We start from the raw sequence: 57,015 nt of genomic DNA on the forward strand, positions 1-57,015 counted from the left end.
CCGGACGCGAGGTCGGTCGTCTGCCAGGCGTAGAAGACGCCGTTCGGTGTGTAGGTGTCGCCCCACAGGTACCAGGTGTTGGACGTCAGTGACTTCACCACCGTCGGCGCCTCGGTGCCGCCGTGCGAGACCGGGGTGCTGAACGGGGTGAAGCTGCCCGGGGTCAGCGAGGTCGACCGTGCTCCGACGAGGGTCTGGTTCCTCTTGTAGTAGAGGTAGTTGACGCCGTTCACACCGATGGTGAGGTTGCCGTCGATGATGTCGTAGCCGGGGTCGAAGAAGACCTGGGGGCTGGTCGTCGTCCGGAAGTCGGTCGTGTAGCTCACCATGATCACGTTGTGGCCGCTGCTGTTCACCGACGAGTAGAGAATGCCGTACTGCCCGCGCCCGGCGTCCCAGTAGGCCTCCGGCGCCCAGCTGTGGGTGTTGGTCATGTCGTGCAGCTTCAGCAGCCGGTAGCCGGTGAAGGTCCGCAGGTCCACCGAGTCCCAGACATGGATGTGGACGCTGGTGCGGCTCCAGTCGGTGCCGCTCAGATCCGTCGCCAGGACCACGAAGGTGCCGTCCTGCTTGCGCAGCACGAACGGGTCGCGCAGTCCGCCGGCCCCCTGGGTCGGGGTGACCACGGGGGCGTTCTGGTTGAGCGGGGTCCAGCGCAGGCCGTCGGTGCTGACGGCGAGGTGCAGGCCGTAGTTGGCCTCCAGCATGGTGGTGGACTCGGTGAAGTAGGCCATGACGTACGCCGAGTCGGCGGCGTGCGCGGTTCCGCTGCCGAGCGTCAGCGCGCCGGTCGCGGCGAGCGGGGCGGTCGCCGCGAGGCGGAGGAGCGTTCTGCGGGACGGGTGCGGGTGCGGGTGGTCGGTCATCTGGACTCCAGGGGGACGGCCGATGCGGGGCGACGCCAGTCGAGATATCGAACAGAGTTCGACAGGGCGATCAGAAGTTAGGGGTGTGGCGCGTGCGCGTCAATGAGATGGACGGCCTTGGCCGATTTCCGATCTGCTGCGGTGCCCCCGGTGGGGGAGCCCGGTTCAGGCGGGCTCCCCCACCTCCTGCTCCCTCGCCCGCCGCCGCTGCCGACGGCTCCGGCGCGGTTCCTGGTCGGGGAGCCAGCCGAAGGCGAGGCAACTCCCCACGGCGCCCAGGAGCAGACCGAGGAAGAAGCCGCTCATCAGCGTCGGCAGGAGATAGCCGGCCAGGCCCTGCATCCCGATGTGCAGGACGACTTTCAGTGACGCCTTCTCCGTGAACAGGATCTCCGCGCCGCCCAGGGCGAGCAGCAGTCCGCCCCAGAACGGCCGTTCGCCCCGCCAGCGACGAAAGCTCTCCCTCGACATCAGCAACCCGAGTCGCTGAAGCGGAGCTTGAGGCCCGGCAGTTTGAACACGCCTGCGGTCGTGGCGTAGTTGGTCTGCCGCAGATTGGCGATGCGTACGGTGTCCGCCTGCTGGCTGAACACGCCCTTCGGGCCCTGTACGCCGCCCTTGGTGAGGGTGCCGGCGTCGTTGCCGATCTCGATGTTGGAGAAGGCGGCGTCGCCGGACAACTCGGTGGAGTCCGTGGTCAGATCGCTCGCGGTGACCTTCTCCGCGCCGCTGCCCGCCGTGATCAGCAGATTGGTGCCCCCGAGGTCGACGCTCTGGCACAGCTGCCAAGTACGCCCCGGTGACCGACGGCGGCGCACTCGTCTACGTCAACTGACCGCCGTACAGGCCGAGTTCACCTGCGTCGAAGTCGTACGGCCAGGGCGGCGCCCCCGGTGAGCACCAGCACCGCGGCGGCGCCGCCCGCGAACATCGGGGCCGACGGGCCCGAGTCCGCTGTGGAGGCCACCGGTGTCGCATCCGCCGGTGAAGGCGTCGTACGGCGCCGCTCGACCGGAGTCGGGGAGTTCTCCTTCGCCGGGAACTCCACGTCCGAGCACGAGTAGTAGGTATCCGGCGTACTGCTGTTCTGCCACACCGTGTACAGCACATGCCGCCCCGTCCGGTCCGCCGGCAGGGTCGCCCGGATCCGGTACGCGCCGTCCGTCAGCGCCGGGTCCCGTACCTCGGCGAACGGCCGCTCCGGCAGATCGGACCAGGTGAGCGGCCGGGTCGGGTCGTAGCCGGGCTCGGTGAGGTAGAGGCGGAACGTGCCGGTGTGCGGGATCGTCGAGACGTATCGCATGGTCAGGGTGGCGCCCGGGTTCAGCCGGGTCGACGGCCAGTCGGTGCGGGCGAGGTCGAGGCCCCGGTACTCGGGCAGTCCGCCGCTGCACAGCTCTCCGTCGGGGACGATTCGCCGGTCTCGGCCGTTCACGTTCGCGATGCGCAGGTTGTCCCAGGCCGTGAACGGTGTGCCGTTCGCGGCGACCGCAGCCCGGCAGGCCGCCGACCGCGTGGCGCTGCCGCCCTCGGGGGAGCAGGCCATCACCCGGCTGACCGGATCCGTGGGCGCGCCGTGCGCGGCGGCCGGGGTCGCGGACCACAGCGCGAGCAGCACAGGGGCCGCCGCTGCCACGATCGCGCGCCGAGCGCGGGTCCGGGTCATGTGAAGGGTCTCCTCGGCCGGTGCGGGACGGACTGCTTCCGTCCAGTACGGGCCGGGGGCCCGGCGCGTTCAGCGGGGAGCGAGCCCTTGCAAAAGGGGACACAGGCGGTCAACCGGCCGACGGCGAGGGTTCGTTTCCGGCCGGATCGAGGGTTTCCCCTGTATCCCTATGACCTTTTGTTTGCCTATCGTTCCAGCACAGCCGCCCCATAGGTAACCCCGGACGGGTCGGCCCCCCACCGCGCCTGGCCGGCCACCGCGCACGCTTTTCGGTTTTCGGTTCACCCCCCATCGCTTCGAGGACGAAGCGCATCGACCGCCGCTCCGCGCTGCCCGGAGTACGGCCACGAAAGGCAAAAGCCCTTGCGTACCTCTCCCTCCGTAAGACGGAAGCTGATATCCGTCGCCGCCGTCTCCGCCGCGCTGTTCACGGCCGCTACCGCCTCGGTCGCCGTCGCCCAGGAGTCCGCGGCTCCCCAGGAAGCCCCCGCCGCCCGCACCGAGGCCGCACCCGGCGCCCCGGCCGAACGGCTCATCGTCGGCTACAAGTCCGGTGCCGCCGAGGCGAAGTCGAACAAGGCCGCCGACGCGGATGCCGCCGCCAAGGGCAAGGAGGCCGGCGAGAAGCTGGACTTCCAGCGCCGGCTCGGCACCGGTGCCGCCCTCGTCGACCTCGGCGAGGACCTCACCAAGGCGGATGTCGCCGATGTCGTCGCCGAGTACCAGGCCGACCCGCAGGTCGCCTATGTCGTACCGGACCGGCTGAACAAGCCGCTGGCCACGCCGAACGACACCGAGTACAGCAAGCAGTGGGACCTGTTCGAGGCCACCGCGGGCATGAACGTGCCGGGTGCCTGGGACGTCGCCACCGGCACCGGGGTGACCGTCGCCGTGATCGACACCGGCTATGTGACCCACTCCGACCTCGCGGCGAACATCGTCGGCGGCTACGACTTCATCTCCGACGCCACCGTCGCGGGCGACGGCGGCGGCCGGGACAGCAACCCGGCCGACCCGGGCGACTGGACCGCCGCGAACCAATGCGCGTCCGGTGACCCGGCCTACGACTCCTCCTGGCACGGCACCCACGTCGCCGGCACCATCGCCGCGGTGACCAACAACAGCAAGGGCGTTGCCGGCATCGCCTACGGCGCCAAGGTCTCCCCGCTGCGTGTGCTCGGCAAGTGCGGCGGCTACGACTCCGACATCATCGACGCCATCACCTGGGCGTCCGGTGGCACGGTCTCCGGTGTCCCGGCCAACACCAATGTCGCCAAGGTCATCAACATGAGCCTCGGCGGCAGCGGCGCCTGCACCACCGCGACCCAGAACGCGATCAACGCCGCCGTCAACCGCGGCACCACGGTCGTCGTCGCGGCGGGCAACAGCAACGCGAACGCGGCCAACTACTCGCCGGCCAGCTGCAGCAACGTCATCAGCGTCGCCGCCGCCGACCGTCAGGGCAACCGCTCCTACTACTCCAACTACGGCACGGTCGTCGACATCGCCGCCCCGGGCGGCGAGACCAACTCCGTCACCGCGAACGGCATCCTGTCCACGCTGAACGCCGGCGCGCAGGGCCCGGGCGCCGAGTCCTACGAGTACTACCAGGGCACCAGCATGGCCGCCCCGCACATCGCGGGCCTCGCCGCGCTGATGAAGTCGGCGAACTCCGCGCTGACCCCGGCCCAGATCGAGTCCGCGATCAAGACCAACTCGCGTGCCCTGGCCGGTACTTGCTCCGGCGGCTGCGGCGCGGGGCTCGCGGACGCGGCCAAGACGGTGCAGGCGGTGAGCGGCGGCTCCACGGGGGGCACCACCTTCACCAGCACCTCGGCCGTCGCGATCCCGGACAGCAGCACCGTGGAGTCCCCGATCGCCGTCTCCGGCCGTACCGGTAACGCGCCCTCGGCGCTTCAGGTCGGCGTGGACATCACCCACACCTACCGCGGTGACCTGGTCATCGACCTCGTGGCGCCGGATGGCACGAGCTACCGTCTGAAGTCCGCCAGCTCCTCGGACTCCGCGGACAATGTCGTCGCCACCTACACGGTGAACGCCTCCAGCGAGGTCGCGAACGGCACTTGGAAGCTGCGGGTGCAGGACACGGCGGCGCAGGACACGGGCACGCTCAACAGCTGGAAGCTGACCTTCTGAGCGAGCCTTCACCAGAGCGGACGGGTCGGCCGGTGCGGATGGGGCATCGGCCGGCCCGTCGTCATGTCCCCTCGCCGTGGAACGCGGCCAGATGATCGAGCGCCCACCGCCGATAGCTCCCGGCGGACCGCCCCAGCAGCTCGGCGACGGTGGAGTCCACCTCCGACTTCGCCCCGGCCCGCCCCCGGGCCGCGCTCTGTGCGAGCGCCTCGGCGATCGGCGCCGGATAGCGTACGAGCAGCCGCCGCCGCGCCTCCTCTTCGGTCAACTCCTCGAACAGCAGCGGCCGTTCCAGCAGATCGCCGAGGATCTTCGTCTGCTCCACGGCGCTGATGGCCTCCGGACCGGTGAGCGGGTACGCCCGTCCGGCGTGCGCGTCGGGCTCCAGCAGCGTCAGCGCGGCCACGTCGGCGATGTCCCGGGGATCGATGGTGGCGTTCACCGCGCTCCCGCACGCCGCCCGTACGACACCCTCCGCGCGGATCGAGATGGCCCAGCCGAGCGTGTTGGACATGAACGCGCGCGGACGCAGCAGGGTCCACGACAGGCCCGAGTCACCGAGGAGCCGCTCGTTGTCGCGCTGCCAGGTCGTGATCAGGTCGGTGGCGTCGGGGTCGGTGACCGCGAGCGCGGACAGCTTCACGACATGCCGTACGCCGGACTCGAGCGCGGCTGCCAGGAAATGCTCGTCATGGGCCTGGGTCAGCGGATTCGCGGTGACCAGCAGGGCGGAGGTCACACCGGTCAGTGCTCGCCGTAGGCTCGACGCATCGTCGAAGTCACCGCCCACGACCTCGACTTGGGGTCCCGCAAGGTCCGCGGCACGGTCCGGGCGGCGGGTCAGCAGCCGAAGGGGAGTGGCACCGCGCAGACGGCGCGCGACCAGTCCGCCGACGGTGCCGGTCGCTCCGGTGAGCAGGATCACGGCTCGGCCCTCTGCATCAGCTCCTCGTCCTCTTCGAGCATGGCGAGGATCCGAGCGCCCCGGTCCGGCGCGGTGTCGAGCCGGCCCAGCAGCCCCGGCACCGCGATGCTCGGCAGGACATGCGCCCACAGCACCGAGAGCCGGTGCCCGAGATCCTCCCGCCCGGTGAGCGCCCGGGACATCAGCTGAATACCGGCGAAGGACCCGACCAGCAGCTCCACCGTCTCCCTCGGCACGACCGTGGGCAGCAACTCACCCTGCTTCTCGGCCTCTTCCAGCAACTCGACCACATGGTCCGCCCACTGCCGGAACGGTCCGGAGTGATCGACACCGGGCGGCGTGGCCTGGTCCACGGTCAGTCGCACACTGCCCTGCAACAGCGGGTTGCTCATCAGCCGCCGACCGTAGACGAAGCTCATGTCCACGATCTCCTGGAGCTTGCACGGATGCGGCGGCACCGCGCCGAACGGGACCTGCTCGTCCAGTACGGCCTGGGCGAGGGACTCCTTGGACGGGAAGTGGAAGTACAGGGCGCCCTTGGTGACTTCGGCCCGCTCCAGCACCATGGAGATCGTCGTCGAGGCGTAGCCGTGCTCGTCGAACACCGCGCCCGCGGCTTCCAGGATCGCTCTGCGCGTCCTGATGGCGCGCTCCTGCTTCGCCATAAGCGCCCCTTCGATGCGCCGAGTTGACCGGATGGCCCACAGTACGACGGCCCGGACGCGAGCCGATCCTGGTCACCCTGGTCTCATTGAAAACAAACCGGTCGGCTCGTACTCTAGCGCTCACGGCACGGGCACCTCGCCGTCTGTCACCATGTCGGGGGAGCCAGGGAGAGAGCATGCCTGAATTGCCGCAACTCGCCGATTTCCCGAAAGTGTCCGAGGCCCTCACGGCCACCGTGCCCCGCCAGTTGGTGCACCGCGCGGCTGTCGCCGAGACCCTCCTCACCGGCTGGCACCGGATCGGAACCGACCGGTTCAGGGTAGTCGCGCAGTGGCCGCGAGCCCACCAGTTGCACGTGTCGAGCGACCGTACCGCATACGAGCCGCTGCTCGTCACCGAAACCGTCCGCCAGGCCGGAACACTCCTCGCCCACACCGAGTACGACGTTCCCCTCGGCCACCGGTTCGTGCTCCAGGAGTTGCGCGTCAGCACCCGTCCCGAGCACCTCGCCGTGGGCTCCCTGCCCGCCGAACCGGCCATCGACGTCGAGATCTTCGACGTCCGCCACCGCGCGGGACGCGTGGCCGCGTTCAACCTCACCGCGGCCGTGACCATAGAGGACACGCAGGTCGCGAGCGCGTACTTCGCCGCATCCTGGACCAGCGAGTCCGTCTACCGCAGGCTGCGCGGCGGCCGTACGCCCGCCACCGTCACCGCGCTCGCCCCGCGGCCCGGACTGCCGCCCGCGGTGGTGGACCGCACGGTCCCCGCCGATGTCGTGCTGGCCCGGCCGGAGCGTCCAGGGCGCTGGCAGTTGCGAGTAGATACCGCGCATCCCGTTTTCTTTGACCATCCGCTCGACCATGTCCCCGGCATGCTGCTCCTGGAGGCGGCCGGCCAGGCCGCCCGGGCGGTGTTCGGCGGACGGTGTGTCCCGGTGTCGTTCCACGCGACCTTCGACCGTTACGCCGAACTGGACCGACCCACATGGATCGAGGCGGATCCCGGTCCCGACGGTCGGATCCAAGTCCTCGGCGTCCAAGGGGACTCGGCAGTCTTCGAATGCCGTGTGGGTACGGCCGCGCGGTGAGTTATCGTGTCCGGGGAGTAAAAAACAAACGGCATGACCCGTTCTTTTCCCCAGGAGTGTCCAGGCGATGCCGAGGCAGTTACGCGCTGAACAGACCCGCGCGACGATCATCACCGCTGCCGCTGACCTGTTCGATCGTCGCGGCTACGAATCGACCAGTCTGAGCGACATCGTCCAGCACGCCCAAGTCACCAAGGGCGCCCTGTACTTCCACTTCGCGGCGAAGGAGGACCTGGCGCACGCGATCATGGAGTTGCAGTCCCAGGCCTCCCGGAAGATCGCCGGGGAGATGGACGCCCGCGGCTACTCCTCCCTGGAAGCGCTGATGCGCACCACCTTCGGCGTCACCCGGCTGTCGGTCGAGGGCCCGATACCCCGGGCCGGGCTCCGGCTGGCCACCGGGGGAGTGGCCGTGAAGGCGCCCCTGCGGCACCCCTTCACGGAGTGGCTGGACATCGCCTCCCGCAAACTCCTGGGCGCGGTCAAGGAGTCGGACGTCCATCCGGACGTCGACGTGGACGCCGCGGCCCACTCCCTCGTCTGCTTCTTCGTCGGCACCCGGGTCGTCGGCCGCTCCATCGAACCGGTAGCCCGCCAGCCCCGCCGGGTCGCCGAGATGTGGCACCTCCTGATCCGCGGCATGGTCCCGGTGCCCCGCCGCCCCCGCTACCTCACCCTCGCCACCCAACTTGAGCGGGAGACCAGAGGCGGCTGAAACCGGCCCGTCGCGCGATACGGTCGGCCGCATGCAAGACACCCCGCCCGTGATCCTCGGCGACGAACCCGGCTCCTTCCCGTACAGCGTCCTCACCGAGCGGCATCCCGCGATCATCCGCCAGGTGAGCGAGGCCTTCCCGTACGGCCCCGAGCGGCGGGCCGCGCTCGACGCGCTCCTCGACGACTGCACCAAGGGCGTGATCGAACCCCTCCCCGCCGACGCCCACGACCGGGACCGGTGGCGGGAGTGGGGCGCCGCCGCCTACGCGGGCCGCCCCTGGACCGACGTACCGTGGCTGTGGGCGGAGAGTTACTTCTACCGCCGACTCCTCGCCGCCGTCGGCTACTTCACCCCCGGCACCTGGCAGGGCGTCGACCCCTTCCGGCCCGCCAAGCTGGCCGAGCTGGACTCCGAGGAGACGGACGAGGAACTGGCCGCGCTGGACGACCTGGCCGACTTGTCCGAGCCCGAGCAGGACCGGGCCCTGCTGCACGGCTCCCTGTGGGGCAACCGCGCGGACCTCGGGTTCCGGCTGTCCGCCGCCGACGGTACGACGCCGGGCGGGACCCCGCCCCTGGTCGCCGACGACAGCGCGGCCCTGTGGTCCCTGCTCCGGCCCACCGGGACGGCTGAGTTGCTCTGCCTGGTCGCCGACAACGCGGGCCGCGAACTCATCCCCGACCTGCTACTGATCGCCCACCTCCTGACCCGGGGGCGCGTCCAGCGGGCCGTCCTGCACGTCAAGTCGTATCCGTACTTCGTCTCCGACGCCACCCCGGCCGACGTACTCGACGCCCTGCGCCGGCTTCGGTCGGCACAGGGCGAGGCGCGGGCGTACGGCGACGCGCTGTGGGCGGCGCTGACCGACGGACGGCTCGCGGTCCGCGCCCACCCGTTCTCCTGCGCGCCCCTGCCGTACGAGCGGATGCCCGACGACTTCCGCGGCGAGTTCGCCCCGGCCACGGTGACCGTGCTCAAGGGCGACCTCAACTACCGGCGCCTGGTGGGCGACCGCAAGTGGCCGCCGACCACCTCCTTCGCCGACGTCACTGCCTACTTCCCCGGCCCGGTCGCCGCCGTGCGCACCTTGAAGTCCGAGGTGATCACCGGCCTGGACGCCGGGACGGAGGCCGCCCTGACCGCCGCCGAGGATCAGCGCTGGCGCACCAGCGGCACGCACGCCCTGATCCAGGTGCGCCGCTGACTCAAGTCACCCACGCCGGCAGCGACTTGATCCCGTTGATGAAGTTCGACACCAGCCGCCCGGCCGGACCCGCGGTGCGCAGCACCGGCAGCGTCCTCATCGCCTCCCGGTACAGCACCCGCAGTTGCAGCCGGGCGAAGTGCGCGCCCAGGCAGACGTGCGGGCCGTCGCCGAAGGAGACGTGCGGATTCGGCGTACGCGTCAGGTCCAGCCGGTCCGGGTCCGCGAAGACCCGTTCGTCACGGTTGGCGGAGGCATGGAAGACGACGACCTTGTCACCGGCGCGGATCCGCCGCCCGGCGAGCTCGGTGTCGTGTTCGGCGGTACGGCGGAAGGTCAGCACCGGCGGATGCCAGCGCAGCAACTCATCGACAGCGGGCGCGAGTTCGATCCCTCCGGCGCGCAGTCGGTCGTAGGACTCCGGATGCTCGGCGAGTGCCAGCAGGCCGCCCGGTGCCGCGCCGCGCACGGTGTCGTTCCCGGCGATGGTGAGCAGGAAGAAGAACATCTCCAGCTCGGCGGCGGTGAGTTCGGCGTCGTGCGCGAGGATGGTGAGCACGTCGTCCGCCGGGTACCGCCTTTTGTACGCGGCCAGTTGGCCGGCGTAGTCGAACATGTCCCGCAGCATCGCCGGGGAGCGTGGATTGACCGGCTTGCCCGAGGCGTCCAGCACCGGCGGGCCGGCCTCGTCGGGGTCCTGGTAGCCGATGACCCGCTGGGTCCAGTGCAGCAGCAGCCCGCGGTCCGGCTCCGGGACGCCGAGCAGGTCGGCCAGGTTGAGCAGGGCGTAGTCGTCGGTGACGGCGGCGACGAGATCGACGGTGCCGTCCGCCTCGCGGGCCGTCTCCAGGGCCCGCGCGAACAGGTCCTGGGCGCGCTTCTCGGCGACCGCCGTGAAACGGTCGACGCGTCCCGGGGTGAACGCCCGGCTCACCAGCCTCCTCAACCTGCCGTGTCCCGGCGGATCCTGATTGAGCATCATGCGCCGGATGAACGGCAGATCCTCCGGGTCCGGGTCCCGGATCTGGGTGGCGCCCAGATGGGAGGAGTACGTCAGCGGTTCCTTGAGCACCCGGACGACGTCCGCGTGCCGGGTGACCGCCCAGAACCCGGGACCGGCCGGCCAGCCCAGCACCTCGGGCTCGTCCTGCCAGGCCACCGGGTGATGGTCGCGCAGGACGCGATAGGCGGCGTAGGGGACGCCGGTGGCGTACCGGCGGGGATCGAAGACGTCGGGGACGGGTGGGGACGGGCGGCAGGTCACGCCTCCTCGCCCTCCGCCGTCGCGCCGGTCTCCTCCGCCTCGGCTGCCCCGGCTGTCTCGTCTTCGTCTTCGTCATCGGCGTCGAGGAAGGCCTCCACCACCTGGATCAGCTCCAGCGGGGTCTCGTCCATGGCGTAGTGCCCGGCGCCGGACAGCTCCCGTACCTCGCCGTACGGATACCAGCGCCGCCAGGTCTCCCGCAGCAGCGCGGCCGACAGCGCCGGGTCCAGACGGCCCGTGACGGCCAGTGCGGGCACCCGGACGCCGGCCACCTCGGCATGGAAGTCCTCCCCGGCCCAGGAGTCCAGCCAGGCCCGGAACGCCTTCGGGTCGCTGACCGCGAGCGAGCGGCTGACCATCCGCTCCAGCCAGGCGGCGGGGCGGACGCCGCCCGTGGTGAAGTCGATGATCGTACGGCGGTTCTCCGGCAGATGCGCCGAGTCCGCGAAGAGCTCCCACTGGTCGGCAGGGAGCGGCAGCCCCGAGGCGGGCACCGGCGAGACGCCCACGATCCGCCGCAGCCGCCCCGGCGCCAGCGCCAGCAGCCGCTGGGCCACCGCCCCGCCCATCGAGTGGCCCACCACGGAGAACCGCTCCCAGCCGAGCCGGTCGGCCAGCTCCAGGAGGTCCTGCGCCGCCTCGGCCGTCGAGTACACGCCGACGGCGTCCTTCGCCTCGCCGTAGCCGCGCAGATCGACCAGCGCGTAGGTGAAGGACGTGACGTCGAGGTCGGGCAGGACGCTCGCGTACGCGGACCGGTCGGCGAACCAGCCGTGCACCGCGAACACCTTGTGGGCGCCGTCGCCGTGCAGCTCATGTGGGAGCGAGAAGGAGGTCATGCGATTACGTTGGCGCCCCGGCCCCTGCTCGGCAAGAGCGCGCGGCTCAGTGGACGTACACGTCCTGCCACACCAGTCGGTGGTCCGACGTGGGGACGTTCGTGCCGCCGCCGACCAGTCGGTACAGGGGATCGTCGGACGTCGGCCAGAACACGCCGTTCGCGCCCGGAGCCAGACCACGGGAGGGCAGGACGTAGTCGACGCGCAGATTGCCCGGGGCGGTGTCGTTGAAGTCCGCGGTGTCGTACGCCGGATCGCCGGTGTGCGCGGTGTTGGCGCCGCCCTGGAGCTGCGCCGCCTCGACGGCGCCCTTGCTGGACGGCGGGGTGGCGGGCGGGCGGACCGCCGGGTGGTCCAGCAGCAGTCGGATGGCGTGATCGTAGCTGTCGCCGTCGAACGGGTCGGCGTTCTGGTCGCCGGCCAGCACGAACCGCGCCCCCGGCCGCAGCCCGCCGCGCACGCCCCGGTCGTCGTACAGATAGGCGCCGCGCCCGGGCCCGCCGATGTAGTCGGCCCACAGCCGTATCTCGTCGTGGTTGCGGCGGCCGTTGCGGTCCTCGGGGCCGTCGAAGGTGGGCGGGGTGGGGTGGGACACCAGGAAGTGCACGGCTTCCCGGCCGATCCGCACCGGCACGTCCCAGTGGCTCTTGGAGGACAGCCGGAAGATCGCCGTCGCCTCGGCGCCGTAGTAGCCCGGGGGCATGAGGTGGCCGGGCATGTCCTTCCACAGGAACCGCTGGAAGCTGCGCACCGCGCGCGTGGCGATCGGGTACTTGGACAGCACCACCATGCCGTACTGCCCCGGGAACCAGCCGTACCCGAAGGCGTCCTGCCCGTAGGCGTCCGAACCGGGCGTCGTCACCGCGCCGCCTCGGCCGTCGAGGTCGACGCCGGAAGCGACACCCGTGTTGACCGGCGCGGTGAAGTGGTACGGGTAGCGCACCGGCTCGGCACCGCGCTGGCCCACGGCCAGGTAGTTGTCCAGGAAGAGGCGGACCGCGGTGCCGCCCGCCACGTGGTCGAACTCGTTGATCAACAGCACATCGGGGTCGACCCGTTGGATCGTCTCCGCGACATTGCGCGCCTGGACGTTGTCCGGCGTGGACAGATCGGTGACGAGCGCGCCCTCGGCGGAGCGGTTGAGGGAGGCGTTGAAGGTGGCGAACCGGACCGCGCGGCCGTGGCGTTCGGCCGCCGAGGCGGGCCATGCGGCGGTGCCGGCCAGCGCCGCACCGGCGAGCGAGGCGAGGGCGGTACGGCGGGAAAGGGCTCTGGGCTGGTTCATCGGGACTCCGGTGAGGAGAGGGACACTCCGGTGAGGAGGGGACACGAGAACCTCCGTAGTCTGCGCGCGTAGAGGTGAACGCCACAAGGGTCCTTGGGAATTCGGGGGTTCATCCCGGATTCACGCGATGGTGTGGTCATGTCCCGGCCCGAGGATGGCCGTCAGGGGCGCCGGGTAGTGCCCGGCCATGACGCAGCCCTTCGAACTCCCGCACTTCTACATGCCGTATCCCGCGCGGCTCAATCCACATGTCGACGAGGCCCGCGCCCACTCGACCGCGTGGGCGCGCGAGATGGGCATGCTGGAGGGATCCGGGATCTGGGAGCAGTCCGACCTCGAAGCGCACGACTACGGACTGCTCTGCGCCTACACCCACCCCGAATGCGACGCCCCCGCCCTCTCCCTGATCACCGACTGGTACGTGTGGGTCTTCTTCTTCGACGACCACTTCCTCGACATGTACAAGCGCACCCAGGACCGCGCCGCCGGCAAGGCCCACCTCGACCGGCTCGCGCTGTTCATGCCGATGGACCTGGCCACGCCGATGCCCGAGCCGGAGAACCCGGTGGAGGCCGGCCTCGCCGACCTCTGGACCCGCACGGTTCCCGCGATGTCCGCCGGCTGGCGCCGCCGCTTCGCCGTCGCCACCGAGCATCTGCTCAACGAGTCGATGTGGGAGCTGTCCAACATCAACGAGGGGCGGATCGCCAACCCCGTCGAGTACATCGAGATGCGCCGCAAGGTGGGCGGCGCCCCCTGGTCCGCGGGTCTGGTGGAGTACGCCCGCGCCGAGGTCCCCGCCGCCGTCGCCGGGACGAGGCCCATGCGGGTGCTGATGGAGACCTTCTCCGACGCCGTGCACCTGCGCAACGACCTGTTCTCCTACCAGCGCGAGGTCGGGGACGAGGGCGAACTCAGCAACGGCGTCCTGGTGCTGGAGACCTTCTTCGGCTGTACGACCCAGGAGGCCGCCGACACCGTCAACGACGTCCTCACCTCCCGACTCCACCAGTTCGAGCACACCGCCCTCACCGAAGTCCCCGCACTGGCCCTGGAACGGGGCCTCACTCCGGACGAGGTCGCCGATGTCGCCGCCTACACCCAGGGACTCCAGGACTGGCAGTCCGGCGGCCACGAATGGCACATGCGCTCCAGCCGGTACATGAACGAGAACGCCCGCTCCACCAACCCCTGGCACGGCCTCACCGGACCCGGCACCACCGCCGCCGACGTCGGCGCCCTGCTCGCCTCGGCCGGCGCCGAACGTCTGCGCGCCTACACGCATGTGCCGTACCAAAAGGTCGGACCCTCCCTGATCCCCGACCTCTACATGCCCTTCCAGGTGGAGCTCTGCCCGCACCTGCCGGGCGCCCGGCGGCGGCTCGTCGACTGGACGCACCGCACGGGCATCCTGGAGGAGGGCGTCTGGGACGAGGACAAGCTCGCCGCCGCCGACCTGGCCCTGTGCTCGGCGGGCCTGGACCCGGACGCGACCCCGGAGGCGCTCGACCTCAGCGCCGCCTGGCTCGCCTGGGGCACCTACGGCGACGACTACTACCCCCTCGTCTTCGGCCACCGTCGCGACCTGGCCGCCGCCCGCCTCACCACCCAGCGCCTGGCGGCCTGCATGCCCGTCGACGGCGAGGAGGTCCCCGTCGTCCCCGCCAACGCCATGGAACGCGCACTCGTCGACCTGTGGGCCCGTACGACCGCGGAGATGACGCCCGACCAACGGCGCACCCTCAAGGACGCGGTGAACGTCATGACCGAGAGCTGGGTGTGGGAGCTGTCCAACCAGCTCCAGAACCGCATCCCCGACCCGGTCGACTACCTGGAGATGCGCCGCGCCACCTTCGGCTCCGACCTCACCATGGCCCTGTGCCGGATGGGCCACGGCCCCTCGGTGCCGCCCGAGGTGTACCGCAGTGGCCCCGTGAGCGCGCTGGAGAACGCCGCCGTCGACTATGCCTGCCTCCTCAACGATGTCTTCTCGTACCAGAAGGAGATCGAGTACGAGGGCGAGATCCACAACTCGATCCTCGTCGTGCAGAACTTCTTCGGCTGCGACTACCCGACCGCGCTCGGCGTGGTGCACGACCTGATGACCCAGCGCATGCGGCAGTTCGAACATGTCGTCGCGCGTGAACTGCCGGTCGTGTACGACGACTTCGACCTGTCCGACGAGGCGCGCGGGGCCATGCGGACCTATGTGTCCGACCTGCAGAACTGGATGGCCGGCATCCTGAACTGGCACAGCGAGGTCGACCGCTACAAGTCCGCCTATCTGGCCCGCCGCGCCCATGGCTTCCTGCCGGACCGGCCGCCCGCCCTGCCCGTCAGCTGAGGCCCCTGAAGTCCCGCAACCGCTCGGCGGTCTCCTCGGCGAGTTCCCGGACGCCCTTCGCGGCGTTCCCCGAGAGCTCGCCGAGTATCGCGTCGGCCGCGGTGAGAAGGGTGCGGGCCTCCTGCAGATGGTCGCCGTCGGCGAGGGCTCGGGTCAGGGCGTAGTGCTCCTCGGCTATGAAGCGGCCGAAGTTCACGTGGGCCCAGTGCCGGAGGGAGTCGTCGCGCGGGTCGGCCAGGAGGTCGCGTATCGATGCCAAGCTGCCTTCGGCCTGGGGGAGTTGCCCGCAGGCACGCTCCAGCCGGGCCTGGGCCAGCCGGCCCGAGATCCGGTCCCACGCCGTTTCCTGGAGCGTGGCGTGAAGGCGCTGGGCGCGCAGTGCCTGGGGGAGGTCGCCGGCCCGCTCCAGCTCATCGGCGAGCCAGCTGATCCGTGACGTCTCCAGCCGGGCCGGATCGCCGGGCCGCCGCAGGGTGCTCTGGTCCAGGAAGATCTCGTCGAGCGCGCGGATCAGCGCCGCCCGGGCCAGTTCGGTCATCCCCTGGTCCAGGGCGAGTTCGGTCCAGGTGGCGAGCGGCTCGTCGGCGGGGTCGGTGCCGAACATCGATTCGTCCAGTTCCTCGGCCCAGCGCAGCAACTCGGCGGCGTCCGCGCCCGGTTCGGGGATCTCGCTGAGCCCGCAGTGCGTGTCGAAGTCCGTCTCCCGCACCTCGTACAGCAGCGGCAGATCGGTGACGTCTCCGTGCAGCCCCACGAGGACGGCGGCGAGCCGGAGTTCGTCCGTCATCGACGACTCCGTCTCGCGCCGCAGCAGATGCCGGAGCAGATCCAGGTCGCCGTCTTCCCGGTCGAACTGCGCGGCCCGCAGGGCGAGTCGACGCCGTACGGGATCGTCGGCCACCGAGTGCCACGCGGCGCGGTCACCCTCCCGCAACAGGGCCAGATCCGCGCGCCCTTGGGCGAGCACCGGCTCCCACAGGGGTGGACGTGGGTGCTCGTCGAGGAGTCGGTAGGCGAACCCCTCCTCCTCGGTGAGCAGCAGGAAGTCGGGTTCCGTGCGCAGGAGCGCGGTGTGCAGCAGGGTGACCAGCTCGACCGGGGAAAGCTCGGGGAGGCCCAGGGCGGCGCGGAGTTCGGCCCGGGCCTCGTCGATGCCGTAGTCCTCGCGGAGTTCCTCCTCCGCCTCCGCGACGCGCGCAAGGATCGCCTCCTCGCCGTCCTGTGGGGACAGATCCACGTAGTCGAACCAGCAGGGCAGGCCGATCACGACCGCGAGTGCCTCGTCGACGGTGGAGCCGATGATCCCGGCCCCGCCCTCGGAGTCGGCGTACAGCATCGAACCGTCCGCGCACACGAAGTACGTACCGCCCGCGCCGGTGCCCGCGACGACCTCTATCGGTCCGCCCGAGGCGAGACGGACCGGCTCGACATGGCCGTGGCCGGCGCGGCTCAGGTCGAAGTCGAAGGGGAACGCGGCCAGTTCGGCCAGGCGCGAGTCCTGCCGCAGCTTTCGCAGTGCGTGATCGGTCATGTCACAGAACGTAACAGCCGCCACTGACAACGGGACCCGCCGCCCGGCTCACACGGGCTGATGTGCGTGTTCCACGGCGGCCCTGGCCCAGGCCGTGACCATCGGGTGCGGTCGCGAGCCGTCGCCGGACAGCTCCGGCTGGAAGAGCGAGGCCAGGAAGAAGGGGTGGCCGGGCAGTTCGGCGATCCGGACCTGGCCACCCTCGTCGCGCCCGGAGAAGCGCAGGCCGTGCGCGGTGAGGGTGTCGAGGTGGCGGGAGGGGCCATATGCGCAGAAGTAGCGCTCGACCGTCCGCTCCGAGCCGATCACGGACCGCGCGAGCGAGTCCGGCTCGACGACGACCAGGGCCTCGTGGCCCACCAGCGAACAGGCCAGCGGCTCGATGATCAGGTCCTCGGCGGACGGGTCGTTCTCCGCGTGCGCCACGCCGGTCAGTCCGCAGACATGGCGGGCGTACTCCAGCACGGCGTGCTGGAACCCGGCGCACGTCCCCAGGAACGGGATGCCCTGCTCGCGCGCCGTGCGGATCGCCGCGATCACCCCGGCCTCGCTGCGGTACGGGCTGCCCGGCACCACCCACACCGCGTCGAACCCGTCCACCGCGCCCGGCTCGCCGGCCTCCTCGGTCGGGATCCAGTAGGCGTCCAGGACCAGCCGCTCGCGGGCGGCGAGGGCGTCGAGCAGCAGGGGGATCCGGGTGTGCGACACGACATTGGGGGAGCGGTCGCCGACCAGGGCGATCCGCGCGAAGGTCTCGGTCATGTCCTTCATCCTGGGCGCGCCCCCGAGTTCACGTCCAACGATGATCCCTGCATCCTCGATAAGCAGAGCTGATGCCATCCTGATGGTCATGGACCCGCATCTGCTGCGCACCTACGTCACGGTCGCCCGTCTCTCCTCCTTCTCCGAGGCCGCGCGTGACCTCGGCTACACCCAATCGGCGGTGTCCCAGCACATCGCGGCCCTCGAACAGGACCTCGGCACCCCGCTGCTCACCCGCAGGCCCGTCGCCCCCACGGCCGCCGGCGAACGGCTGCTGGAGCACGCGGGCCCCCTGCTGCTGCGCCTGGACGCGGCCCGCGCGGACGTCGTACGGATGGCCGCCGCGCCCGCCCATGGGCTGACCCTGGCCGCCGCACCCACCGCCCTCGGACCCCGAGTCCTCGCCGCGCTTCCTACCGCCGGGGTGACCCTCAAGGTGCCGCCCCGGGACGAGATCCCGGCGGCCGTCGCCACCGGCACCGCCGACCTGGGCCTGGTCGACGGCCTGGCCGCCCCCAGCGACCCGCTGCGGCTGTCCGACGTGGCACCGCTGACCACGCGCGGCGCGGGCGAGGAGCCGGTGTGCGTGCTGCTGCCGGACGCGCATCCCCTCGCCCGGCGCCCCGGACTGCGCCTGGGCGACCTCGCCGACGCCCGCTGGCTGGACGCCCCCGACGCGGGCCTGCCGCTCGCCCAACTCCGCGCGGCGGGCGGCGGCCACGGCTTCCGCCCCTCCCTGCGGTACGAGGGCACCGACGTACGTGCCCTCACCGCGCTGGCCGCCGCCGGGCACGGTCTGACCCTGCTGCCCCGCTCGGCGGCGACGGGGGTGCCGGGCGCCGTCGGCGTACCGGTCACCGCGCCACGGCTCGTGCACCGCACGGAACTGGTGTACGCCGGCTCGCTCCAGGGGGCGGCGCGGGAGCTGGCGGTCGCACTCACATCCCGTGACCAGGGAGACTTCCGCTTCTGACCACCGCTCAGTCTCACTCGTTCGTGGCACGTCGTGCGCCGGCGCCCCGGGTAGTCCTCCTGCCGGAGGCGATCCGTAGCCTCCAGCCGGAGGCGAGCCATGGAACAGACCGCGTTGCGTCCCAAGCCGATGCCCGGCCAACAGCCCGGCGGCGGCACGAGGCCGGCCCCCGTCCGGCGCCCGCACGCCGCGCGCCGGCGCGGACGCCGGCTCACGACCTTGCTGTTCGCGCTGTTCGTCGGCGCGGTCCTGGTCCTGTCCGGCGTCGGACTCGGCACGGTCGGCGCCACGGTGATCGGCATGAGCAAGCTGGCCGAGCTCCAGAAGGCGGGGCCGGGCCCGCGGAGCGCTCTTCCGGCATCGGTGCAGCCGCGTCCCACCCCGTCCGCGACGCCGAGTCCGACCCCCACGGCCACCCTCGGCGTGGAGGCCGTGGACGCCGAGAAGGCGGGCGCCCGGGTCGTCGGCGTCCATGTGCCGGGACCCGGCTACTCGGCGGGCCTGGTCCGCGGCGATGTCGTCCTGGTCCTCGGCACGACCCGCATCGACAACGCCGCCGACCTCGCCCGCGCGGTCGCCCGGGTCCGCCCGGGCACCGAGGTCACCCTGACGGTGCGTCATGAGAGCGGGGGCTATCAGCAGCTGACCGCCGTCCCCGGCGTCGTCACCTGACGGGAGTCGGAAAACCACTGTCCCCAGGACCGCGTCCCGGCCACCATGACCCCATGCTGACCACTCTTGTCGCCTTCCTGGGGGCCTGCACCCTGGTGGCCGCCTCGCCGGGGCCCAGCACGGTCCTGATCATCCGGCAGTCGCTGCACAGCCGCCGCTCCGGCTTTCTGACCGTGCTCGGCAACGAGACCGGCGTCTTCGTCTGGGGCGTCATCGCCGCCTTCGGCCTCACCGCCCTGCTGACGGCCTCGGAGGTGGCGTACGACGTGATGCGCGTCGTCGGCGCGGTCGTCCTCGTCGGCTTCGGCGTCCAGACGCTGCGGGCGGCGCGCCGCTCCAAGGGGGAGCAGGAGAGCGAGGCACAGGCGGACGGCGGCCGGTCCGGCCGGGCGTCCTACCGCGCGGGGCTGCTGCTCAACCTCGCCAACCCCAAAGCGGCCGTCTTCGCCCTGTCCTTCCTGCCGCAGTTCGTGCCCGACGGCGCCCCGCACCTGCCCACCATGGTGGGCCTCGCCGCGCTGTGGGCGGTCTACGAGATCGGCTACTACGGCCTGTACGTCTGGTTCGTCGGCCGGATGAGGAGCCTGCTGTCCCGCGCGGGAGTGCGCAGGCGACTGGAACAGGTCTCCGGAGGCGTACTGCTGCTCCTCGGGGTCCGCATGGCCCTCGAAGGATGAGACCAGGTCCGCCGACCGGCTCGCGCCGCCACCGCCGTCCGGGCAGGATGCTGCCCGTAGTCACCTTCACCCGCCCAGGGAGGCCCGGATGACCGCCCGTACGCCCGCTCCCTTCACCGCCGACGACTACCGCGCCCGTATGGAGCGCGCCGCGCGGGCGGCCGCCGACGCCGGACTCGCCGGGCTGCTCGTGGCCCCCGGCCCCGACCTGGTGTGGCTCACCGGCTACGCACCCACCGCCGTCACCGAACGGCTCACCCTGCTGGTCCTCGTCCCCGGCCAGGACCCCGCGCTGATCGTCCCCGCGCTTGAGGCCCCCGACGCCGCGAAGGCGACCGGCGCCCCCGCGCTGACCCTGCGCGACTGGACCGACGGCAAGGACCCCTACGCCGTCACGGCGGCCCTGCTTGAGACGGACGGCCGGTTCGGCATCAGCGACAACGCCTGGGCCATGCATCTGCTGGGCCTGGCCAAGACCCTGCCCGACTCCTCCTACGCCTCCCTCACCGAGGCGCTGCCGATGCTCCGGGCCGTCAAGGACGAGGCGGAACTGGAGCGGTTGGCAGCCGCGGGCGCGGCTGCGGACGCAACGTACGAGGAGATCCGGAAGGTTCCCTTCGCCGGCCGCAAGGAGTCCGAGGTCGCCGCGGACCTGGCCCGGCTGCTGCGGGAGCACGGACACGAGACGGTCGACTTCACCATCGTCGCCTCCGGACCGAACGGTGCCAACCCGCACCACGAGGCCGGGGACCGCGTCATCGAACGCGGCGACATGGTCGTCCTCGACTTCGGCGGCCTCCTCGGCGGCTACGGCTCCGACACCTCCCGCACGGTCCATGTGGGCGAGCCCACGGACGAGGAGCGCCGGATCCACGACATCGTGCGCGAGGCCCAGGAGGCGGGCTTCCGGGCCGTACGGCCCGGCGTCCCCTGCCAGGAGGTGGACCGGGCCGCCCGCGCGGTCATCACGGACGCCGGGTACGGCGCGTACTTCATCCACCGCACCGGCCACGGCATCGGCGTCACCACGCACGAGCCGCCGTACATGATCGAGGGCGAGGAACAGCCCCTCGTGCCCGGGATGTGCTTCTCCGTGGAGCCCGGCATCTACCTGCCGGGCCGGTTCGGGGTGCGCATCGAGGACATCGTCACGGTCACCGAGGACGGCGGCCGGCGCCTCAACGAAACGACCCGCGAGATGGTCATAGTGGACTGAAACGGCCCCAGGAGTCCCGGCACCCTTCCACCGACATACGGCGCGACCCATGACCCAGGCACCGACACCCACCGCGGACATCGTCCGCCGACTGGTCCGTTCCCTGCTCAAGGACGGTGCGGACGACACCGCAGGACCCGAGGTCCGGCCCGTCGCCGAGGGCGGCGAGCCCGCCACCTGGTGGGTCGGCACCCGCCATGTTCTGCGCCTCGCGCCCGACCGCGAGACCGCCTCCCGGCAGCGCCGCGAGCTGCGGCTGCGTGATCTCGTCCGCCCGCACGTCCCGGTCGCCGTCCCGACGAGCGTCGCGCACGGCGAGTGGGCGCCGGGGCTGACCTACACGCTGGACACCAAGATGCCCGGCGGCTCGGCCGAGGTGTACGACGTGTCCGCCCTCGGGGAGGCCGACCTGGCCGGGCTGCTCACCGGGCTGCGCGAGGTCCCCGTGCGGCAGGCCGAGGCGCTCGGCGTGCCGCGCACCGGCCCGCGCTCCCTTGAGGGGCTGCGCCGCTTCGCCGAACGCGCCGCAGGGCGCCTCGCCGCGGCCGACGAGTCCGGACCTGTCCGGCTGCACCAACTCTCCCCAGCGGCCGCGGTGCAGCTCGCCGCCCAGCCCGGCAGCGCCGTCCTCGTCCACCACGGCCTGACCGGCGAGCACCTGGTGGTCAGCGCCGACGGCCGGGTGCGCGGCGTCCTCGGCTGGACCGACACGGTGGTCGGCGACCCCGCCGAGGACATCGCCGGGCTCGCCCGCGCGGTCGGTTCCCCGGCCGCCGTCCGCGCCGCCACCCTCGCCGGCTACGGCGCCCGACCCTGTCTGCGCGGCCTGTGGCTGGCCCGCTGCGACACCGTCGTCCAGCTCGCCGAGGCCCTCGACGGCACGGGCGGCGCCTCCCTGCCGCTGCTGCGTCAGCAACTGGAGCTCGCGTGGGAGGCGATCCTGCTGGAGCGGGTGACCGAACTGAGGGGGGACGACACCAAGGACGGCGGCGAGTCATGAGGCCGGCTCACTCCTGGAGCAGCACCACGCACGACTCCCCGGGCAGATGCAGCACCCCGTCCTTGCCGGGCCCCTCCACGGGCTCCCAGGCAGCCAGTACGCGCGCGTGACGGGGGCCCAGCGGGATCTGAGCCGGTTCCTTGGCGAGGTTGACGGCAACGCGTACGTCCCCGCGCCGGAAGGCGAGCCAGCGCTGCTGCTCGTCGTAGGCCACCTTGATGTCGGCGAGGTCGGGGTCGGTGAGGTCCGGTTGCTCGTGCCGCAGGGCGATGAGCCGGCGGTACCAGGCCAGCACGCGTGCGTGGGGCTCGCGGTCGGGCTCGGACCAGTCCAGGCAGGAGCGGTCGCGGGTCGCCGGGTCCTGCGGGTCGGGTACGTCCTCCTCGGCCCAGCCGTGCGCGGCGAACTCCCGGCGTCTGCCCCGCCGTACCGCCTCGGCGAGGTCGCGGTCGGTGTGGTCGGTGAAGAACTGCCAGGGCGTGCCCGCCGCCCACTCCTCGCCCATGAACAGCATCGGCGTGAACGGCGCGGTCAGGGTCAGTGTGGCCGCGCAGGCCAGCAGGCCGGGGGAGAGGGTGGCGGCGAGCCGGTCGCCCTGGGCGCGGTTGCCGACCTGGTCGTGGGTCTGGCTGTAGCCCAGCAGCCGGTGTCCGGCCACCCGCGAGCGGTCCAGCGCCCGCCCGTGGTGCCGGCCCCGGAAGCTGGAGTACGTGCCGTCGTGGAAGTACCCGCCGGTGAGCGTCTTGGCGACGGCCGTGAGGGGGGAGCGCCCGAAGTCGGCGTAGTAGCCCTGGGACTCGCCGGTCAGCGCGGAGTGCAGGGCGTGGTGGAAGTCGTCGCTCCACTGCGCCTGGAGCCCCAACCCGCCCTCCGCGCGCGGGGTGACGATCCGGGGGTCGTTCAGGTCGGACTCGGCGATCAGGAACAGCGGCCGGTCCAGATCGGCCGACAGGGAGTCCACGGCCGTCGACAGCTCCTCCAGGAAGTGGCACGCGCGTGTGTCGCGCAGCGCGTGCACCGCGTCCAGGCGGAGTCCGTCGACGCGGTAGTCGCGCAGCCACGCCAGCGCGCTTCCCACGAGGTAGTCGCGCACCTCGTCGGAGCCGGGCGCGTCCAGGTTGACGGCGGCGCCCCAGGGCGTGTGGTGAGTCTCGGTGAAGTACGGCCCGAAGGCGGGCAGGTAGTTGCCCGACGGGCCGAGGTGGTTGTGCACCACGTCGAGCACGACACCGAGGCCGAGTTCATGCGCCCGGTCGACAAACCGTTTCAGCGCCGCGGGCCCGCCGTACGGCTCGTGCACCGCCCACAGCGAGACCCCCTCGTACCCCCAGCCGTGCCGGCCCGGGAAGGGGCAGACCGGCATCAACTCGACGTGGGTGACGCCCAGTTCGACGAGATGCCCGAGCCGCTCGGCGGCCGCGTCCAGGGTGCCCTCACGCGTGTACGTGCCCACGTGCAGCTCGTACAGGACCGCGCCCGGCAGCGGGCGTCCCGCCCATTCGGTGCGCCAGGTGTAGCGCCCGTGGTCCACGACCGCGCTCTGTCCGTCCGGCCCGTCGGGCTGGCGGCGCGAGCGCGGGTCGGGCAGCACCGGACCGTCGTCCAGCGCGTAGCCGTACCGGGTGCCGTCCTCGGCGTCCGCCTCCCCCTGCCACCAGCCCTCTCGCTCCGGATCGCGCTCCAACGCGCGCGTGGCGTTCCCGCAATGGAGCGTCACACGGTCGGCCTGCGGTGCCCACACCTCGAACTGCACGGACGGTTCCCCTTCGTCTGCTCACCGTGATGTAGCCCGTCCATGGTGCTTCAAACGAGATCAATCCGCTTTTGAATCTTCCCTTTTGCGGCAGGTGTCTTCGGGTACGCACGCGTGCCGGGTGTTTACTCGTTTTCTGGACACTCCGGCCCACCTGACCGACAATCACGAGCGTGACGTCGTCTTTCGAGTTCAACACGTACCCCGCGCGGCTCTCCGACGCGGAGCGCGACAAGGCGCTGAAGGTGCTCCGTGACGGCGTTGCCATGGGCCGTCTCTCGCACGACACGTTCATCCGGCGCATGGAGCTGGCATTCGCCGCCCGCCGCGTCGACGAGCTCGTCGCCCTGACCGCCGACCTGCCTCAGGAGAACCGCTTCTCCCGCATGATCTTCGGCACCGTCGAGGCGGTCTCCGGTTTCGGGGTACGGCTGCGCAGGGCCTGGCAGGCCGAGCGGCTGCCCAAGCTGCTGCTGCCCCACCCCGGCGGCGGCCATCCGCTGCGCATAGGTCGGGACCCCGCCAACGGTCTGCGGCTGACCCACGAGACGGTCTCCCGGGTGCATGCCGAACTGACCCGCCAGGGTGGCATGTGGGTGCTGCGCGACCTCGGCTCGACCAACGGCACGACGGTGAACGGCCGACGGGTCATCGGGGTGGCCGTCGTCCGCGAGGGCGACCAGGTCGGGTTCGGGCAGCTGTCCTTCCGGCTCGCCGTGAACTGAGCCGTACCTTAGCTCTGGCCTTGGCTTTACGGGGTGCAGTGGGTGAAATCCCTTTCGATGCGCGGGTGTTGACGTACCCGCAATAGTCGTGACTGACTGTGCGTACTCCATGCACACCAGGTGAATCGACGGCACCGGCTCGCGGAGGTGCGCCCTGCTGCCACTCCTCCGCTACCCGACCGCCGACGAGCTCGGCGCCCGGGCGGCCGCGTTCGTCACCCGCCATCCCTCGGACGCACGGCTGCGCCGTGTCGGGACCTCCCGCGGGGGAAGTCCTCTGTGGCTGCTGTCCGTCGGCCACGGCAGCCGCCAGGCCCTCGTCGTCGCCGGACCGCACGCCAACGAACCCGTGGGCGGCGCCACCGCCCTCCGCCTCGCCGAACGGGTCCTCGCCGACCCCCGCCGCCACGAGGACGCCGACGCCACCTGGAACCTCCTGCTCTGCCTCGACCCCGACGGCCTGCGCCGCAACGAGGGCTGGCTGCAGGGCCCGTACACCCTCGGCCGCTACTTCCGGAACTTCTTCCGTCCCGGCTTCCTGGAGCAGCCCGAGTGGCTGCCCGACGGCGCAGACCGTGCCACGCTGCCCGAGACCCGCGCCCTGCTCGCCCTCCAGGATGAACTGCGGCCCTTCCTCCAGTGCTCGCTGCACGGCGTCGACGTCGGCGGCGGCTTCGTCGAGCTGACCCACGACCTGCCCGGCTTCCCGCGCCGCCTCGCGCACACCGCGGCCCGCCTCCGCATCCCCCGTGAACTCGGCCCGTACGACACCCTGTACTGGCCGCGTCTTGGGCCCGCCGTCTACCGGATCCCGCCGCCGCGCCGGGGCGACCTCGCCGCGGCCATCACCGAGGCCGCCGTGGAGTCGACATGGTTCCACCCCTACCGATACGGCACGGTGACGGCGGTGGTCGAGGCACCCATGTGGGGCGTGGCCGCTGTGGAGGACGACACCACCCCCGCCGACGCGTCCGCCGTCCTGCGCACGGTCAGCCGCGCCCTGCGCCACGACTCCCGGCTGCTGGCACGACTCCTCGCCCGGATCCGGCACCACCTGCCCGCCACCGCGGACACCGAGCGACTGCTCGCCCCGGTCGACGACTATTTACTGGTCTGCCCAGGGCTCGCCGACGCGTGGGACCCCGACATCGTCACCGCCGACGCCCATCCGCTGCCCCCGCTCAGCACCGCCCATCTGGCCACCCTGCGCATCGCCGGGCGGCGGCTGGCGCTGCGCACGGCGGGCCTGCTGCACCAGCTGGTGACCGGTGCCGGGCGCGACCCGGCCGGTGCGCTGCCGGAGCTGGACCGGCTCATCGACCTGTGGTGTGCCGACTACCGCGACGGCTGCGGGGCGCGATGGATACCGGTGGCGCGCCAGGTCGAATACCAGTCCCGTGTGGTGCTCGCCGCGTTCGACCTGGCCTCGCGCCACGCGCGCGCGGATTCCCGTTCGGGTGAGCAGGGGTGGGGTTCCGAGGCCGCCGTGCCGATGCATCGGGAATGACACACTCCACCACAGTGAAGGCGGGACGGGCCGGTGCCCGGGGCGTCCTGCTCGCGGTTGCCTCCCTCCTCGTCCTCGCGGCGGTTCCGGCGCACTCCGCCGAGCGGGAGACCTTCCCGGGCAACTGGCTCTACCTCACGCTCACCACGGGCAACGCACGGTCCGGCGACACCCGCGGCACGCTGCTGATGTGCAACCCGCCCCTCGGCCACGCGAGCGCCGCCGAGGCCTGCGCGGAACTGGCGGCGGTCGAGGGCGACATCGACCGCATGACGCAGAAGGACACGCTCTGCCCGATGATCTACGCCCCGGTTTCCGTCAAGGCGAGGGGCCATTGGAACGGCCGTCCGGTCGAGTACCGGCGGACCTTCGACAGCGCGTGCCGGATGGAGGCGTGGACGGGGGTGGTGTTCGCACTGGACGACTGAGGGGCCGACGGTGACGCCTTCGCACGCGCGCGTGGCGTGACGGCTCTCATGCCGCCCGGTCGCGCGCGTGCCGGGCCGCCGCGACGACCGTGCGGGACTGGTGCTCGATCTGGTGTTCCAAGGGCACCCAGCGGGCGCGGAACCGGCGCTCGAAGGAACCGCTCCAGGACGCCACGAGCCGTTCCAGACCCGGCGCCGCACGGTCGTCGGTCTCCTGCAGCACCCGCAGCAGCATGGCCGCCGCCCGCAGCGGCAGACGGCGCGCGAAGGCGTCCACACTGCCGATGTACGCGCGCGTGTGGTCCGCGGGCACCATGTGCGTCCAGTCCGCGGCCAGCCCCGGCACCAGCTCCAGCGCCCACCGCGCCGCCCGCAACAGCGGCCCGTCGACGCCGTTGAGGCGGGGCAGCACCTCGGTGAGCACCCGCTCCACCTCCAGCGCGTCCCGCACCAGCCGGCCTGCGAGCCGCCGCATCGCCGCCGCCGGTGCCGGATGCGGTGCGGGGTCGTCCACCAGGTCGCTCGCCCACATCGGCACCTCCACGACCGCCGTCAGACCGCCGTACCGGTGGATGTGGTGCCAGGTGCTGTGCCGCGCGTCGTCCGGCATGCTCGGGTACGCCGCATCCGCCCCCGGCGCCGGCATCACATGCACGCCCGGCCCGGACGCGGGCCAGCCCGCGGCGTCCGAGGCGCCCGTCTCCACCGGGATGTTCAGCTCCGCCGCCGACTTGGCGAACGGCTCGGCCAGCCCGGGCAGGTCCTTCGTCAACTGCACCCAGCTGCCGCCCAGATCGGTCCCGTGCAGGGTCGCCTGGAGGTAGGGGCGCAGCTCGTCGATGACTCCGGTCAGGGCGCGCGTCTCCGGCGGCAGCCGGTCCGGCGGGAGTACGGCGGGCGACCATTCGGGCTGCTCGGGGCCCGCAGGCCGGAAGAAGCCGAGGTGGTAGTCGAACAGGCTGCGCGGCGCCGGGGTGACGTGCAGGCTCGCCCCGTCGGGATCGGCGCACAGCAGGAAGTGCCAGGAGGTGCCGGCCCGCAACGCCCGCTCGTGCAGGACCCGTTCGGCGAGCGCGAGGAGGGTGTGGCCGCCGGTCGGCTCGTTGGCGTGGGCGCCCGCGACCACCAGCACGGCGGGCCTCGCACGGCCCACGGACAGCAGGTGGAGGGGACGGCCCGCTCGCGAGACACCCACCTGCCTCAGGGTGCACAGGCCCGGGCGTTGTGCCGCCAACGCCCGGGCCGCCGAGACGACTTCGGTCACCGTGGGGTAGCGCAGCTCCGGCAGGAGACTCACCCCCGTCACATCCGCCCGGCTTCGCAATCCGCAGTACCCCACGGTCGCAGTGCACTGTCAAGGACACACCGGGGAGGCTCCAGGGGGCGCCCGAGCGCATTCACCGTCGGCAGACAGGGCGGTTGGTGCCAGTGGGAGCCGTGGGAGAGGGATGGGGCCGGGAGCCCGGGTACGGACGCGAGCGGAGGCGTTCGCCACCATGCGCCGGTCGGTGGGGACGAGCCCCGGGAGCACACGCGGGCACGAGCCGCCGGCAGGACCGAACCGCGGCGCACGGCGGGCGCGGGGGCGCCCTCAGAGGCGCTCCAGCAGCACCACGGGAAGCGGCCCGAAAAGCTCCTCCACGCGTGCGTGCCCCGTGAACTGACGCTCCGGCGCCAAGACGTCGGCCCACAGGCCCGGCGGCAGATCCAAGCGTGTCTCCCGCCAGCCGCCCGCCTCGGCCAGCCGCAGCGACAGCCGGGTCACCGCGGTGACCACCTCCTCCGAGCGCGCGAACGCCACACAGTGCGCCGCCGCCGGACCCTCGGCGGACAGCGGGGTGTACGTCGCCGCCTCACCGAAGGCGGCCTGCCGACGTGTGCGCAGCCGCAGCGCCGCCGCGGTCAGCGCGTTCTTCTCGCCTGCGTCCGAGGGCGGGAAGCGCACGGGCCGCCGGTTGTCCGGGTCCACCAGGGCCCGGTACTCGCCCTCCGTGCCCTGGTACACGTCCGGCACACCCGGCATCGTCAGCTGGACCAGGGCGGTGCCCAGCATGTTCGCCCGGATGTGCGGCTCAAGACGGTCACGCAGGGCGGCCACATGGGCGCCGGGCGAGCCGCAGGGGCCCGCCGCGACGAAGGCCGCCACCGCCTCCTCGTACGGCGGTTCCTGCTCCGTCCAGCTCGTGTACAGGCCGGCCTCCCGCACATGCTTCAGCAGGGCCCTGCGTACCCGCTCCGGGTCCGCGGGACCGAGCCCGAACACCGTCTGCCAGGCGGCCCAGGCCAGTTGCGCGTCCGGCACGCCCTCGCCGGTCCGGGTCACCTCGGCCAGCACGTCCGCCCACCACTGCGGGCACTCGGTGAGCACCGCGAGCGCGGCCCGTACGTCCGCGCTGCGCTTGGTGTCGTGCGTCGACACGGCGATCCCCGTCGCCGGCCAGTCGCGCTGCACGCGCGCGCAGTAGGCGTGGAAGTCCTCCCGGGACATCGCGGGACTGCCCGGGTTCCCGCCCACCTCGGTCGCCGACAGCAGCGGCACATAGCGGTAGAACGCCGTGTCCTCCACGGACTTGGCCCGCAGCGCCGACGCCGTCTGCGCGAACCGGGCACGGAACTCGGCCTGGTCGGGACCGTCCCCGGCCCGCCCGAGCACCAGATCGCGTACGACGTCGACCGCACCGGCCTCCTCGGGGACGACGAAGGCGTGCCGCGCCTCGGCCGCCGCCTGCTCGGTGACGACGGCGGCCGGGTCGCCGGAGGTGTAGGGCCGGTAGACCTCCATGCGGACGAGGAGCTCCTGGAGCGCGGTGCGCAGCGCCCAGGGCGCGCGGTCGCGCAGCGCGGGCTCCGACGAGGTGGCGCACACCCGGTCGGCCACCCGGGTCAGCCGCTCGGTCTCCGCGGCCAGCTCGTGCGTGAGGACCTTGTACGCGGCCCGCCGCACCGTCGCCTCCCACTGCCCGCCCCGGTCCGTCTGCGGGGCCGCGAACCGCCGGTACTGGCCGAGGAGTTCCCCGAACCCCGCCGGGTCGGTGAAGAGGCCGTCGATGTGCCGCAGCGCGTCGTAGCCGGTGGTGCCGGCGACGGGCCAGGAGGCGGGCAGGTGCTCCCCGTCCGACAGGATCTTCTCCACGACCGTCCAGCGGCCCCCGGTCGCCTCGTGCAGCCGCCGCAGATAGGCGTCGGGGTCGGCGAGCCCGTCGGGATGGTCGATCCGCAGCCCGTCGATCACGCCCTCGTGCAGCAGCGCGAGGATCTTGTCGTGCGTGGCCTCGAAGACCTCCGGGTCCTCCACCCGCACCCCGATGAGCTCCGAGATGCTGAAGAACCGGCGGTAGTTCAGCTCGGTCCGGGCCAGCCGCCACCACGCGAGCCGGTACCACTGGGCGTCCAGGAGCTGGGGGAGCGGCAGTTCCTCGGTGCCCTCGCGCAGCGGGAACGTCTGGTCGTAGTAGCGCAGTACGTCGCCGTCGACCTCCAGGCGGCCGAGCTCCTGCCCGAGCGGGCCGCCGAGCACCGGCAGCAGCACCTGCCCGCTCTGCGCCTCCCAGTCGATGTCGAACCAGCGCGCGTACGGCGACTTGGGGCCCTCGCGCAGCACCTCCCACAGGGCGCGGTTGTGGCGCGGTGCCATGGCCATGTGGTTGGGCACGATGTCCACGATCAGGCCGAGCCCGTGCTCCCGCGCGGTGCGGGCCAGCGCGCGCAGCCCTTCCTCGCCGCCCAGTTCCTCGCGTACGCGCGCGTGGTCGACGACGTCGTAGCCGTGCGTCGAGCCGGGCACCGCCTCCAGCACCGGGGACAGATGCACATGCGAGACGCCGAGCGAGGCCAGATACGGCACCGCCCCGGCCGCGGCGGCGAACGGGAACTCGGGCTGGAGCTGCAGCCGGTAGGTGGCCGTGGGCGCCACCGGGTCAGGTCGCTCAGGTGTCATGGAAACGTACGTACCCGCCCTGCCGCGCTTCGTGTCATCGTCCCCTCCACGTGGACCCGCGCGCGTGGCTGGCTTCGAGCGATGGGATCTCTCGGACGCGGCGGCACGCTGGACACATACCGCGAGGTGATCGGCCTGACCGGGCCGCTGCTGCCGGGTGTGTCGTTCCTCGGGCGGCTGCCGACGGCCACCATCCAGTTCGGCAGTGTGCTGCTGGTCGCCCGCACGAGCGGCTCCCTCGCCGCCGCCGGGTCGACCGGCGGCGCGCTGGCGATCGGGCAGGTGGTCTGCGGACCGCTGGTGGGCCGGCTCGCGGACCGGCACGGGCAGCGCGTTGTCGTGCTCGCCTTCTCCCTCGCCAACGCCCTCGCGATCACCGCGCTCGTGGCCGGGGCGCTCGCCGGGCTCCCCACGCCCTGGCTCGCGCTCCTCGGCGCGTGCGCGGGCGCGAGTGTGCCGCTGATCGGCCCCCTGGTCCGCGCCCGCCTGGTCGCCCTGGCCCGACGGAAAACGGCACCCGAGCCGGTGGTCGGCGCCGCGCTCTCCTTCGAGAGCACCCTGGACGAGATCTCCTTCGTCCTCGGCCCCGCCCTGGTGGGCCTCGCCGCGGTCCTGGCCCACCCCGCCCACGCCCTCCTCGCCGCCGCGCTCCTGGTGGCCCTGTGCGGCGGCGCCTTCGCCCTCCACCCGACGGCCCGGTCGGCCGCAGTGACCCGGTCGGCGGCCGTGGCCCGCACCAAGGCGTACGGGCGCATGCCTCGCGCCGTCCATTCGCTGCGCGCCGCCCTGGCCCTCCAAGGGGCCATGTTCGGCGCCTGCCAGGCGGGCATCACCGCGCTCACGGAACGGCTCGGGCGGCCGGAGCAGGCCGGTCTCGTGTACGCCGCCATGGGGGTCATGAGCGCCGTCGCGGGGCTCGCCATGGCCGCCGTACCCGCGCGCGTGGGGCTCATGGCACGGTGGCGGGCGGCCACGGCGGCGGCGTTCGCGCTGTCGCTGCCCCTGCTGTGGACGGGCAGCCTGGCCGGTCTGTACGCGGTGGTCACCGTCCTCGGGGTGGCCTACGCGCCGCATCTGATCACGGTGTTCGGGCTCACCGAGCGGGTGGTGCCGCCGGCCCGGCTCGCCGAGGCGATGGCCGTAGCGACCAGCGCCCTGGTCGGCGGCCAGGCCCTGGCGGTCGCCGTCACCGGCCGCCTCGCCGAGACCTACGGCCCCACCGCGGCCTTCGGGGCGGCGAGCCTGGCCGCCGCCCTCGCCTGCGCCCTGGCGCTGACGGCGCGCCCGGCGTCGTACCACTCATCAGCCCACAGCGGCCACACGCGCGTGCACACCCGCCCCTAGACCGGCCGCTGGAGCACCACCAGGCTGCGGTCCACCAGGGTCAGCCGGTCGCCGGCCTGCACCTTGGGGCCCGTGCCGGGCGGAACGCCGTCCACGCGCGCGGTGTCCACGACCACCTGCCACTGGCGGCCGTGATTGACCGGCACGACGAAGTCGAGGGTCTTCGGCGTGGCGTTGAACATCAGCAGGAACGAGTCGTCGGTGATGCGCTCCCCGCGGGTGCCCGGCTCGGAGATGGCGTTGCCGTTGAGGAACACCGCCAGTGCGGAGGCCTGCGCCGAGTTCCAGTCCCGCTGGGTCATCTCCTTGCCCCCCGGAGTGAACCAGGCGATGTCCGACAGATCGTCGTGCGTGCCCTCCACCGGTCGCCCGTGGAAGAAGCGGCGCCGTCGGAAGACGGGATGGTCCCGGCGCAGCCACACCATCGCGCGCGTGAAGTCGAGCAGCCCGGTGTCCGCCTCCTCCCCGTCCGGCCACTTCAGCCAGGCCAGCTCGCTGTCCTGGCAGTAGGCGTTGTTGTTGCCCCGCTGGGTGCGCGCGAACTCGTCGCCGTGACTGATCATCGGCACGCCCTGGGAGAGCATCAGCGTCGCGATGAAGTTACGGATCTGGCGGGCTCGCAGCTCCAGCACGGCCGGGTCGTCGGTCTCGCCCTCCGCCCCGCAGTTCCAGGACCGGTTGTGACTCTCGCCGTCGCGGTTGTCCTCGCCGTTGGCCTGGTTGTGCTTGTGGTTGTACGAGACCAGGTCGTGCAGGGTGAAGCCGTCGTGGCAGGTGACGAAGTTGATGGAGGCCAGCGGGCGCCGCCCGTCGTCCTGGTACAGGTCCGAGGAGCCCGTCAGCCGGGACGCGAACTCGGCGAGCGTGCGCGGCTCACCGCGCCACATGTCCCGTACGGTGTCGCGGTACTTGCCGTTCCACTCGGTCCACAGCGGCGGGAAGTTGCCCACCTGGTAGCCGCCCTCGCCGACGTCCCAGGGCTCGGCGATCAGTTTCACCTGGGAGACCACCGGGTCCTGCTGCACCAGGTCGAAGAACGACGACAGCCGGTCCACCTCGTGGAACTGCCGGGCGAGGGTGGCCGCGAGGTCGAAGCGGAAGCCGTCGACGTGCATCTCGGTGACCCAGTACCGCAGCGAGTCCATGATCAGCTGAAGGACGTGCGGGGACCGCATGAGCAGGGAGTTCCCGGTGCCCGTGGTGTCCATGTAGTAGCGGCGGTCGTCGGTGAGCCGGTAGTAGGAGAGGTTGTCCAGGCCCCGGAAGGACAGGGTCGGGCCCAGGTGGTTGCCCTCGGCCGTGTGGTTGTAGACGACGTCCAGGATCACCTCGATGCCGGCCTCGTGCAGCGCCTTCACCGCCGACTTGAACTCCAGGACCTGCTGGCCGCGGTCGCCCCAGGAGGCGTAGGCGTTGTGCGGGGCGAAGAAGCCGATCGTGTTGTAGCCCCAGTAGTTGTTCAGGCCCATGTCGACCAGACGGTGGTCGTTCACGAACTGGTGTACGGGCATCAGCTCCAGCGCCGTCACGCCCAGTTCGGTCAGGTGCTCGATGACCGCGGGGTGCGCGAGCGCCGCGTAGGTGCCGCGCAGCTCCTCCGGGAGCCCCGGGTGGCGCATGGTGAGGCCCTTGACATGGGCCTCGTAGATCACCGTGTGGTGGTACTCGGTGCGCGGGCGCCGGTCGTCGCCCCAGTCGAAGTACGGGTTGACCACGACCGACGACATGGTGTGCGGCGCCGAGTCCAGGTCGTTGCGCCTGTCGGGCGCGTCGAAGTGGTAGCCGTACACCTCCTCGCCCCAGCGGATCGAGCCACTGATCGCCTTCGCGTACGGATCGAGGAGCAGCTTGGCGGAGTTGCAGCGCAGACCGCGCTCGGGGACGTACGGCCCGTGCACCCGGAATCCGTACCGCTGTCCCGGCATGACGCCCGGCACGTACGCGTGCCGTACGAACGCGTCGCTCTCCCGCAGTTCCACCGCCGTCTCCGAGCCGTCGTCATGCAGCAGACACAGCTCTACTCGGTTCGCGGACTCCGTGAAGACCGCGAAATTGGTGCCGGCGCCGTCGTAGGTGGCACCGAGTGGATACGCCTCTCCAGGCCAGACCTGCATGCACACGACTCTTTCAGGTGGAGTGCGCCGTGGGGGCGCCTTGGCTTCGAGTCTCCCCGAAAGTGATGGAACCACCTACGACTTACGTCCCTCTTATCGATCGACCAGGCATACCCGGTATGCCGAACCAGTGGGGCAATCACATACTCCCGGGGACCCAGGGGGAGTAGGGGGAAAGACGTGCGCAAGACAGTGCACCGCCATCTGGGCAAGGTGGTGGCCGGTGCGGCCATAGCGCTGGCCGGGACCGCGGCCATGGTCGCGGTCACCCTGCCGGGCACGGCGGGGGCCGACGACACGGGAGGCAAGAACACAGGCGCCCAGCAGGCCGCCGACGGACAGGCGCAGGGAAGCGGCCAGGACCAGGCCGTCGAGCCCGGTGTCGTCCAGCAGGCCCCCGCCGAGGGCGACAAGGGGACCGGGCGCGACCCGCTCACCGACGACGAGCTGGCCCGGGTCGAACAGATCGCACTGAACCAGCAGCTGTTCCGGTCCAGCGAGGACGTCGACGGGGACCGCGGCCCGCAGCGCCTCGGCATCGACCTGGCCGAGCCGGAGGCCGACGAGCTCGACGACCCGTCCGCGCCCCGGCGCGCCGACGTGACGTTCTACGACTACAAGGACGACACGCTGGTCATCAAGACGGTCAACCTCGACACCGGCAAGGTCGAGCAGACCGGCACCGAGCGGGGCGTCCAGCCGCCCCTCGGCCGCTCCGAGAACACCGAGGCCGTGAAGATCCTGCTGGCCAGTCCGCTCAGCGCGGGACTGAAGGCGGACTACAAGGACGCCACCGGCAAGGAGCTGACCTCCCCGGACCAGCTGGAGGTCGACAGCATGGTCTTCCGGGCCACTCCGGGCGCCCAGCCCGCCGTGCTCGACAAGTGCGGCGAGCACCGCTGTGCCCGGTTGTTCCCGAAGGCCCTCAACGGGCCGTGGATCGACATGCGACACCTGGTGATCGACCTGAGCGCCCGCAAGGTCGCCGAACTCGACCGCTGATCAGTTCACTTTTCCACTTCACTCCTTATGCAAGGGAGTCACTTCTTCATGCGCGTCAACAGAGTGAGCCGTGCCCGCACGCGGACGGCCCTGGCCGCTCTCGCCGTGGCCGGACTGACGGCGGGCGCGGCCGCGGGCGCCGGACCGGCCACCGCCCAGCCCAAGGCGGCGCCCGCCGCCGCCCCCGACTGCAGCGCGGCCTACCGCATCGAGCAGAAGCTCTCCAACGGCACGACCTGGCGCATGTGCTGGCGCCACGAGGCCATGTCCGGAATGATCCTGGAGGACATCACCTACCAGCCGCCCGGCGAGAGCAAGCCGATCAAGGTCCTCAACAGCTCCAAGCTCGCCCAGATCCACGTGCCGTACGACGACGGCTCGGAGGAGTACGACGACATCACGAGCTACTACTTCGGCGACGGTCTGGAGAACCTGGCCCCGGGCGAGTGCCCGGGCGGCACCATCAGGACCGTCAAGGTCCGCGCGCCCGAGTCCACCGACACCCGCAACGTCAAGGGCCTGTGCACCACGACACGCGCGCGTGGGCACGCGTACCGCATGCTGAACCAGCCGATCCAGGGCGGCCAGAAGCTCTACCAGAAGCAGGGCAAGGACCTGCTCGTCTACGCCGTCAACAAGGTCAGCTGGTACGAGTACATCACCGAGTGGCGCTTCGCGGACGACGGCACCATCCATCTGAACGTCGGCGCCACCGGCAGCCTCGCGCCGCAGGACTACGACGCCGGGGACGGCCAGGGCTGGCCGATAGGCAAGGGTCCGAAGGCAAGGGCCCTCAGCCACAGCCACAACGTCTTCTGGAAGCTCAACTTCGGTCTGGACGGCTCCTCCAAGGGCCGTATCGAGCAGTACGACTCCAAGGTCAGCCCGCAGGCCCCGGGGGACCGCGCGCCGACCAACAAGACCACCCGCACCAAGATCACCAAGGAAAGCGCGGGCGACGCCAAGAACATGCGCTGGTGGCGCGTGGTCAGCGCGACCGGCAAGAACAAGGACGGCCACCCGCGCTCCTACGAACTCGTCGCCGGTCCCAACGCCAAGTACACCGGCCGCGGGTTCACCAAGCACGACGTGTACTTCACGCAGTACAACAAGTGCGAGCAGTACGCCAGCAACAACAAGGGCAACTGCCCCACCGGGCACCCCAAGTCGGTCGACAAGTGGGTGAACGGCCAGACCCTGACCAACCCCGTGATGTGGGTGAACGTGGGCTTCCACCACATCGCCCGGGACGAGGACCAGCAGCCGATGCCGGTCCACTGGCAGGGCGTCTCGCTCGCCCCGCGCGACGTCACCGCTATGAATCCGCTCACTCCGGCCGAGCTGGCCGGGGAGAACGGGCGCCTCGACTGAGGCAGTTGAGAAACGACCCTGTCCATCCGGCTGCACCGCCGACCGGTCCCGGAGTACCCTTCCTTGATCGTTGACACAGGGAGTGCTCGGGGGAGCGGAAGGCGGTGCGCGGGTGGGCTCGGGAGGGCTGGAGCTGCCCCCTGGTGACGAGGGTCACGAGGGGAACTCCACAGACGTCCCGCCCGGCACGGTGTCCCTGGCGCGACCCATGGACGCCGGCGCCATCGGACCGGAGCTGGACTGGGACGCCGACGCCTGGCACGAGGTACGGACCCGCGCTCAGCGGGCCGGCCGGGCCTACATCTGGCTGAACCTCGTCGAACAGCGGCTGCGCGCGGTCGTGGCCGCTGTTCTGCGTCCCATCTACGAACCCGTCCACGGCGACGACTGGGTGGTGGCCGCGGCCGGACCCGCCGGGCAGGAGTGGGTGCAGCGCGCGGTCGCCGTACGCGAAGTCAGCCGCCGCAAGGGTTACTTGCTCGACCCGGCCGATGACAACGTCCTCAGCTTCCTGACACTGCCGCAGCTGCGCGAGCTGATGGTGCAGCACTGGCCGTGCTTCGAGCCCTACGTCGACGAGCGCCGGGACGTGGAACTCGCCCTGGACGAGCTGGAGGTGACCCGCAACGTCGTCTCCCGCAACCGGGCGCTGTCCGAGGCGGTGCTCGGTCAGGCCGAGCGGGCCTCGGCGCGGCTGCTGGAGGTCCTCGGCGCGGGCGGCGACGTACCGTCCGCGCGCCGGCTGCCCGTCGACGCGGTCGAGGACCTGGTCGGCGACCGGTACGGCGATGTGGTGGCCGTGCACTCCGATCGGGTGCGGCTGCTGCGGCAGTTCCCGGCCGAGGACATCTTCGGCGGGGCCCGCCGGCTCGACGCCATCGGCATCGGCCTCAATCTGCTCGTGCAGAACTTCTCCGGCCGCCGTCTGGTGCGGCTCGCCGAGTCGGGCTGCCGGGTGCGGCTGCTGTTCCTGAACCCGGCCTCCAGCGCGGTGAAGCGCCGCGAGCGGGAACTGGGCATCAAGCGTGGAGAATTGAGCCGCTCGGTCGAGATGAACATCCTGCACATGCGCCGGGTCCGCTCCCGGCTGCGCGATCCCGGGGCCTTCGAGATCCAGGTCTACGACGAGACGCCGCGCTTCACGGCGTACCTGGTCGACGGGGACGGCTCGGACGGCATCGCGGTCCTTCAGTCCTATCTGCGCCGGGCGCGGGGCATGGAGGCGCCGGTGCTGGTGCTGCGGGGCGGGAACCGCGTGGTCAAGTCGGGCGATGTGGACGACAGCGGGCTCTTTCCGACATACCGCGAGGAGTTCGAGGTGGCGTGGGCGGATTCGCGGCCGGTGTCCTGAGCCGCGTGGGTGATTCGGTGCTGTCTGCCCGAAGTGCCCGAGCGGCTAAGCGGAACGCGCTCCTCTGATTGTCAGTGGCTCATGGGAAGGTGGAGACCACTGGGGGAAAGCACCACCAAGAAGGGGGACCGCCCATGGGCTGGCACCGTGAGCTGCTGATCGGATTCGACCTGGAGACGACCGGGACGGATCCGAATGAAGCGCGCATCGTCACAGGGGCCGTGATCGAGGTCAGGGGCGGACAGCCGCTGGGGCGCCGGGAGTGGCTGGCGGACCCGGGCGTGGAGATCCCGGCGGACGCGGTGGCGGTGCACGGGATCAGCAATGAACGCGCGGCCACCGAGGGCCGGCCCGCCGACCAGGTGGCGGATGCCATCGCGGAGGTCCTGGCGGGCTACTGGAAGACGGGCGTTCCGGTCGTCGCCTACAACGCCGCGTTCGACCTGAGCCTGCTCTCCGCCGAACTGCGGCGCTACGGCCTGCCGTCGCTGCGGGACCGGCTGGGCGGGGTGGAGCCCGCGCCCGTCGTCGACCCGTACACCATCGACCGCTGGGTCGACCGCTACCGCCGCGGCAAGCGCAACCTGGAGGCGGTCTGCGCGGAGTACGGCGTCCCGCTCGACTCCGCCCACGACGCCTCGGCCGACGCCCTTGCCGCGGCCCGGCTCGCCTGCGCGATAGCCGACCGCCACCCCAAGATCGCGTCCCTCGGCCCGGCGGAACTCCACCGCCGCCAGATCGAGTGGTACGCCGAGTGGGCGGCGGACTTCCAGAACTTCCTGCGCCGCAAGGGCGATGCGGCGGCGGTGGTGGACGGCACCTGGCCGCTGCGGGAGCCCGCGGGCGAGACGGTCTAGCACCGGGCGCCCGTCGTGGCGCCGGCGTGGCATCGGCGCGGCACCGGCGAGTGACGCGTGCGTGGCGGGGCGGGCTCGCGGTGCGGCGGTTCTGGGTCCGGCCGCGCTCCCTTCAGACCGTCGCCGGCCCCGCGATCCGCTCCACGCGTGGCTTGGCCAGCCGTTCGTAGTCGGTGCCCGACATCAGCAGGGACCGGTCCAGTCGGGCCGCGTTGAAGTACAGCTTCGGCTGGGCCACCACCTCCGGGTCGGCGACGACTTCGAGGTCGGGGTCGAAGCTGAAGGGGAGGACCGTGCCGGGGATCGAGCGGGCCAGACGTTCGGCGGTCTCCGGGTCGCTGAAGCCCACATAGCGCGCCGTGTACAGGTCCCGGACGGCGTCCAGGTCCACCCGGCGGTCGCCGGGGACGACCGCGAGGACGTGCCGGGTGGTGCGGCGGTCCACCTTGACCCGCAGCACGATGCACTTCGCGGCCTGGGACGCCGGGTGGCCGCGCAGTGCGCAGACGGCCTCGGTGGCGCCCTCGGGTTCGTGGTCGAGGAGTTGGTAGTCGACGGAGGAGGTGTCGAGAAGGGAGATCAGGCGCCGGTAAGTGTCGTGCTCGGGCATGCGGGGTCCTTGGCGGGGTGGTGATCCGGTGTGCGGTCGGCGGGGGCCGTGCGGTGGGCGCGTTCCACGGCCTGCCCCCAGTAGGTGCCGGTGAGCATCAGGGCGGCGCCGAGGCCCGTCAGTACGGTCAGGTGCTCGCCGCCCAGGGCGATGCCCACCGCCACCGCCCACAGCGGCTCGGTGCCCAGCAGCAGACTGGCCCGGCTCGCCGATGTCCGCTGCACGGCCCAGGTCTGCGCCAGGAACGCGAACACGCTGCAGAACAGGGCCAGATACACCAGCTGCGTCCAGGCTGCCGAGTCGGCGCGGGCCAGCGTCGGCAACCCGGATCCGGCGACCGCGGGCAGGAACAGCACCGTGCCGACGAGGGTCTGCACCGTCGTCAGATGCAGCGGACGGATCGCCCGCCCGACGGTGAGTCGTCCGACCAGGACGACATGCCCGGCCCGGATCAGCGCCGCGCCGAGCATCAGCAGGTCGCCGAGGCGGGGCGCGTGAAAGCCGTTGCCGGACATCAGCAGGGCGACGGCGAGGACACAGACGCCGGTGGCGGCGTAGAAGGCGGCCGGCAGTCCGCCGGAGCGCCCCGCGCGGTCGAGGAGCGGGGTGAGCACGATCGTCAGGCTGATGATGAGCCCGGCGTTGGCGGCGGTGGTGTGGGCGACGCCGTACGTCTCCACGATCAGCACCGCTGCCTGTGTCAGGCCCAGCGGCACCCCGGCGCGCAGCTCGTCGCGGGTCCACCGGCGCGAGCCCCGTCGGCAGAGGACGAGGCCGAGACAGGGGAGCGCGGACAGGGCGTAGCGGGCGAACAGCACCAGCAGGACGGGCAGGGCGGCGGTGGCCGTCTGGGCGGAGAGATAGCTGGATCCCCAGACGATCGCGACAAGGAGGAGTACCGCATCGGTACGGCGGACGTCGGACACGTGGCTACGGTGCCCCGAATCGTCTCTGAAGCCCAGTATCAGTCTCTTAAGTGATCTTTTAGTGCTCCTACACTGAGAGGATGGACGAACGGCAGCTGCGGATCCTGCGTGAGCTGGGTGAACTGGGCAGTGTCACGGCGGTCGCCGAGGCGCTGCTGGTGACGCCGTCGGCGATCTCCCAGCAGCTCAGGCTGCTCCAGCGGGCGATCCCGGTACCGCTGACCGAGCGGCAGGGCAGACGGCTGGTGCTGACCGACGCCGGGCAGGCGCTGGCGGGTGCCGCCGTGGAGGTGGAGACGGCGCTGGCGCGGGCCCGGGGCAGTGTCGAGGAGTTCGTGGGGCGCCCGGACGGGGAGGTGTCGGTGGCGGCGTTCCACAGTGCGGGCGGCTCGTTCTTCCCGCTCCTGCTGCGCGCTCTCGCCGGTCCCGGCAAGCCGGTGCCGAGGCTCGCCGACGAGGACGTACCGCAGGAGGAATTCCCCCGCCTGACCAGGGAGTACGACATCGTGCTCGCTCACCGTCTGGACCACGCCCCACCCTGGCCGGACACGGTCACGGTGACCACACTCCTGCGCGAACCCCTGGACGTGGCCATGCCCAAGGACCACCCCCTGGCCGAGAAGCGCCGCGTCACCCCGCGAGACGTGGCCGACGAACCCTGGATCACCGTCCACGACGGCTTCCCGGTGATGGCGACGATCGACGCGATCGCAGCCGCCGCCGGCCGCCGCCTCCACCTGGCCCACCGCATCAACGAGTTCGCGGTGGTGGCGGAGGCCGTGGCGGCCGGAGGAGGCATCGCCCTGATGCCCCGCTGGACGATGCGCCCCCACCCGGCACTGACCCTCAGACCCCTGAGCGGAGTCCAGGCGAGGCGCACCATCGACGCCCTCTACCGCCCGGAGCGGACGGCACGAAAGGCGGTCCGCACGGTACTGAAGGAGCTGCGCAATGCGGCTCGGTCGATCCAAGTTCCCCAGGGGCACGGGGCTGTATAGATGTGCGGCTCCGCCGCGTGGGCGCGCCCAGCCACGAGAAACCCGCAGTCCCCCGACAGCAGAACCGCCCCATCAACAGGCGCTCAGAACGAGTACCACCGCACCGTCTCGTCCCCGTCCCGCAGCGAAGCCACCCGGCGTCGGAACTCCTCCAGCGCCTTCGGATTGCTCGGCGCGTGCTGGGAGACCCACGCGCAACTGGCCGTCTCGCGAGCCCCCCGCAGCACCGAGCACCCCTCCCACTCCCGTACATCCCAGCCGTACACCGAGACGAACGACTCATAAGCCGCCGCGGGCAACCCGTACCGGTCGCGGGACAGGGCCATGACGACCAGGTCGTGCTCGCGGAAATCGGAGGAGAAGGTTTCCAGGTCGACCAGTACGGGGCCGTCCGGGCCGACGTGGACGTTCCGGGGCAGGGCGTCCCCGTGGATCGGGCCCGCCGGCAGATGCGGAGTCAGCCGGGCCGCAGCCTCCGCGAAACCGTCCCGTCGCTCACGCAGGTACGCCGCGTCCGCCGGATCGATCGCGTCCCCCGCGAGCCGCAGCCAGCGTTCCACCCCGCCCAGCAGGTCACGCGGTGGCAGGGCGAAGGAGAAGGAGGGTGACGGGAGGGCGTGTACGACCCGTAGGAGTTCGGCCAAATCTCGCGGTTCCGCCGGTCGTATCGGATCGGGCAGCCGGTGCCACACCGTCACCGGGTGTCCCTCGATCAGCAGTGGCTCGGGCTCGGCCGCCCGGACCGCCGGGACGCCCGACTTCGCCAGCCACACCGCGATGTCCAGTTCACGCCGGGCCCGGTCCAGCAGTTCGGCGTCGCGGCCCACCTTGACGACCAGGTCACCGGCGGCGAACACGGCGTTCTCGCCCAGGGCGAGGAGAGCCGCGTCCCGTGCCGGGGCGGGCAGTACCCCCGCCGCGGCCAGTACCTCCCGGGCCCGCGTCTCGTCCATCGTCCGCCTCCAGGTTGCCCTCGGTGAGTGGGTCATCCGTCGGCCAGTCTCGCATTCGCACAGGTCGGAACGTGTGCGCGGTGTCTTGACGGTGCACACACTTGTCACGACCATGACCAAATCCCGTCCGAGATCGTCACGAGCCCCACGAGGAGCCGATCACGTGACCTTGGTGACCGCGACGTGGCGGTCGGCGCGGAAGGTGCCGCTCGACCGCGGGGCCTGGTTCCTCGTGCTGCCCGCGCTGATCCCGATCCTGCTGCTCAGCGTCGGGCCGCTGCTGTACGGGATCCTGCTGGCCTTCACCGATTCGCAGTCGGGGCGCACCGAGCCCACCCAGTGGATCGGCGGTCTCAACTTCCGGGATCTGCTGCAGGACACCCTGTTCTGGGAGTCGTTCCGGATCGGCCTGGTCTGGGCCGTCGGCGTCACCGTCCCGCAGTTCCTGCTGGCGCTCGGGCTCGCCCTCCTGCTCAACCAGGACCTCAAGCTGCGCTGGCTGGCCCGCGCCCTCGCGATCATCCCCTGGGCCATGCCGGAGGTCGTGGTCGGGGTGATGTGGCGGCTGGTCTACAACCCGGACGCGGGCATCCTCAACGAGACCCTGCGCGACCTTGGCCTCGGCGACGGACGCGACTGGCTCAGCGGGCTCGCCACCGCCCTGCCCGCCGTCATCGTGGTCGGCGTCTGGGCGGGGATGCCGACCACCACCGTCGCCCTGCTCGCCGGCCTCCAGAACACCCCGCGCGAACTGCACGAGGCCGCCGCCATGGACGGCGCCGGCGCCTGGCGCCGCTTCTGGACCGTCACCTGGCCCGCGCTCCGGCCGGTCGCCCTCGCGATCACGGCGCTCAACCTCATCTGGAACTTCAACTCGTTCGCCCTGGTCTACGTCCTGACCAGTGGCGGCCCCGGCGGCCGCACCCGGCTGCCGATGCTCTTCGCCTACGAAGAGGCCTTCCGCTACGGGCAGTTCGGCTACGCCGCCGCGATGGGATGTGTCATGGTCGCCCTGATCTCGGTCCTGCTCGCCCTCTTCCTCGTCGGCCGCCTGAGGGGAGGGGACGAGTCGTGAGGACCGGCATCCCGGCCCGCGTCGGCCAGTACGCCGCCCTGCTCGCCTATCTGGCCTTCCTCGCCTTCCCCTTCCTGTGGCTGATCTCCACCGCCTTCAAACCGCCCCGCGAACTCGGCAGCCTGCACCCCACCTGGATCCCCGAGAACCCCACCCTGGACAACTTCCGCCAGGCCTTCGACGAACAGCCGCTCCTGGACGCCGCGTCGAACTCCCTGATCGCCGCGCTCTCGGCCGCGCTGATCGCCGTACTGATCGCGACTCCCATGGCCTACGTCATGGCCCGGCGCCGCACCCGGCTCGCGCGCGCCGCGACCGGCTGGGTGGTCGTCAGCCAGGCGTTCCCGCTGGTGCTGGTGATCATCCCGCTGTTCCTGGTGCTGAAGAACCTGCGGCTGATCGACTCGCTGTTCGGCCTGATCCTGGTGTACGTCGTGTGGGCGCTGCCGTTCGCGTTGTGGATGCTCGTCGGATACGTCAGGGCCGTGCCGAGCGAGCTGGAGGAGGCGGCCGCCGTCGACGGCGCCGGACGGCTGCGCACGCTGGTCTCGGTGACCGCGCCGCTGCTCGCGCCGGGCATCGTGGCGACAGGGCTGTTCGCCTTCGTCACCGCGTGGAACGAGTTCTTCTTCGCGCTGGTCCTGCTGAAGACCCCGGAGAAACAGACCCTGCCGGTGATCCTCACCCATTTCATCGGCGCGGAGGGCGTCGCCGACCTCGGCCCGCTGGCGGCGGCCGCCTTCCTCGCGACCCTTCCCTCGCTGGTCGTCTTCGCGATCGTCCAACGCCGGATCACGGGCGGCATGCTCGCCGGGGCGGTGAAGAACTGATGCGCCCACACAGGCTCATGCGCGCACGCCGGCTTCTCGTACTGCTTCTGCTCCTCGCCGGCTGCACCAGCGGCGGTGGGTCGGAGGACGGCCGTATCACCCTCCGCTTCCAGTCCCTCGCCTGGCAGGAGGAGTCCGTCGCGGTCAACAAGGAACTCGTGGAGGAGTGGAACGCGCGCCATCCCGACATCAAGGTCGAGTATGTGCAGGGCAGTTGGGACAGCGTCCATGACCAGCTGCTCACCTCCTTTGAGGGCGGAGAGGCGCCGGACATCGTCCACGACGCCTCCGACGACCTCGCCGACTTCGCCTACGGCGGCCATCTCGCCGAACTGACCGACCTGCTGTCCGAACGCCTCAAGTCAGATATTCCGCAACGCAGTTGGCAGACGGCGACCTTCGGGGACGGCATCTACGGCGTGCCGTTCCTCCAGGAACCACGTGTCCTCATCGCCAACGCCACCTGGCTGAAGGAGTCCGGCGTACGGATCCCCACGCCCGAACGGCCCTGGAGCTGGGGAGAGTTCCGGCAGATCACCGAGGAGCTGAGCGGCGACGGCAAGTACGGTGTGGCCTGGCCGCTGAAGGAGCCCGTCTCCGCCACCCTCAACCTCTCCCTGTCGGCCGGCGGACAGCTCTTCCACCGGGACGCCGAGGGCAAGGTCGAGATCCGCTTCGAGGCCGCCGACGAGGTGGTCCCGCAGACGATCCACGACCAGGTCAACTCCGATGCGAGCGCGTCCGGTTCGACCCTGGGCAGCGGCGGCTCGGACACTCTGCCCGGCTTCTTCGGCGGCCGGTACGCGATGGTGCCGCTCGGCTTCTCCTACCGTCAGCAGATCGTGCAGCAGGCCCCGGAGGGGTTCGACTGGCAGGTGCTGCCCGCCCCGGCGGGCGCGGACGGGCTCACCCAGGGTGTCAGTCCGCAGACCCTCTCCATCGCCGAGGACAGCCCGCACAAGGAGGAGGCGGCCGAGTTCATCGACTTCCTGCTCCGGCCGAGGAACATGGTCCGGCTCGCCCTCGGCGACTGGATGCTGCCCACCGGAACCGAGGCCCTCAAGGACCCGGCGCTGCACACGGCCGAGCACGACTGGGCGACCGGCACCGCCCTCGCCGCGCATCTGCGCTCGGCGCCCGCGCAGTCGGTCCGCGGCTACCCGGAGTGGAAGGACAAGGTCGCCACGCCCTCCCTCCAGGAGTACTACAGCGGGGCGATCGGACTCGACGAGCTGCGCGAGCGTCTGGAGGAGGACGGGAACCTGGTCCTCGCCCGTTATCAGAGGTGAGAAAACCTGAGTTGCACGAGACGTCTCGTCTCGCCTAGTCTCTGTCGCATGACCTCACCCGCGCACATCGCCATGTTCTCCATCGCCGCCCACGGCCATGTGAACCCGAGCCTCGAAGTGATCCGTGAGCTCGTCGCGCGCGGGCACCGGGTCACCTACGCGATCCCGCCCGTGTTCGCCGAGAAGGTCGCCGAGACCGGCGCCGAGCCGAAGCTGTGGAACTCCACCCTGCCCGGACCCGACGCCGACCCGGAGGCCTGGGGCAGCACCCTGCTGGACAACGTCGAGCCGTTCCTGGCCGACGCCATCCAGGCGCTGCCCCAGCTCATCGAGGCCTACGACGGCGACGAACCGGACCTCGTCCTGCACGACATCACCTCCTACCCCGCCCGCGTCCTCGCCCACCGCTGGGGCGTGCCCTGCGTCTCGCTCTCGCCGAACCTCGTCGCGTGGGAGGGCTACGAGGAGGAGGTCGCCGAGCCGATGTGGGCGGAGCCGAAGAAGACCGAGCGGGGCAAGGCCTACTACGCCCGCTTCCGGAGCTGGCTGGAGGAGAACGGCGTCACCCTGCATCCGGACCCTTTCGCGGGCCGACCCGACCGCTCCCTCGTACTGATCCCGAAGGCGTTGCAACCGAACGCCGACCGGGTCGACGAGTCGGTGTACTCCTTCGTCGGCGCCTGCCAGGGCGACCGCGGCGCCGAGGGGGAATGGCAGCGGCCCGCAGGTGCCGAGAGGGTCGTGCTCGTCTCGCTCGGGTCCGCCTTCACCAAGCAGCCCGGCTTCTACCGGGAGTGCGTCAGGGCCTTCGGTGAGCTGCCGGGCTGGCATCTGGTGCTCCAGATCGGCAGGCATGTCGACCCGGCCGAGCTGGGGGACGTACCGGCCAACGTCGAAGTGCGGTCGTGGGTACCGCAGTTGGCCGCGCTGAAGCAGGCCGACCTGTTCGTCACCCACGCCGGCGCGGGCGGCAGCCAGGAGGGGATGGCCACCGCCACCCCGATGATCGCCGTACCGCAGGCCGTGGATCAGTTCGGCAACGCGGAGATGCTCCAGGCGCTCGGCGTCGCCCGGAAGTTGCTCACCGAGGAGGCCACCGCCGAGGCGCTGCGCGAGACCGCGCTCGCCCTCGTCGACGACTCCGAGGTGGCCCGGCGACTGAAGGAGATCCAGGCGCAGATGGCCGAGGAGGGCGGTACGCGGCGGGCGGCCGACCTCATCGAGGACGAACTTCCCGCTCGCTGAACACAGTTGAGGGCCCGTCGGTTCCCCCGTGAACCGACGGGCCCTCGTGTCATGCGGTCGGGATCAGACCGGGACGCGCTCCCCCTCGTCGTCCCGCGCCTGGTGGTGGGTGTCCGCCTCCGGCGCCTCGTCGTGCGTGAGGTCCGGCAGTCGGTTCAGCCACTTCGGCAGGTACCAGTTGCGCTCGCCGAGCAGCGCCATCACCGCCGGGAGCAGCACACCCCGGATGACGGTCGCGTCGATGAGCACCGCGGCCGCGAGACCGACGCCCATCTGCTTCATGGACTGCATGGACAGCGTGCCGAAGATCGCGAACACGGCGACCATGATGACCGCGGCACTGGTGACGACACCCGCCGTGGTGACCACCCCGTGCTTGATCGCCTCGTTCGTCGTACGGCCCTTCAGGCGCGCCTCGCGGATCCGCGAGACCACGAACACGTGGTAGTCCATCGACAGGCCGAACAGGATCACGAAGAGGAACAGCGGCAGCCAGCTGATGATGGCGCCGACGCCCTCCGCGCCCACCAGGGACGCACCCCAGCCGTGCTGGAAGACGGCGACCAGGATGCCGTACGCCGCACCCACCGAGAGCAGGTTGAGCGCGATCGAGGTGATCGCGATCGTCAGCGAGCGGAAGGAGAGCAGCATCAGCAGGAAGGCGAAGACCACGACGAACGCGAAGACCGGGACGACCGCTCCGGCCAGCTGGTTGTTGAAGTCATGGCTGCCCGCGACCTGTCCGGTGATCGGCGCCTCGATGCCGTCGACCTTGCCGAGCGTGGCCGGACGGACCTCGTCGCGCAGCTTCTCCAGGTTCTCGCCCGCCTTGTCGAGGTCGGAGCCGCCGACCAGCGGGACGTAGACGAAGGCGAGGTTCTGTGCGTCGTGCAGCTTGATCTCGACCGGGCCGCGCGAGACGCCCGATTCCACGGCTTCCTTCTTGAAGTCGGCGAGAGCGCTCTGCACCTCGGGCGCGTTGATGTCGTCGGCCTTGACGACCACCTCGGCCGGCTCGGAGCCGCCGGGGAAGGCGTCGTTGACCCGGTTGTAGGTCTGCACGATGGGCAGCGAGTCGCCGAACTCCTGGTCCAGCGTGAGGTTCTGGGTCTTCATGCCGATCGCGGGCGCGGTGACCGCGAGCAGCGCACCGGTCGCGACGACCACCGAGACCACCGGCCGCTTCAGCACGGCGCCGAGGACGGCCGTCCACAGGCGGCTGTCCCGGTTGGCCTTGGCGCGGTTGCGGCGCAGCTTGCTCTCCGGGTGCAGGAAGGGGATACGGCCCTTCTCGACCCGGTGGCCCAGCAGCGACAGCAGCGCGGGAAGCACGGTCACCGAGCCGACCATGGCGACGGCCACGACGATCAGCGAGGCCAGGCCCATCGCCTCGAACTCGGCGATCCCGGTGAACAGCATGCCCGCCATCGCCACACACACCGTGACACCCGAGACCACGATCGCCCGGCCACTGGTGGCGGCGGCGATCCGCAGTGCCGTCTGCGGGTCCCGGCCCGCCGCCCGCTCCTCACGCTCGCGGCGCAGATAGAACAGGCAGTAGTCGACGCCGACGGCCAGACCCACCAGCAGCATCACCGAGTTGGCGACCTCGCCCATCGGCATCACATGGCTGACGATGCTCATCAGGCCCATCGTCGCCATGATCGCGGTGATCGCCAGGGCCACCGGCAGCAGCGCCGCGACGAGCGCGCCGAAGGCGATGAGCAGAATGCCGAGCGCCACGGGCACGGCCGAGTACTCGGCCTTCTTGAAGTCGTCCCCGAACGCGTCGTCGAACGTCTTCATCATGCTGGCGCTGCCGATCTGTTCGATCGTCAGCGCCGGATGGTCCTTCTGGACCTTCTCGACGGCGTTCAGCACCGGCTCGACCCGCTCACCCGCGGTCTCGGCCTCCCCGCGCATGTCGAACTGCACGAGCGCGCTGCGGCCGTCCTTCGAGACGGTGTCCGTGTCGTACGGCGAAGAGATGTCGGTGACCTTGCCGGTCGCCTCGACCGCGTCCATCACTTCGGCGACCGCGGCGCGGAACTCGGTGTCGGTCGCCTTCAGGCCGCCGTCCTTCGCCTGGACGAGGACGGTCTCACCGGCCGGCTCCTCGATCCCGGCGTCTTCGATGAGCTGCGCGGCGGTCTTCGTCTCGCCCTTCAGACCCTGGGCCTCGTCCACGTCTACCCGGCCCGCCGCCGACCCGAGCCCCATCGCCAGGACGACGAACAGCACCCAGATTCCGACGGCAGCCCATCGGTGCCGGGCGCTCCAGCCGCCTGCCCGGGCGGCCAGGCCCCGCACCCGTATGTCTCCGTTCCCCATGACGGGCTTGCCCCCTTGTGCGCGGTGGCAGCCCCCTGCCGCCACCTTTCGTTTCGAAGGTATGGGCCGGATAAAGGCATCTCGTCGTGCTGCTCGGTGAACTGAACGAGGTGAGAATCATCCCCCTGGACCCCGCCTTCTCCCCACTGGGGAGGAGGCGGCCCCTTACATCTATTTGGGGCTTCTTTGTCATTACGAAAGCCTGTTGAGTAAGTCACAGCCGCGTGTAGCGGTTGATCGACAGCCTCCGGATCGGCGAGAGTTCAGCGCAGTCCGCATCCGCGGATCCGGCCGTCGTGCCCACCCCCACGGGGCACGACGGCCGCCTTATGGTGTGCGGATGACGACGACGTATGCGGCGCTGCTGCGAGGGATCAACGTGGGCGGCGCCAAGAAGGTCCCGATGGCGGAGCTGCGCACCCTGATGAGCGGGCTCGGCCTCGACGACGTGCGCACCTACCTCCAGAGCGGCCAGGCCGTGTTCTCCGCCGAGCGCGGCGACGAGGACTCCTGGGCCGCGGAGATCACGGGGGCGATCGAGAAGCGGTTCGGGTTCGCGGTCGACGTCATCGTCCGCGACCACGCCTATCTGGCGGCGGTCGTCGAGGCCTGTCCGTTCCCGGCCGCCGAGCTGGAGGGCAAGCAGCTGCACGTCACGTACTTCTCCGAGCCGGTCCTCGCCGAGCGCTTCGCCGAGATCGACCAAGCCGCCTTCCTCCCGGAGGAGTTCCGGCTCGGCGACCGCTGCCTGTACCTCTATGCTCCGAACGGCCTCGGCCGCTCCAAGCTCGCCGAGCAGCTCTCCAGGCCGCGCCTGAACAAGGGCGTGATCGGGACCAGCCGGAACTGGAACACCGTGGTCAAACTCAAGGAGATGACCGCCTGACGGTCAGCTCCGCGCGCCCGGTCCGATGCCGGTGGAAGAGCTGCTCAGGGTCGCGAACTCCCGGACAAATGGACCCTGTTGTCCCTAAAGTGAGAGCCGCTAGACTTCGGCAACAGGGGGGCGGGGCAGCGTGGCGGGCAGAGTCTTACCTTTGTTGCCGCAGTACCGCAAGGACGGTGTGACGCGCCGGATCTGCGCCACCGCCCACCTCCACGACGAGCTCGCCCGGGACATCGACCGCGACCTCACCGGCGACCGGCTCACCGCCATCGGACTCACCCTCGGCATCAACTTCGTGGCGGTCGCCCGGCACGCGCGCGTGGCGGTCCGGCGCAGAAAGGTGCTCGACCGCCAACTGGCCGCGCTCGGCGCCCTGTTCATCGCCTCGCTGCTGATCGCCCTGTGGTCGCTGATCGCCGGACACGGCTCCCTCGTCCTCGTTGCGGTCTACGGCGCCCTGGGCGTCCTCGCCGTCACCTGGGGCCTCGTCCATCACGCGCAGGCGCGGGCCAGGGAGGCGGCGCAGCGGGTGTTCCACGGCGCCGAGAAGCCGGAGACGCTCGCCCCGCCCGTCGAGCAGGACGCCGAGGCACGGCTGAACGAACTCAAGCGCTCCAACGTCCTGCCGTACGCCGACGAGACGGCGCTCGTCAATCCGTTCGTCGGCAGCGGCAAGCGGCTCCAGGAGAGGGAGGTCATCTGGGGGCCCATCGACGTCAGTGAGCCGGCCGAGGGCCCGGGCGGCGCCAAGCTCCCGATCGCCGACTTCGACGCCATCGACCTCCACACCTATGTCGCCCGCCAGATGGAGAGCATCTCAGGACTGGACGGACTGCGCACCAGGAACCGGCTCTACGTCCTCGGCAGCAACGCCTATCTGCTCCCGGAGCTGGTCCCCGACCGGACCCGGCGCCCGAACCCGCACGTACCCAAGCAGCTCGTCCAGGCCGGTCTGCAACAGCCCGGCGCGGGCATGCGCACGCACCTGTGCCTGGAACGGGTCGGCGAGGGCGGACGGCTCATCGTCTCCATGTACCTGCGCGCGATCTTGGCCAAGCCCAGTCTCAGCTGGGAAGTGGCCGCCTACGCCATCCCCCCGCTCGAAGCCCGCTTCCACGAGGTCGACACCCTCCCGCTGGCCCGCTTCGACCGCTGGTGGAGCCTCGTCAAGTACGCCACCGCCCACACCTGGTCCGAACTGAGCGGCGCCCCGGGACGCATGATGGAGCGCTCCCGATGGCTGTACGACAACGAGCGGACCCTGCGCAAACAGCGCCGCAAGATCAAGAACCAGCACATCATCGTCGACTACGGCGCCGCCACCAGCCTGCGCGAGCGGTACGGCGACTGGGACCAGGCGGGTTACGCGGAGCGCATGGACGCGCTGGACTACCTCGTCCGCCTTCAGCAGGGCGTGCTGACCGCGACCGAGCGGTTCCTGAAGGACCACAACGTCGACACGAGCTCCTTCGACAATGCGCAGAAGATCATCACGCAGAACTACCACGTCAACAACGTCAACGGCCCCGCCATCTTCGGCGCCGGCGGCACGCAGCACAACAACGGCCCCCAGGGCGGCGGGCCTCAGGGTTCGGGCGGGGGCGGCGGGACACCGCCGGCGAAGCCCTGACCCGGGAACGGAACAGGAGCCGGTACATGGGCAGCAACTACCACATCAACAACGTCAACGGCCCGGCCATCTTCGGCGACAACGGCCGTATGGAGATCAACAACGGCACCGACGCCGCGACCCTGCTGCGCCTCGCCGACCAACTCGTCGAGCGGATGCGCGTGGAGAGCCCCGCGCTCGTCCCGCAGGCCCAGGTCATCCAGGGCGAGCTGGCACAGGACGGGCGGCCCGCCGACCGGGGCCGGATCCGGGCCGCCCTGGAGACCATCGGCATCGGTGTCGCGGCAGGCAGCGGCGGGCTCGCCCTGGCCCAGGAGATCGGACGCGTCCTGGGCCTTTAGAGACGGCGCGGGCCGCTACTTGGCGCGCACCACCGCCCGTACTCCGCCGCCGAGGTCCAGTTCCAGGCCCGAGCGCAGCGGTACGGTCTGGCCGGGGGCGATCTGCTGGGACGTACCGTCGGAGCGGGTGCCCGTCCAGGTGTCCTTCGAGCGGTTGGCGATGCCGAACCGGCCCGGCTTGGCGGGGTGTTCGACCAGCTCCGCCACCAGGCTCCCGTCCGAGCAGTCGTGCCGTGAAGGCTCCGACAGGAGATGGTGGGCCTGCACCCGGGCCGCCCGGCGCAGCCGGATGTGGTGCTCGGCGCGCGGCGGCGGGGTCGTCACGGTCAGCCGGGGCGGCAGCACCAGCCGCGCCCCGCATCCCCAACAGGCCCTCGGCGGCGGGTTCTCACCCGGCTCGGTCATGTTCTGCCGTCCGCAGGAGGCGCACTCCACCACCGCGTCCAGCACCGCCCGCAGCGCGTTGCGCCACTCCGTCTCGCGCACCCGGGCGGCGGGATCCCGCAGGCCGACGGTGAAGCTGCGGGTGAACAGGGCCTGGAGGGTGCCGACCGCCGCGTCCCAGGTCGCCAGCACGGTCGCGTGCTCCATCGGGTCGGGCGCGTTGGAGTCGTCCGCCGGATCGAACACGAACAGCGGGCTCCTGCCGTACAGCCGCTTCTCCGCCGCCTCGTCGAAGCAGTGGATGCCCAACTCCCGCTTGCCCTCCAGCGGATGATGGTTCATCAGCAGCATGAACAGCAGCACGGCGAGGGAGTGCAGATCGGACTGGGTGCCCGGGCGGGCGCCCGGCTCGGCGCGCACCAGCTCCGGGGCCATGAACTTCATGGTCCCCGAGATCCCGCTCGCGTCGCCCTCCACCACCGCGTTGTCGTTGTCGCAGACCAGCACCTCACCGGTGGCCGGGTCGAAGAAGACGTTCCCCCAGGAGATGTCCCGGTAGGCGATACCGCGCGAGTGCAGTGCCTGATACGCCTCCACGGTGTAGAGGCATGCCGTCAGCAATGCTCTTGTGCTGGTGCGCAGTTGGCGCCGGAACAGATCGGGAAGGCCCTTGAAGCGCTCGGGGCGCAGCTCCATCAGATAGCCGAACGAACCCCGGTGCCGGGACACACACGCCTGCGGCCACAGGAACCGGTCGTCGTCGAAGTCCCGGTCCACCAGCTCCTGGACGATCCCCTCCTGCTCCGGTGTCGCACACGTCGGGTAGTACCACTTCAGGGCCTTGTCCCCGGCCGCCGTCCGCACCCGGTACACCTCGCCCTGGCCACCGGCGCCCAGCATGCCGATGATCTCGGCCTCGTCGCCGTTGTCCACGACCAGCCGCGTCCCGCTGTCGAGCATGCCGCTCATCCGCTCAACTCTCCGTCTTCTGTTCCGTTGCCGACGCCGGACGGACCGGCCGCAGCGCGGCCACCAGCGTCGTGTCGTCCCCCGAGTACTGCGAGGCCTGCCGCAGCCACTCGGGCAGCACGGCCTTCACCCCCGCCGCGCCCTCCCGCGCCAGCCGGCCGTCCAGGCCCTCGACGAACTCCCGGTACCCGTCCGCCGCGGCGAAGCTCTTCGACAGACCGTCCGTCGACAGCACCACCAGACGAGGCCCGCGCGCCTCGTCGAACAGCGGTGCCCAGTGCGTGCGCACCGCACGCCAGGCCTGGGCGCCGCACAGCGACTCCGTCTCGTCGCCCAGGTCCTCCTCGGCGGGGGCCAGCGGCCGGCGCAGCTGACCGTCGTGCTCGACCACCGCGAGATCGCCGTCGCCGATCTGCCATGCCACGAACAGCCACGGCGTCAGCACGGCGCCGATCAGGGTGGTGCCGTACAGCAGCAGCTTGTCGCCCGGCTCCGGCTCGGCCGCGCCGTCGTCGGCGACCGGGCGGTGCCGGTCCCAGTGACCGAGCGCCGCCGACCGCCACTCCTGCACCAGGGCGCGCGGGAAGTCGTCGCGGGCGTATGTCATCAGCCGGGCGAGCCGCCCCGGCTCGTGGCCGTCGCGGGCCGCCCGCCCGAAGGAGCGGGCGAGCCCCAGGAACCGGTCCACGGCGAACCGGGCGCCCAGCTCGCTGCGGGCGTGCACCGCCGAGCCGTGCCCGTCGGCCACCGCCAGCACCAGCGGCTCGTCCCCGGAACCGGTCCCCTCACAGGCCCACCAGTCCTGGTTGCACCGCTTGCCGACGCCCTGGACGCTGTCGCCGAGTGTGTCCCAGCGCCGCACCCCGAGCGTCACCACACGTCGTCGTCATCGTCGTCGTCCAGGACCGGCGGCGCGTACGGCTGCTTCGCCAACGGGTCGGCCGAGGCCGCCACCGGCTGCGAGGCCGCCTTCACGGCCGCCGTGGACGCCCAGCGGATCGCCGCCGCGAGCTGCTTGGGACTGTTGGCGTCCAGCGGCTGGAGCTCGGGATTGCCGAGGAACTCCTGAAGGACCCCACGGTCGGCATCGGCCCCGATCGCGATGGACACCCGCACCGCCTTACGGCCCCACGGCGTCGCGTCGATCGCCTTCAGACCGGCCTTCCAGTCATCGGTGGGCACCCCGTCCGACACCAGCGCCAGCACCGGCTTCAGCGCCCGCTGCGGCATCGGCGGGCTCTGGAGCTCCCGCGAGACCAGGGTCAGCGCCTCGCCGAGGTTGGTCATGCCGTCCACCTGGACGTCCTGCCAGGTGAAGTCGTCGACCGGCACCGGGACTTGGTGGTGCCACTGCGCGGTGGTGGAGAACGTGACGGTGCGCAGCAGGAGTTGGGCGGCCGGGTTGTCGTGCGCCACCGACCGCATCTCCGGGATCGCTTCTCTGATCGCGTAGTTGAGCTGGCCGATCTTCTCGCCCTGCATCGAGTACGAGCAGTCGAGCAGCCAGATGAAGTGGACCGGCCGGTTGGCCATGGCCCCGCCGGGAATGTCGCTCACTCCGTTTCCTTTCCTGTAGTCGTGGCAGTCAGGCCAGCAGCCACTGCGCCAGCCCGACCAGTGCGAGCACCGTCAGCACGACGGAGGCGACGAACACGCCTGCCATGGCCCGCCGCCAGCGCCCGAGGGACGGTGTCACCCGTGTCATGCCGGGGTCCTCTCGCGGTCGCCGTTCCCGCGCAGCCGGATCCTGCGTTCCTTGGATCCTGCGGGTCCCGGTCCCACCAGCGCGCCGGTGCGCAGCCCCGAGGCGGCGAGCAGCCACAGCACCGGCTCGGCCGCCCGGCGCTGCTCGCTCTCCAGCGGACCGGTGCCGGTGGCGGCACGGGCGCTCACCGCCCAGTAGCGGGCCGCCCGGAAGTCGTGGCCGAGAGCCCGGACCAGCGGGCCGAGACCGATCTGCTCCAGCCAGCCGTCGATCTCCGCGCCCGGTACGGCGAGGGTCGTCAGCTGGTCGAGGATGTCCCGCTTGGTGACGACGGTGGCCACGGACAGCCGCCCCCGCCGCCCGGTCAGCGCCGCCAGCTCGCCCGTCAGCCGCTGGTAGGTGTCCCACGGTCCCTGCGGCGAGGGCCGCGCCGCCTTGGCCCGCGCGAGATCGTCCGCGCCGAGCTTTCCGCGGACCTTGGCGTCGGCCAGGACGTCGGCGACGAGCACGACGCCGTCCGCGTGCTGGAGGTAGTGCTGGGTCCGCACCCGGTCGGCCTCGCTGACCGACTCGCCCATCGGGTCGTAGAGATAGAGCAGTCGGCGCCGGCGTCCGCGGGTCACCGTCAGCATCAGGGCGCGCGGCTGGCCGCCGGTGGTGGCGCGGGCCCAACCGGACTGCCGAAGCTCCTGGTTGAGGTCGTTCGCGGTGGTCCGGTCGTCGGCCGAGGCGTACTCGACGGTGAGCTCGCCGCGCCGCGCGAAGGCGTGCAGCCCCTCCACCACGGCCGCCATCAGCATCGTCTTGCCGGAGGAGGTGCCGCCGACCAGCGGCGCGTGGACGACTCGGGTGGTGCCGGTGATCTCGGGCAACCGCCGGTCGCAGTGCGGGCATTGCGTCGTCAGCTGCCCCCGCTTGGCTAACCGGGTCGTCGGCAGCCGGCGCCCGCAGCCGCACCGGTGCCACAGGACGCCGTACCGGCCGGGCCGCAGCGAGCCGTGTCCCGCGTCGCAGCCGGGGCAGCGGTGCACGGCGAGCGGTACGGGCCGATAGCAGCCCGGGTAGGGGCACTTGACGCGCACACCCCGGGCCAGCGCCCATGTCCGCTCCGCGCCCCACAGCACCGGCGCGGCCGTCGCGCAGCCCAGCCAGATCAGGGCCAGCAGCAGCGCGAACACCGCGAGGAACGTGCCGAGCAGCAGCGTGGCCAGGGCGGCACCCACGAGCGCGCCCGCCGCCGTGCCCGGGGCCACGAACACGATCAGCAGTACCGCGGTGGCGGGCGAGTCGGTGCGCGGGCCGGAGGGCAGGCGCCCGCGGAACAGGTTCTTGCCGATCCGCTCCAGCCAGGGGTCGGCCAGCGCGGTCCACACGACCCGCATGCCGTAGCCCGCGGCGGTCACGCCGTCGACCCACATCTGCCGCCACCAGTAGCCGAGATGGGCGGGTTCATCGCTCCCCACGGCGGGGACCCGCTGGTCGGGACGGCCCGTCTGCCACGGCCCGAGCCCCTGCCAGACACCGCGCACCCCGACCCCGAGGAACTCCCACATCACCCGGCCCAGGCCCACGCCGACGGCGACAAGACCGCACCACAGGAAGTAGAACCACACCACCGTCGAGGCGCTCATCGGCGGCCTCTCCGGTACGGCGGCTCCACGTCCCCGGGCCACGGGGCGGCGGACTCACCGCGTCGTCCCCGCCCGGACAGGCGCCCCGCGAGGCGGCCGAGTGTGCCGGGACGGTTCCAGGAGCAGAAGGCGTCGAGCTTGCCGCGGCCGGCGCGGCCGAGCGTTGCCTCCACCTCGTTGACGTCCTCGGCGGGCAGCGCCTTCACGATCGGCCGCAGCACCTTGGTGAGCAGGGCCGAACTGGTCTCGTCCCAGGCGGGATGCGTGCCCGGGAAGGCGCTCCAGGCACAGAAGCAGACGGCGACGTACGACGGCACGACCCGCAGCCGGTCGCCCACGGAGGAGGACCGCGCGACGCGTTCGTAGGCGGCCAGCAGCCGCGGCTCGCCGGACCGGGCCAGGGCGTACAGCTCGCTCTCCGGTACCGAGTCCTCCATCAGCCGCCGGGCGAGCGCGTGGAAGGCCCGGTCCGTCACCGTGTCCGGCACCGGCTCGGCGGCGCCGTCCCGAAGCGACAGCACCCGCTGGACCCATTCCTCGCCCTCACCCGCGGTGCCGAGCAGCCCCGCGTACTCCAGCAGAAGCAGCGCCGCCCGCTGCCCGGACCGCAGCTCGGTGGTGAAGCAGCGCAGCAGGTCCGCGGCGAGGACGGGGATGTCGCGGTCGTCGGCCGGTGCCGCGAGGGCGGCGTCGATCAGCACGTCCCGGGTACCGGCCGCCCGGTGCAGATCAGAGCCGAGCTCGTTCAGCAGCAGACTCGCCTCCTGCCCCGTCGGCAGGTCTCCCTCGGGCCACACCAGCCGCAGCGCGGTCCGCAGTACGGCCGTGTCGGCGTGCGGGGACACCCCGGCGGTGCGCAGCACGCCGTGGAACCGGCCGAGCCGATCGCCCCCGGGCTCCGCGAGCACGCACATCCGCAGCTGCGGGAAGCCGGTCTGCAGGGCGACGGGGAGCCCCGACCCGGCCAA

48 protein-coding genes and 2 pseudogenes (2 of these 50 cut by a window edge) are annotated in these 57,015 nt (G+C 71.5%); 26 read left to right on the forward strand and 24 right to left on the reverse strand.

Annotation, left to right across the window (positions count from 1 at the left end):
* The 4 genes and pseudogenes from H4N64_RS10550 to H4N64_RS10565 all read right to left on the reverse strand — a co-directional run.
* On the reverse strand, nt 1–866 hold the 5' portion of the coding sequence (locus tag H4N64_RS10550; protein ID WP_186281950.1) for a glycoside hydrolase family 43 protein. It extends 529 nt beyond the left edge of the window; the window shows 866 of its 1,395 coding nt (coding positions 1–866); its start codon is at nt 864–866; the stop codon falls past the left edge of the window.
* A gap of 165 nt (nt 867–1,031) precedes the next feature.
* A complete protein-coding gene (locus H4N64_RS10555) occupies nt 1,032–1,337 on the reverse strand; it encodes a DUF6114 domain-containing protein (RefSeq protein WP_186281951.1) in 306 nt (101 codons plus the stop codon).
* Nucleotides 1,337–1,651 (reverse strand): annotated as a pseudogene (locus H4N64_RS10560) (DUF6230 family protein); the annotation flags it as partial. The gene H4N64_RS10555 and the pseudogene H4N64_RS10560, both read right to left, overlap by 1 nt.
* 68 nt (nt 1,652–1,719) lie before the next feature.
* Nucleotides 1,720–2,532, reverse strand: coding sequence for a lytic polysaccharide monooxygenase auxiliary activity family 9 protein (locus H4N64_RS10565; protein WP_186281952.1), 813 nt, complete (start codon nt 2,530–2,532; stop codon nt 1,720–1,722).
* Nucleotides 2,533–2,895: 363 nt separating this feature from the next.
* On the opposite strand from H4N64_RS10565, the gene H4N64_RS10570 reads away from it, so the two are divergent.
* On the forward strand, nt 2,896–4,689 hold the full coding sequence (locus H4N64_RS10570; protein WP_186281953.1) for a S8 family peptidase: 1,794 nt from the start codon (nt 2,896–2,898) through the stop codon (nt 4,687–4,689).
* Between the two features lie 61 nt (nt 4,690–4,750).
* On the opposite strand, the gene H4N64_RS10575 is transcribed toward H4N64_RS10570, so the two are convergent.
* Both H4N64_RS10575 and H4N64_RS10580 read right to left on the reverse strand, forming a co-directional pair.
* Nucleotides 4,751–5,614, reverse strand: coding sequence for an NAD(P)H-binding protein (locus tag H4N64_RS10575; protein WP_186281954.1), 864 nt, complete (start codon nt 5,612–5,614; stop codon nt 4,751–4,753).
* The gene (locus tag H4N64_RS10580; RefSeq protein WP_186281955.1) at nt 5,611–6,279 is read right to left on the reverse strand and encodes a ScbR family autoregulator-binding transcription factor; all 669 of its coding nucleotides are present in this window, start codon (nt 6,277–6,279) and stop codon (nt 5,611–5,613) included. The genes H4N64_RS10575 and H4N64_RS10580 overlap by 4 nt, the downstream gene beginning before the upstream one ends.
* 176 nt (nt 6,280–6,455) lie before the next feature.
* On the opposite strand from H4N64_RS10580, the gene H4N64_RS10585 reads away from it, so the two are divergent.
* From H4N64_RS10585 to H4N64_RS10595, 3 genes are all read left to right on the forward strand, one after another.
* Nucleotides 6,456–7,370, forward strand: coding sequence for a ScbA/BarX family gamma-butyrolactone biosynthesis protein (locus tag H4N64_RS10585; RefSeq protein WP_186281956.1), 915 nt, complete (start codon nt 6,456–6,458; stop codon nt 7,368–7,370).
* A gap of 67 nt (nt 7,371–7,437) precedes the next feature.
* Nucleotides 7,438–8,085, forward strand: a complete 648-nt coding sequence (locus tag H4N64_RS10590) for a ScbR family autoregulator-binding transcription factor (protein ID WP_186281957.1) — start codon at nt 7,438–7,440, stop codon at nt 8,083–8,085.
* A gap of 31 nt (nt 8,086–8,116) precedes the next feature.
* A complete protein-coding gene (locus H4N64_RS10595) occupies nt 8,117–9,292 on the forward strand; it encodes a damage-control phosphatase ARMT1 family protein (protein WP_186281958.1) in 1,176 nt (391 codons plus the stop codon).
* Between the two features lies 1 nt (nt 9,293).
* On the opposite strand, the gene H4N64_RS10600 is transcribed toward H4N64_RS10595, so the two are convergent.
* From H4N64_RS10600 to H4N64_RS10610, 3 genes are read right to left on the reverse strand one after another with little or no spacing between them, the layout of a single operon-like run.
* The gene (locus H4N64_RS10600) at nt 9,294–10,556 is read right to left on the reverse strand and encodes a cytochrome P450 (RefSeq protein ID WP_186281959.1); all 1,263 of its coding nucleotides are present in this window, start codon (nt 10,554–10,556) and stop codon (nt 9,294–9,296) included.
* The gene (locus H4N64_RS10605) at nt 10,553–11,395 is read right to left on the reverse strand and encodes an alpha/beta fold hydrolase (protein ID WP_186281960.1); all 843 of its coding nucleotides are present in this window, start codon (nt 11,393–11,395) and stop codon (nt 10,553–10,555) included. The genes H4N64_RS10600 and H4N64_RS10605 overlap by 4 nt, the downstream gene beginning before the upstream one ends.
* Nucleotides 11,396–11,441: 46 nt before the next feature.
* Nucleotides 11,442–12,680: an endonuclease/exonuclease/phosphatase family protein gene (locus H4N64_RS10610; RefSeq protein ID WP_186281961.1), complete on the reverse strand. Its 1,239-nt coding sequence runs from the start codon at nt 12,678–12,680 to the stop codon at nt 11,442–11,444.
* Between the two features lie 187 nt (nt 12,681–12,867).
* Here H4N64_RS10610 and cyc2 point away from each other — a divergent pair, with 187 nt between their 5' ends.
* Nucleotides 12,868–15,024, forward strand: coding sequence for a germacradienol/geosmin synthase Cyc2 (gene cyc2 / locus H4N64_RS10615; protein ID WP_186281962.1), 2,157 nt, complete (start codon nt 12,868–12,870; stop codon nt 15,022–15,024).
* Here the strand turns inward: cyc2 and H4N64_RS10620 are convergent.
* Together H4N64_RS10620 and H4N64_RS10625 are read right to left on the reverse strand one after the other, a co-directional pair.
* The gene (locus H4N64_RS10620; protein ID WP_186281963.1) at nt 15,017–16,555 is read right to left on the reverse strand and encodes a hypothetical protein; all 1,539 of its coding nucleotides are present in this window, start codon (nt 16,553–16,555) and stop codon (nt 15,017–15,019) included. The two genes, cyc2 and H4N64_RS10620, sit on opposite strands and share 8 nt — an antisense overlap.
* Before the next feature lie 48 nt (nt 16,556–16,603).
* Nucleotides 16,604–17,317 (reverse strand): CTP synthase C-terminal region-related (seleno)protein, encoded by a 714-nt coding sequence (locus tag H4N64_RS10625; RefSeq protein ID WP_186281964.1) that lies wholly within the window; start codon nt 17,315–17,317, stop codon nt 16,604–16,606.
* Nucleotides 17,318–17,405: 88 nt separating this feature from the next.
* On the opposite strand from H4N64_RS10625, the gene H4N64_RS10630 reads away from it, so the two are divergent.
* The 5 genes from H4N64_RS10630 (at nt 17,406) to H4N64_RS10650 (ending at nt 21,855) form a co-directional block, all read left to right on the forward strand.
* The gene (locus tag H4N64_RS10630; RefSeq protein WP_186281965.1) at nt 17,406–18,290 is read left to right on the forward strand and encodes a LysR family transcriptional regulator; all 885 of its coding nucleotides are present in this window, start codon (nt 17,406–17,408) and stop codon (nt 18,288–18,290) included.
* A 99-nt stretch (nt 18,291–18,389) separates the two neighbouring features.
* Complete coding sequence (locus H4N64_RS10635) at nt 18,390–18,962, forward strand: PDZ domain-containing protein (RefSeq protein ID WP_186281966.1); 573 nt, start codon at nt 18,390–18,392, stop codon at nt 18,960–18,962.
* Between the two features lie 53 nt (nt 18,963–19,015).
* A complete protein-coding gene (locus H4N64_RS10640) occupies nt 19,016–19,639 on the forward strand; it encodes a LysE family translocator (protein ID WP_186281967.1) in 624 nt (207 codons plus the stop codon).
* An 88-nt stretch (nt 19,640–19,727) separates the two neighbouring features.
* On the forward strand, nt 19,728–20,855 hold the full coding sequence (locus H4N64_RS10645) for an aminopeptidase P family protein (protein ID WP_186281968.1): 1,128 nt from the start codon (nt 19,728–19,730) through the stop codon (nt 20,853–20,855).
* A 49-nt stretch (nt 20,856–20,904) separates the two neighbouring features.
* A complete protein-coding gene (locus H4N64_RS10650) occupies nt 20,905–21,855 on the forward strand; it encodes an aminoglycoside phosphotransferase family protein (RefSeq protein WP_186281969.1) in 951 nt (316 codons plus the stop codon).
* 7 nt (nt 21,856–21,862) lie between these two features.
* On the opposite strand, the gene treZ is transcribed toward H4N64_RS10650, so the two are convergent.
* The gene (gene treZ / locus H4N64_RS10655) at nt 21,863–23,608 is read right to left on the reverse strand and encodes a malto-oligosyltrehalose trehalohydrolase (RefSeq protein ID WP_186281970.1); all 1,746 of its coding nucleotides are present in this window, start codon (nt 23,606–23,608) and stop codon (nt 21,863–21,865) included.
* A 173-nt stretch (nt 23,609–23,781) separates the two neighbouring features.
* Here treZ and H4N64_RS10660 point away from each other — a divergent pair, with 173 nt between their 5' ends.
* The 3 genes from H4N64_RS10660 to H4N64_RS10670 all read left to right on the forward strand — a co-directional run bounded on the left by H4N64_RS10660 (nt 23,782) and on the right by H4N64_RS10670 (nt 26,268).
* Nucleotides 23,782–24,333: an FHA domain-containing protein gene (locus tag H4N64_RS10660; RefSeq protein ID WP_186281971.1), complete on the forward strand. Its 552-nt coding sequence runs from the start codon at nt 23,782–23,784 to the stop codon at nt 24,331–24,333.
* Between the two features lie 154 nt (nt 24,334–24,487).
* The gene (locus H4N64_RS10665; RefSeq protein ID WP_186282008.1) at nt 24,488–25,840 is read left to right on the forward strand and encodes a M14 family zinc carboxypeptidase; all 1,353 of its coding nucleotides are present in this window, start codon (nt 24,488–24,490) and stop codon (nt 25,838–25,840) included.
* Complete coding sequence (locus tag H4N64_RS10670; protein WP_186281972.1) at nt 25,837–26,268, forward strand: SSI family serine proteinase inhibitor; 432 nt, start codon at nt 25,837–25,839, stop codon at nt 26,266–26,268. Before H4N64_RS10665 ends, H4N64_RS10670 begins: the two co-directional genes overlap by 4 nt.
* 46 nt (nt 26,269–26,314) lie before the next feature.
* Here H4N64_RS10670 and H4N64_RS10675 read toward each other — a convergent pair whose 3' ends face one another.
* Complete coding sequence (locus tag H4N64_RS10675; RefSeq protein WP_186281973.1) at nt 26,315–27,565, reverse strand: M14 family zinc carboxypeptidase; 1,251 nt, start codon at nt 27,563–27,565, stop codon at nt 26,315–26,317.
* 294 nt (nt 27,566–27,859) lie between these two features.
* Nucleotides 27,860–30,205: a malto-oligosyltrehalose synthase gene (treY, locus tag H4N64_RS10680; RefSeq protein ID WP_186281974.1), complete on the reverse strand. Its 2,346-nt coding sequence runs from the start codon at nt 30,203–30,205 to the stop codon at nt 27,860–27,862.
* An 81-nt stretch (nt 30,206–30,286) separates the two neighbouring features.
* On the opposite strand from treY, the gene H4N64_RS10685 reads away from it, so the two are divergent.
* A complete protein-coding gene (locus tag H4N64_RS10685) occupies nt 30,287–31,549 on the forward strand; it encodes an MFS transporter (protein WP_186281975.1) in 1,263 nt (420 codons plus the stop codon).
* Here H4N64_RS10685 and glgX read toward each other — a convergent pair.
* Nucleotides 31,546–33,663: a glycogen debranching protein GlgX gene (gene glgX, locus H4N64_RS10690; protein WP_186281976.1), complete on the reverse strand. Its 2,118-nt coding sequence runs from the start codon at nt 33,661–33,663 to the stop codon at nt 31,546–31,548. The genes H4N64_RS10685 and glgX overlap by 4 nt on opposite strands.
* A gap of 180 nt (nt 33,664–33,843) precedes the next feature.
* Between glgX and H4N64_RS10695 the strand changes: the two genes are divergently transcribed.
* The 4 genes from H4N64_RS10695 (at nt 33,844) to H4N64_RS10710 (ending at nt 38,244) form a co-directional block, all read left to right on the forward strand.
* Entirely contained in the window at nt 33,844–34,665 is an 822-nt protein-coding gene (locus H4N64_RS10695) for a Tat pathway signal sequence domain protein (protein WP_186281977.1), read from the forward strand.
* A gap of 48 nt (nt 34,666–34,713) precedes the next feature.
* Entirely contained in the window at nt 34,714–36,036 is a 1,323-nt protein-coding gene (locus H4N64_RS10700) for a copper amine oxidase (RefSeq protein ID WP_186281978.1), read from the forward strand.
* Nucleotides 36,037–36,148: 112 nt separating this feature from the next.
* On the forward strand, nt 36,149–37,387 hold the full coding sequence (locus H4N64_RS10705) for an SAV2148 family HEPN domain-containing protein (protein WP_186282009.1): 1,239 nt from the start codon (nt 36,149–36,151) through the stop codon (nt 37,385–37,387).
* A gap of 134 nt (nt 37,388–37,521) precedes the next feature.
* Nucleotides 37,522–38,244: a 3'-5' exonuclease gene (locus H4N64_RS10710; RefSeq protein ID WP_186281979.1), complete on the forward strand. Its 723-nt coding sequence runs from the start codon at nt 37,522–37,524 to the stop codon at nt 38,242–38,244.
* 112 nt (nt 38,245–38,356) lie between these two features.
* Here the strand turns inward: H4N64_RS10710 and H4N64_RS10715 are convergent, their stop codons facing one another.
* Together H4N64_RS10715 and H4N64_RS10720 are read right to left on the reverse strand one after the other, a co-directional pair.
* Nucleotides 38,357–38,854, reverse strand: coding sequence for a YbaK/EbsC family protein (locus tag H4N64_RS10715; protein WP_186281980.1), 498 nt, complete (start codon nt 38,852–38,854; stop codon nt 38,357–38,359).
* Nucleotides 38,824–39,780 (reverse strand): EamA family transporter, encoded by a 957-nt coding sequence (locus H4N64_RS10720; protein ID WP_186281981.1) that lies wholly within the window; start codon nt 39,778–39,780, stop codon nt 38,824–38,826. The genes H4N64_RS10715 and H4N64_RS10720 overlap by 31 nt, the downstream gene beginning before the upstream one ends.
* Nucleotides 39,781–39,860: 80 nt before the next feature.
* On the opposite strand from H4N64_RS10720, the gene H4N64_RS10725 reads away from it, so the two are divergent.
* On the forward strand, nt 39,861–40,778 hold the full coding sequence (locus H4N64_RS10725; RefSeq protein ID WP_186281982.1) for a LysR family transcriptional regulator: 918 nt from the start codon (nt 39,861–39,863) through the stop codon (nt 40,776–40,778).
* An 83-nt stretch (nt 40,779–40,861) separates the two neighbouring features.
* Here H4N64_RS10725 and H4N64_RS10730 read toward each other — a convergent pair whose 3' ends face one another.
* Nucleotides 40,862–41,731 carry a phosphotransferase enzyme family protein gene (locus H4N64_RS10730; RefSeq protein ID WP_186281983.1) on the reverse strand — a complete coding sequence of 290 codons (870 nt, stop codon included), beginning with the start codon at nt 41,729–41,731 and terminating at the stop codon, nt 40,862–40,864.
* A 163-nt stretch (nt 41,732–41,894) separates the two neighbouring features.
* On the opposite strand from H4N64_RS10730, the gene H4N64_RS10735 reads away from it, so the two are divergent.
* The 4 genes and pseudogenes from H4N64_RS10735 (at nt 41,895) to mgt (ending at nt 46,170) form a co-directional block, all read left to right on the forward strand.
* Nucleotides 41,895–42,806 (forward strand): carbohydrate ABC transporter permease, encoded by a 912-nt coding sequence (locus H4N64_RS10735; RefSeq protein ID WP_186281984.1) that lies wholly within the window; start codon nt 41,895–41,897, stop codon nt 42,804–42,806.
* Nucleotides 42,803–43,636: an ABC transporter permease subunit gene (locus H4N64_RS10740; protein ID WP_186281985.1), complete on the forward strand. Its 834-nt coding sequence runs from the start codon at nt 42,803–42,805 to the stop codon at nt 43,634–43,636. The genes H4N64_RS10735 and H4N64_RS10740 overlap by 4 nt, the downstream gene beginning before the upstream one ends.
* Before the next feature lie 17 nt (nt 43,637–43,653).
* Entirely contained in the window at nt 43,654–44,925 is a 1,272-nt protein-coding gene (locus tag H4N64_RS10745) for an ABC transporter substrate-binding protein (RefSeq protein WP_186281986.1), read from the forward strand.
* Nucleotides 44,922–46,170 (forward strand): annotated as a pseudogene (gene mgt / locus H4N64_RS10750) (macrolide-inactivating glycosyltransferase). Before H4N64_RS10745 ends, mgt begins: the two are co-directional and overlap by 4 nt.
* 63 nt (nt 46,171–46,233) lie before the next feature.
* On the opposite strand, the gene H4N64_RS10755 reads toward mgt, so the two are convergent.
* Nucleotides 46,234–48,501, reverse strand: coding sequence for an MMPL family transporter (locus tag H4N64_RS10755; protein WP_186281988.1), 2,268 nt, complete (start codon nt 48,499–48,501; stop codon nt 46,234–46,236).
* A 340-nt stretch (nt 48,502–48,841) separates the two neighbouring features.
* Between H4N64_RS10755 and H4N64_RS10760 the strand changes: the two genes are divergently transcribed.
* From H4N64_RS10760 to H4N64_RS10770, 3 genes are all read left to right on the forward strand, one after another.
* Nucleotides 48,842–49,387, forward strand: a complete 546-nt coding sequence (locus H4N64_RS10760) for a DUF1697 domain-containing protein (protein ID WP_186281989.1) — start codon at nt 48,842–48,844, stop codon at nt 49,385–49,387.
* Nucleotides 49,388–49,538: 151 nt separating this feature from the next.
* Nucleotides 49,539–51,017, forward strand: coding sequence for a hypothetical protein (locus H4N64_RS10765; RefSeq protein WP_260859634.1), 1,479 nt, complete (start codon nt 49,539–49,541; stop codon nt 51,015–51,017).
* 26 nt (nt 51,018–51,043) lie between these two features.
* A complete protein-coding gene (locus H4N64_RS10770) occupies nt 51,044–51,358 on the forward strand; it encodes a hypothetical protein (RefSeq protein ID WP_186281991.1) in 315 nt (104 codons plus the stop codon).
* A gap of 15 nt (nt 51,359–51,373) precedes the next feature.
* Here the strand turns inward: H4N64_RS10770 and H4N64_RS10775 are convergent, their stop codons facing one another.
* The 5 genes from H4N64_RS10775 to H4N64_RS10795 form a co-directional block, all read right to left on the reverse strand.
* Nucleotides 51,374–52,711, reverse strand: a complete 1,338-nt coding sequence (locus H4N64_RS10775; RefSeq protein ID WP_186281992.1) for a protein kinase domain-containing protein — start codon at nt 52,709–52,711, stop codon at nt 51,374–51,376.
* 4 nt (nt 52,712–52,715) lie between these two features.
* Nucleotides 52,716–53,588: a protein phosphatase 2C domain-containing protein gene (locus H4N64_RS10780; RefSeq protein ID WP_186281993.1), complete on the reverse strand. Its 873-nt coding sequence runs from the start codon at nt 53,586–53,588 to the stop codon at nt 52,716–52,718.
* The gene (locus H4N64_RS10785) at nt 53,582–54,244 is read right to left on the reverse strand and encodes a vWA domain-containing protein (protein WP_186282010.1); all 663 of its coding nucleotides are present in this window, start codon (nt 54,242–54,244) and stop codon (nt 53,582–53,584) included. Before H4N64_RS10785 ends, H4N64_RS10780 begins: the two co-directional genes overlap by 7 nt.
* Nucleotides 54,245–54,412: 168 nt before the next feature.
* Nucleotides 54,413–56,047, reverse strand: coding sequence for a TRAFAC clade GTPase domain-containing protein (locus H4N64_RS10790; RefSeq protein ID WP_186281994.1), 1,635 nt, complete (start codon nt 56,045–56,047; stop codon nt 54,413–54,415).
* On the reverse strand, nt 56,044–57,015 hold the 3' portion of the coding sequence (locus H4N64_RS10795; RefSeq protein WP_186281995.1) for a GTPase-associated protein 1-related protein. The gene runs 1,533 nt beyond the window's last position; only the last 972 of its 2,505 coding nucleotides appear in the window; its start codon lies beyond the right edge, outside the window — the gene reads right to left on this strand; it ends in the stop codon at nt 56,044–56,046. Before H4N64_RS10795 ends, H4N64_RS10790 begins: the two co-directional genes overlap by 4 nt.

This window comes from Streptomyces cupreus (assembly GCF_014257025.1).
GTDB classification, from domain to species: domain Bacteria; phylum Actinomycetota; class Actinomycetes; order Streptomycetales; family Streptomycetaceae; genus Streptomyces; species Streptomyces cupreus.

What these genes read in the sequence shown, in the direction of transcription:
- H4N64_RS10640 (WP_186281967.1), top strand. Translation starts at nt 19,016, where the DNA reads ATGCTGACCACTCTTGTCGCCTTCCTGGGGGCCTGCACCCTGGTGGCC.
- H4N64_RS10555 (WP_186281951.1), bottom strand. Translation starts at nt 1,337, where the DNA reads ATGTCGAGGGAGAGCTTTCGTCGCTGGCGGGGCGAACGGCCGTTCTGG.
- treY (WP_186281974.1), bottom strand. Translation starts at nt 30,205, where the DNA reads ATGACACCTGAGCGACCTGACCCGGTGGCGCCCACGGCCACCTACCGG.
- H4N64_RS10725 (WP_186281982.1), top strand. Translation starts at nt 39,861, where the DNA reads ATGGACGAACGGCAGCTGCGGATCCTGCGTGAGCTGGGTGAACTGGGC.
- H4N64_RS10790 (WP_186281994.1), bottom strand. Translation starts at nt 56,047, where the DNA reads ATGAGCGCCTCGACGGTGGTGTGGTTCTACTTCCTGTGGTGCGGTCTT.
- H4N64_RS10730 (WP_186281983.1), bottom strand. Translation starts at nt 41,731, where the DNA reads ATGGACGAGACGCGGGCCCGGGAGGTACTGGCCGCGGCGGGGGTACTG.
- H4N64_RS10700 (WP_186281978.1), top strand. Translation starts at nt 34,714, where the DNA reads ATGCGCGTCAACAGAGTGAGCCGTGCCCGCACGCGGACGGCCCTGGCC.
- H4N64_RS10755 (WP_186281988.1), bottom strand. Translation starts at nt 48,501, where the DNA reads ATGGGGAACGGAGACATACGGGTGCGGGGCCTGGCCGCCCGGGCAGGC.
- H4N64_RS10610 (WP_186281961.1), bottom strand. Translation starts at nt 12,680, where the DNA reads ATGAACCAGCCCAGAGCCCTTTCCCGCCGTACCGCCCTCGCCTCGCTC.
- H4N64_RS10650 (WP_186281969.1), top strand. Translation starts at nt 20,905, where the DNA reads ATGACCCAGGCACCGACACCCACCGCGGACATCGTCCGCCGACTGGTC.
- H4N64_RS10760 (WP_186281989.1), top strand. Translation starts at nt 48,842, where the DNA reads ATGACGACGACGTATGCGGCGCTGCTGCGAGGGATCAACGTGGGCGGC.
- H4N64_RS10565 (WP_186281952.1), bottom strand. Translation starts at nt 2,532, where the DNA reads ATGACCCGGACCCGCGCTCGGCGCGCGATCGTGGCAGCGGCGGCCCCT.
- H4N64_RS10685 (WP_186281975.1), top strand. Translation starts at nt 30,287, where the DNA reads ATGGGATCTCTCGGACGCGGCGGCACGCTGGACACATACCGCGAGGTG.
- H4N64_RS10775 (WP_186281992.1), bottom strand. Translation starts at nt 52,711, where the DNA reads ATGAGCGGCATGCTCGACAGCGGGACGCGGCTGGTCGTGGACAACGGC.
- H4N64_RS10580 (WP_186281955.1), bottom strand. Translation starts at nt 6,279, where the DNA reads ATGGCGAAGCAGGAGCGCGCCATCAGGACGCGCAGAGCGATCCTGGAA.
- H4N64_RS10585 (WP_186281956.1), top strand. Translation starts at nt 6,456, where the DNA reads ATGCCTGAATTGCCGCAACTCGCCGATTTCCCGAAAGTGTCCGAGGCC.
- H4N64_RS10590 (WP_186281957.1), top strand. Translation starts at nt 7,438, where the DNA reads ATGCCGAGGCAGTTACGCGCTGAACAGACCCGCGCGACGATCATCACC.
- H4N64_RS10605 (WP_186281960.1), bottom strand. Translation starts at nt 11,395, where the DNA reads ATGACCTCCTTCTCGCTCCCACATGAGCTGCACGGCGACGGCGCCCAC.
- H4N64_RS10595 (WP_186281958.1), top strand. Translation starts at nt 8,117, where the DNA reads ATGCAAGACACCCCGCCCGTGATCCTCGGCGACGAACCCGGCTCCTTC.
- H4N64_RS10635 (WP_186281966.1), top strand. Translation starts at nt 18,390, where the DNA reads ATGGAACAGACCGCGTTGCGTCCCAAGCCGATGCCCGGCCAACAGCCC.
- H4N64_RS10770 (WP_186281991.1), top strand. Translation starts at nt 51,044, where the DNA reads ATGGGCAGCAACTACCACATCAACAACGTCAACGGCCCGGCCATCTTC.
- H4N64_RS10785 (WP_186282010.1), bottom strand. Translation starts at nt 54,244, where the DNA reads ATGGCCAACCGGCCGGTCCACTTCATCTGGCTGCTCGACTGCTCGTAC.
- H4N64_RS10715 (WP_186281980.1), bottom strand. Translation starts at nt 38,854, where the DNA reads ATGCCCGAGCACGACACTTACCGGCGCCTGATCTCCCTTCTCGACACC.
- cyc2 (WP_186281962.1), top strand. Translation starts at nt 12,868, where the DNA reads ATGACGCAGCCCTTCGAACTCCCGCACTTCTACATGCCGTATCCCGCG.
- H4N64_RS10620 (WP_186281963.1), bottom strand. Translation starts at nt 16,555, where the DNA reads ATGACCGATCACGCACTGCGAAAGCTGCGGCAGGACTCGCGCCTGGCC.
- H4N64_RS10710 (WP_186281979.1), top strand. Translation starts at nt 37,522, where the DNA reads ATGGGCTGGCACCGTGAGCTGCTGATCGGATTCGACCTGGAGACGACC.
- glgX (WP_186281976.1), bottom strand. Translation starts at nt 33,663, where the DNA reads ATGCAGGTCTGGCCTGGAGAGGCGTATCCACTCGGTGCCACCTACGAC.
- H4N64_RS10645 (WP_186281968.1), top strand. Translation starts at nt 19,728, where the DNA reads ATGACCGCCCGTACGCCCGCTCCCTTCACCGCCGACGACTACCGCGCC.
- H4N64_RS10625 (WP_186281964.1), bottom strand. Translation starts at nt 17,317, where the DNA reads ATGACCGAGACCTTCGCGCGGATCGCCCTGGTCGGCGACCGCTCCCCC.
- H4N64_RS10670 (WP_186281972.1), top strand. Translation starts at nt 25,837, where the DNA reads ATGACACACTCCACCACAGTGAAGGCGGGACGGGCCGGTGCCCGGGGC.
- H4N64_RS10745 (WP_186281986.1), top strand. Translation starts at nt 43,654, where the DNA reads ATGCGCGCACGCCGGCTTCTCGTACTGCTTCTGCTCCTCGCCGGCTGC.
- H4N64_RS10630 (WP_186281965.1), top strand. Translation starts at nt 17,406, where the DNA reads ATGGACCCGCATCTGCTGCGCACCTACGTCACGGTCGCCCGTCTCTCC.